This is a genomic window from Paenibacillus sp. EKM211P, assembly GCF_011066175.1.
GTDB lineage: Bacteria > Bacillota > Bacilli > Paenibacillales > Paenibacillaceae > Paenibacillus > Paenibacillus polymyxa.
Genome location: NZ_JAAMNS010000018.1, coordinates 1 through 57,671 on the forward strand (window position 1 = coordinate 1; position 57,671 = coordinate 57,671).

A 57,671-nucleotide genomic window follows, 5' to 3' on the forward strand; every position below is an offset into this window, starting at 1 on the left:
GCATGGTTCACGGCTTCGGGAATCACCGGTGTGATCGTCACGTTGAACTGCGTATCCACCGTGCCACCGTTTCCGTCATCTGCCGTTACCGTAATCGTGGCTGTACCGGCGTTCACTGGCGTTATTTTCAGATCGCTTCCGTTTACCGCTACTGTCGCCACACCCACATTCGTCGAAGTTGCAGTGAATGTCAGCGCGTCGCTGTCTTCATCTGCGAACACATCTGCAAGGCTCAACGCCTTAACTCCATCAGCGACTCCTGTCGTCACATTGCTGATCGAAGCTTCCACCGTTGGCGCATGGTTTACGGCTTCTGAGATCACTGGCGTGATCGTCACGTTGAACTGGCTGTTTATGGTCCCGCCCTTGCCGTCGTTCGCCGTAATCGTGACCTTGGTTGTTCCTGCGCTCACCGGTGTGAGAGTCAGCTGACTTCCATTCACTGCTACCGTCGCTACGTTCGTGGCAGAAGATTCTGCTGTGTAAGTCAGAGTGTCTCCATCAGCATCAGTAAAACTATTTGCCAGATTAATCTTTTTAGGCTCATCTGCTGTACTTAACGTAGTGTCAGTAAACCCAGTAGTAACGCCTGGCGCATGGTTAGTCACTGATTTTGTTGAACTTCCACCTCCAGAGGAAAATGTCACGCTGCTCGACGTAACTGTAGTCGGTTCTTGAAACGTTCCGTCAGTCAACTGAATTTGTCCAATCTGCTTTTGTACTTCGTTGTAATTTTGGATAACTTGTGAAACGGATGCATCTTTAGGCAGCTTAATCGTTTCAACTTTAAAATTCGGATTCAATGTCACTTTAGCGTTCGTATTGGCAACTTGAAGCTCCGTAATTGTTCCAGTTCCTTTAATAGAAATACCATTGCCAGAATTCACAGTAAGATGGTTTACGTTGCCATTCAGCTGGATATTAGAAACACCGTCATTAAGCTCGATTACTCCTTGGATATCCCCTTTAATCTGAACACCATCACCTGAAATTCGAAGCAGGCTGCTCTCCGGCAGACCATCAGTGTTTAGCACAACATCTTTTTGTACGATCTCCAATTGTTGCAGCCCGTCCACATTACGATTGCGCGAATTAAACTTTAATATAGCTCCTTTTAACGCATCTTTATTGGAGTTTCCGATCAACTCTTTCAACTTTCCTTCTATTAAATAAGGAACATTATCGATCGTTACAATGTCTCCATCAATGCTATTGATCGTAGCTGTTTGCTCTTGAGTTTTGAAAATATCCAAGAGAAAAGGAGCAATATCCTCCCTTTTTACTTCACCTGTGGGATTGAGCTTGCTGTCATGAATGTCAATTAAGCCCAGACGAAGTGCCGTATCTACCGATCCAGCCGCCCATTGGCTTACCAAGAACTGATCTTTGGGCAAAATGCTTGATCCGCCCTCTGCATTAACCCCTCCAACTGCACGAACAAACACGGCTGCCAGCTCTTCACGTGTAACAGGATCGTTCGGACGGAAATTCCCTAATCCATCCCCGGATAGAAATCCAGCTTTTTGTGCGGCCTCTATATATGGCGCAGCAAATTGTTTACTTTGCACATCTTTAAAAGTAGAAGAACTCGAAACAGGGTCCAATTTTAAAGCTCTGACCAATAATACTGCCAGTTCCTGACGAGTTAATGTTGCTGCAGGGCGAAAGGTTCCTTGAGGATCTCCCGATAAAAGCCCCTGGCGTACAGCTTCTTGGATGGCTGCCATTTTATCACTCGTCACATAGGATGTATCTGAAAACAAATTATCGGCAGGCGTTGCAGCGTAAGCAGAAGTACCAAACGTCGCCTGAAGAGCAACAAGAGCGGCTGCCCACTTAAGTGAATAAACCTTCAATGGTTGTACCTCCTAATTTTACTTTTGAGTAAAACGATTCTATTCGATCTTCGAAAAGTCGGGTAATAAGTCCGATCCACTATATTTCTCAACAAAAAAACACGTTTATATTAATCTTTTGTTCATATATTTATCGAAAATAAGTGATTTATGTCGTTTCGAATTAATATACACGGAACCACTGAACCAATTCTGAACAAAAGTTATTATAATGGTGCTAGTTACAGCAAGTGCCCAACTCTATTCTTCAAAGAACTCATTTCCGCGAGTGATTTATCAGAATCCTCCATTAATCGCGACTCATGTTCTATAAAAAAATAATCGCAGGCTAGATACCTGCGATTATTTTTAAGTAAGACAATCTTATTCGAAGTATAGAATTACGTTATAAAATGATTAGTTTGCCAAGATTAGCATTGTCGACAATTGTGCGCGTTCATTTTACATTGGAAAGCAGCAGCTTCTCGTACCGTTCCGGGAAAACTGCTGCTTTCATGTTCTTATTACACTTTGGCACTTGCAAAATGAGCATGTTATCAAACAATCAGGATAAGCGGTACCGATTAACAGTGTTGGGATTGGAACAACGTGCAGTTTGAGCAAAAGGTGCGTGATGCGATCTACGGCTTTTTCCAGAGGAGAAGTGATCCACATGGCAATGACAAATCGGGTTACTTGATTAAGCTTACTTAAAGCTAGTAAAAGAGTGTTACATTTGAGGCGCAAAATACATTTGTTATTCGCATTGTTTTCGGACGTAACTAGTCCGTAGATAACAAAAAAGCTAGGTTTACGAATTATCAACATAATCCGTAAACCTAGCTTTCGAAGAGTCTTACTTAAGGTTGTATTTTTTGTTAAAGCGATCCACACGTCCACCGATATCCACGTTTCTTTGTTTACCAGTGAAGAACGGGTGGGAAGCGGAGCTAGTATCTACACGGATAACTGGGTATGTGTTGCCATCTTCCCATTCCATCGTTTCTTGCGAATACTTAGTGGAAGCACTCAGGAAAGAGAATCCACAGCTAGGGTCTAAAAAGATAACTTTATTCAATGTTGGATGAATATCTTTTTTCATTTGTTTCACCTAATCTTTCATGTAGTTTTAGTTTCAAACTCAAACGTACTGCAGCAATGCTCCATCAGTTAGCAAAAAGAGCGGTTATGTCTCAGAAAAAAAGACGACAGATCGTAACAGTTGCGCTCAAGGTCGTAAACGACAAGCGAACGATGCCGTATATATCGCATCGCCCATTACACGAACGCTCCGTATCTTTCGTTAGCCTCCATCGTTATATAAGCATATTGTGAATGGTTCTCCGGCTCGTCCTGCATGCTGACATCAGCATAGGAGAACTCGGTGGCCACGTGCTTTCGATTCAAAAGGCAAAGCGTGCCATGTAGCTTAGCATCAAACAACCATGAAAAGAAGCCGTTCTCTTAGGTGCTAGCTTTAACTTTGGACACTCTGTCCACTGGACTAATTCAAGTTTTCGCCGGTTCCATAACGCAGGCTTTATGCAAACTTAACAGGCTCCGCTCACGAAGCAGAATCATTCAGGTTGCTATGCAGCAAACCACAAATTATCTAGTTTCACGATGAATCGTGTACTTTTTCAAACGCGGAGAGTATTTTCTCATTTCAATACGCTCCGGATGATTTCTTTTGTTCTTGGTTGTTGTATAGTTGCGATCACCGGATTCGGTGCATGCCAAGGTAACAATAACGCGCATTTGTTCTTCCTCCTCAATTGGAATACATGGTATACAATTACAATAGTAATTTTTACGATTAGTTCTATTCTATAATTCATGCTCCTCTTTGTCAACCTTGGAGTCGCGGTTTGTTGCTTCTTTTACCGTGTTCCAGCGATTACGGTACTGTACTAGCATAGGATGAAGTTCCAAGGGTTCACTCGAAAGCACCAACCTGACGTTTCTAATCCATTCTCCAAAGGATGCATAGGAAGCGCACAAATTAGCAGTTTCAGGACTCATATACAAAAAAAGCGGAGTTGCATACTTTTCCGCCAAAAAACGAATGGCTGCTTCAATCGGCGTATACTTTTTTCGCTTACCTTCCCAGTTCTCAATCACAACAGCACTCAAAGCCTGCTCTCGCTGCCACTCTCCCAGCTCGTCGACCCGCTTATAATACGAGCGTACTGGCTGCTTCCACATTCTTCTGACGGTTTCTTCATGTAGTGGATACAGCACTAGCTTTGTAAAAGATAGTGCTGCCCCCGTTTCGGCAAAAAGCTCCAGCTCACTGGCTGTAGTCTGCTCAAACATATCATAGTAGACCATAGTCCCTTTGTGCGTTTCGATTGGTGGTTCATAACCATAGGGTACATATTGAAGGTTTCTTGTCATGCTGGGCACTCCGTCCTTCCGTAGAAAATTTCTCCTTCTATATTATACCCTTGTTATGGCATGAGCTTACATAAAATGTTTATCCTTATTCGACAACAGGCCTACTGCCACGTGCCCCTCGCCGGAACTGCAACGCATAAAGCCCCATCGTCACAAGTGCAATCAGCGCAAGCACCGTAAATATATTGCTAAAATTGAACACCTGGACATTAGATACAACAGGATTCAAATGAAAGGACGAGGAACTATCTAACGTTTTGCCCAAAATACTTGTTGTGATCGCCCCGGCAATGAAATTCAACAGAGATAACAGCCCCATTCCAACACCAATCTGATCTTTCGACAAAGTACGAGAAATTGTGTTGGACATGGCAATCTGCATAAAGGTCTGACCTACATTCCCGAAAATAAGCAAAAACAAAATCAGATACGGAGACGCACCTACAAACGTGGACAAGCTGATAAAGCAGATAAATAATAGCGATACGGCTGTATACACCAGAACTGAATTCCCTTTGCTATCGGCCAAGCGCCCCCCTTTTTTTCCTAATAGAGCTGACGCAATAGCAGCGGGAAACATAATCAGTCCAATCGTTGCTGGTGTAAGCTGGTTGAGACTATTCAGAAACTGTGGTGCCAAGTAAGGCAATCCAAAGCTAATCCCCGTCCCTAAAAAAGCGATAAGAAGCCCATATGAATATTGCTTGTTACGGAACAGCTTCGGCTGGATGAACGGATCGTGGGCAGTATTAATGCGCCATATAAACAGTCCAAATAAAACCACACCGATCAGAAAAAATACCATATTGGCTTGTGAAATGGAAAGCAACAAGAAGGCCACTGTTCCACCCAGCAATAATCCACCCAGAAAATCAAACTTCTGATCCTCTCCTCGCTGATCGTCCAAGTATTTGCGAAAGAACGGCAAAGCGATCAGTGGCAGCATGGAAATGACGAACAGAAAACGCCAGCTCGCAAAGCCTGTAATCAAACCAGAAATAATAGGAGCCAGTGCAGTGCCTAATGCTAAGCCGATTGCTGTGACGCCCAAAGCTCGCCCTCTTTTTTCAGCCGAGAAATAACGAACAGGAACAATCATAGCAGTTGCCGGAATAACAGCAGCCCCTGTGGCCTGAAGCAAACGAGCTACAATTAACATCCAAAATTGATTGGCCAACAGCCCAATAAGCGAGCCTAGTGCAAAAAAGATAATCCCAAATGTCAGCAAATCCTTGAGACGATACTTATCTGCCAGCTTACCGTAGGTCACCGAGCCAACCGCATACACGATCATATAACCCGTCAGCAGCCAGCTTACATCGGAGGCACTAATATGAAATTCCTCCCGGATCACAGGCATTACTACATTAAACATAAAAGCGTTCATCACTGAAAAAACAAGTGTGAAGGCCAAAACACGCATAAGCTTATCCGCATTGGGATAAGTTTGTTCTTTTATCATTTGGTTTCTCCCTCTCCTGTTAACACCTTATCTAGGTGACTTTTTATAGCTTATGGATTCCCCATCCGGGCACATTTTTCTATTTATCCGTTCAAACGCAGGTATTCGCAGGACGGTAATCGTGAAGAATTTTTTTGAGCAAACCGCGCAGCGCCTCTGACTCTCCGACAGATAACGTTTTGCCTACGGAGCTTTTAATTTGCTCAATGGTACGTTCGGCTACCTTGTGAATCTCCAAGCCTTCCTCGGTCAAATAGATTTGCTTCATTCGCGCATCTTCCGGATGACTTTGGCGTACTGCCCAGTTTTTCTTAACGATCCCGTTAACCAGGCTGGTAACACTTGATTTATCAATAAGCAATAGCTTTTCCAAATCCGTATTGGTGACTCCAGGCGACATCGCCAGTATATAGAGCGTCTGCGATTGTGGGGAGGTAAGCCCCAAAGGGCGCAGTGCTGTTTCAATCTCACGCCGGACAGTGGTGAAAATCCATTTAATTAAATACATCGTGCTCTCCTCCTCCCATGGAAGACAAACGGGGTACACCTCACTTCCCATTTCACTGCTAACCTCCATATCTATCGAATTTTAATAGTTTGAATTCCAACTAATTTTAATCAGCCGCCTATTTGGTGTCAATACCTTCGTAAAATGATCGTCTACTAAATACAGTCAGTTTCAAAATAACGAATACATTCTATATATAAACTTATACATAGCAAAAAAACAGGCCCTGAAAGGAACCCGTCTTTTTACTGTCTATAGTTGCTTAGTCCGCAGTTTTCACTTGAACTAGCGGATAATCTTTCCCATCAACGGTAACCGTGCTAGCATCATTTAGCTCTAGCCGTTGCCAAATGGTCAACAACGTACGATAAGGATACTTGTCGAGGTCATATTCCGTTATTCCTGTACCATTATCGGACGTGCTGGTCGTGGTTTTATCAGTTGCTATACCGCTACCCTCAGTTGATATCTCTGAAGTCGCGCCTCCATCTGTGTTGTCTGTCACTGCTCCAGTCTGATCAGCGGTTTTTCCGCTGGATGTACCGTTCAGATCTGTAGAACCACCACCTGTGGATTCTCTGTCTGCTGTCTTGCTTTTAGTGGTAGCTCCCTCAGTGTTAACGTCACCGGACGAACCATTGTTAGCTTTACTGGCTGCTTCCTTATCATTCTGTTCAGCAAGCGTAAAATTTTCGTATGAGTGCTCCTGTTGATCCGCGCCGACAATGACGAGTTTTTTAGGCTTAAATTCTGCCTGCTCTGCCGATGTTTGAAACGCAAACAACAGCTTGACCATTTTCGTAGTGGATTTGGTATTAGGTACATGTGTCACTATTGCAGTAGGCTCCTCTTTTACCGGCACTATAGGCTCTACTGGCTGTTGTACAGGCTTTGGAGCAGCGGCAGGCGTTGGTGTGTCAACAGATCCGATTACCCCGGTTGCTTTCAGGCCGCCTAATGTACCTGCAATAATGATTAATACGATCCCGGAAATCACCCCGCCTTTGCGGAAACGACGAAGCGTTTTGACCAAAGGCGTATCTGTCTCACGCTTTGCTGCCAAATAGAAATTTTTAAACACAGGCTTAGCAGATTCAAAATATTGACGCCAAAGCGTCTTTTTATGCAGTCCCTCTCGTCCTTCCTTTTGGAAGAATAAAAGCAACGCACGCCGATAGGCTGGCTCAAAACCACCACGTGGAGTAGCAAACTCAGCGTGTTCCTCCGACCAGCGGATAAAGCGGTACATCGTATCGTTATCCTTCGCCCATTTGCGGATCGAACTGACCAGGCGAGCAAAATCCAGTATTCCCTCGCCAGTACCATCAGAACGATAGAAAGCTGGCAACAGACGGGCAAAATGGCCTTCTGCAAGCTGCTGGGGCAGCCAACCATAAGCCCAATCTTGCACCTTTTCTACTTCGCTTGGCTCCAGACCGTCTAGCACCGATGGTTCCGGGTGCTCCGTGTTAAACCAATCATAAGCCGCAATCAATCGCACGGCTTGTCCCTTGAGAGGAGCAGGCAACTTTCCAACCCACTGCACCAAATCGGGCCGTGTGAAAAAGGGAATCTGTACGACCTGATCAGGTGAAATTTCTTTTAGCTCTACTTCAGTGAGCAAATACCGATCCGCTGCTTCCTGTAAGCGCTCTGTCAATCCAGATTGCTCCAGCGGGGACAGTGTGCCCACGGCAGAACTACTGTCCCATTGGCGCAAGCGTTGGTGAATGGCAGCCACAGCCTCTACCGGCTTTCTCTCAGCACGTAGCTTGCCCATCAATGCAGATTCGGCCAAAAGCTGAAAGTCGGCATTCGCCGACACTTCGATATACCGACTGCCCCATTCATGCACCACGGCCAACAGGCCCTTTACATCAGGCGTTCTTTTCATCTGACTGTCCATGTAGGGAATGAACAGCATTTTGGTGAGTGCCGGATTACCCAGTACTTTCGTAAAATAGGCCTTGCCTAATGACGGATTCTCTTCAATCGTATGATAAATATATGTGACTGCTTCCGTATTCCTGGCAGTATAAGCATTGTTTAGCGAACGGATTAAATATTCCACCAGCCGATTTTCGCTGCTGCGTGCATGAACTTTATAATAGTCCTTGAAGCAATCGACCAGCCCTACATCCGGAATATGTCCATCCTTCACCCGATCAAACTCATGATCAAAAAATGAAAGAAACAGATCATTCAGCCGTATTTTACGTGGTAGCGCATCAGATGGCGATAAATAATCAGTTAAGCTTCGTAACACAGTGATTCGCTGCTCGTTGTATAATGACCGCTCTCCCTGTTCAATTCTGTACAGCGTAATGAGCTCATGATAGCTGGAAGGCATTAGTTCACGTCCTGCCTCCATGCCTGTCAGCATTTGCTCGGCAAATTTGAGAAAATCGTCCGCAACCCCGCCATTCAGTAGCGTACGGACAATCCAGTCAAAATAAGGCTGTTTCACCTGCTCTGCATCCACATTCAGTATTCGACTATTGTTAGAGAGGTCAAATACAAAGTCCTTTTCTACATTCCGATCACCGGGACGCAAGCTGAAAGGCTCAACGAACATTAAGTGAATGCCTTTTCTGCTGTTCGGTTCCTGCGCATATGTAAGAAACCCGAGTCTGTTGCGAAATGCATAAGGCAGTGCCGCGTACAACACACTCAGCAGCTGCTTGGCTGAGGATGCTACCGCTTCTGCTGGCACATTCAGCGCTACATATACCTTTTTGCGACCAGCGGCTGACATCATGACTGCGTACAAGAGCTGCTTGAACACTTCTTCGCTCAGCTGCAATTGAGCCAGCACTGCAGACGGGTCAACAGCGGGGAATACACTACCACCAGGTAGACGCTCTAATTCCGGTAATTCCGTTCCCTGCTCAATATCATAGGTATCGACAAACGAAGTATTCAGCCACTGCTTATAATCAGATGGAGACTCACCATGTCCGGCCGGAATCACATAGTTATGCGTAAAAAAAGCGCTCCGCAGCCCAGTGAAATCCGCTGCTTTATAAATACTGCGTCCGAGCACTACATCCCCGGACTCTGTCCGTACCAGATGTAAAGCTTCCGGATAGACACTCTCCTGCTTCTCACCACGCGCTGTCAAAGCCGCAGGCGCATCATACACACATAAAGGATGCAACACCTTTTTAATAAATGAAGTATCCAGTCCTTTGGAATTAGCCACGGTATCAAAGCCTTCGGTAGAACGGAAAATACCACGCCGTTCCCGTGTGTACATCTGCTGCTGTATCATACGAGAGGTAGAATAACTCACTGTGATTCTCTCCCCTCGATGTACTTCAACTTGTATAGCAGCCAAATGAATGGCTCATCTACACGGATCGGACTAACCAACCCTTGCAGCTTTTGCTCCACCGGATTGCTACCTAAAGCAGAAACCGCGAAATAGGCTGTATCTGTAAAATATACATCCATTGTGCCCTTGAACGGCTTATCCACCTTCTCGATAAAGCGCCGAACTTCGCCATCAATGTTGGCGAACTCATCCAAATCCATGTATTTGCGATGTTCCATTGGATTAAAAATATTGCTGTTCGTCTTGATATAAGTGCCTTCTTCATCTGCCAGCGCAGTAAGCATGTCGCTTTTGGTCAAGACCACAGCGGTTGGAATGTCCGTCTTGCCTTTTTCCTGGTATGCGATAAAGTCACCGAACATCGTAAGTACGACATCACGCGGCTCATCATATTGCGAGACCCATTCACCAGGCTTATCGCCAAGATTAATCTTAATACGTTCCCGGATAGAACGGATTTGTAGTGGATCGACCATAAAAAGAATACCCGCAGAATTTTTAATATGCTGTCCATGCAGTCCCAGATAGTCCTGATCGACCATCCCCTCACCAGCTACATCAAAAAATACCAAAGTCAGTGGTGGCTTTTCCTCATCCTTAAATACAAACTGGAAAATAAAAGGCTCCTGCATCTTTTCTTTTTGCGTCGATGTAAGCAGATCGCCACGTTCAAACAGTGGTTCCTCATACATCGTGCGGAACTTGCGGCTGATCTCTGCATTGAGCGGCATGCAAGCCGCGTCAAAATGGTCGGCCGTCACATGCTGCAGCGTGTGAATCAGGGAGGTCATATATACAGATTTCCCCGCCTGTGAAGCTCCAATAATCGAAATGATATTACTCGGCACCTTGCCTGCGGTTACAGGCAGCTCGTTATGGCAGTGTGGGCACAGTCGGTGACGCGTCAGCTCACCGTAACGGTCCGTCAGACCTGTCAGCACATGATCTGAATACAAGCGATGCTCCTCAGGTACATCATAGGGATGAAGAATGGCCTCCATATCATGCACACTATCCAAGCCAAAACGCTCCCGATATTTGTTCAACAGCTCATCTTCACCCAAAGCGTAATCCTCATCATCTTCGCGGTGATGAGAAGCACGGAATACCACTTCCTCTGGTGAAAATTTACTAAAGCAATAAGGGCACACAATATCATAGAATAACGGCCGTGGCTCGGCCTGTGGCTTTCTTCTGAATAAATTGCTAAGAAAACTCATCGGTTGTGGCCTCCTTTCATTCAGGGACTAATTCATATATCGTGCCATACTTCTGACCGTCCGTAAAAAACAGCCGCACATACTCATCTCCCCCCACTTCAATAGCGGGTAAAACATTCCGTCCTGCGGCAAAGGGTGCCGTGAACGCATACAAGGTTCCATCGTCCCGGTCTGCCGGATAGCCACCGCGCTTCTTCACGTAGCAAAGCGCCTCCTGCGGAACAGGAACTTCGGCTGTCACCTGAATCTGGACTGTTTTGCGGCTGCGAAACCAGCTTTTTTTATGGTGAACCGCATATTTGATTTTAGCCCTGCCTGTGCTCAACTCCAGTTGGTTGGCTCCGTCTTGCTGGCGGATTACAAAGGTTTCACCAGCCTCCCGAACAGCTGGATACACGGTATACCGCACACGTCCAATGCCTTCAATTCGGTCACGATAGCTGCCAGCGGCCTTATATTCCTCGCGTGTAAAAAGCTTCAGTTCAGAAGTCGGTGCTTCATTCTGTCCATTCGCACCTGTATCAGCTGATTGTTTGGCAATATAGACCACGGCTGCGCCTTCAGGCCACTGCCAGCGTAACACAACCCGGTTGTCGTCAATTTTGTGGCTCAGCTCCGAAATCACAGGATCATCGGGCTGTGCATCCCTATACTGCATAAGTTCCCGCCTCCCGTTCTAAAACCCACTGTTACGTCGATTGCGCGTCGGGCCTTCTGGTGTCCCTCTCCGGTGGCCTGACGGTCCCCCCTGGCTCCCACCACCAGAAGATCGGCGAGTATTTTCCGCAATCGGCAGAACAAGCGAAAAGACAGCAATAAGGGCCGCCAGTACGAGCGCTGCCAGCAAACGAATCATCAAGTCACCTATAGGCGAGCCCGATAACCCTCTTTCCAAAATCAAGCCAGCGAGCAAGCCGGCTGGAACTCCACCAATTGCGAAATTCCTCGCGAGAAAACGGTTATCAAACATCAATCCAAGAGCCAACCCTAATAGAACCCCAATGATAACCAGAGCCGTTACGCGATAAATGGCAAAATACAGACTGTGGGCATACTCACCTGTCCGCTCCGTTACCAGCGTGCGATCACCAATTTTGTTATATATTTTACCGAACGCCTGAGTAAGTCCTTGGGCATTAGCTACATTAGAATAAGTTCCGCCCGTTAGGCTGGCAATATTTTGCAACAAAGCTATACCTTCCGATTCTGCCAGTTTCAGGCCGATCGTATTAATCGGAATCTGGCGGGCAATGTAAGGAGCCAATGCGGTCTGAGTATCCAGTTCGCTAAAGCCGTCAGAGAGCATAATAACGAGTGAACCTTTTTCCGCATTGCCTTGGGTTTCAATCTCCTTGATCGTCTCGTCCAAAGCAAGCCCAATGTCTGTACCGGCTGACATTATAGTCTGCATACTATCGATTTTGGAATAAACCGCTTGCTTCTCTGCGTCTGTGCCAACGGGAGTAAATGGCTGCACCAACTGCGCAGTGGATTCAAATGAAACAATGGCTACGCGCTTGTCACCATCCATTTGCCCAATTAGACTCTTGGCAGCCGTTAGGCGCTCATTATCGGGATCTGTTTGCTGCATACTCCCGGAATTATCAATCACAAGCACGAGGTCCTGTACACTCTTGCGCCCTTCAGGGTTAACCTGATACCCCAGTTCTAATAGCAGACCTGCCACGAACAACATGACGAGTGTAGCAGGTACTAGTAATTTCCAGGACAATCCGGAGTATCGTTGTCGCCATGAATGTCCATTTAACTGTGGCGAAATCAGTTCGCCGATAAGGCAGCCTAGACCAATGCACAGCGCCATGATGCCAAAATATAGCCCGATCACGATGATATGCGGCCAGTGGCCTATTAATTTGTGAAGAATAAGCTCTCCCAAGATGAAGCCTACTACAGCGCCCAGCAAGCCAAACACCAATAGGAGAACGTTAAATTTACGTTGCTTCATAAGATTCGTTGCTTCCTTCCATCATTAAAGTAGGATAATTATGGCTACCGCAATTCCGGCAACCGGTCCACGTCGATTCCATGAAACACGAAACCATTCGCAGTATATGTCTCATAATACGTTTTGCCGTTGCGGTAAACCATCAGATCCTCCAGATGGAAGCCGCCCATCAAATGCAGTTTTTCCACCCCGCTGCTGCGACGCTCATGAACAAAACCCAGCTTGTAAATTCGCGAAGTAATGTCCACGTCCATCGCATAAGGAAGAAATTCGCCTTCGTAGTCACCAAAAAAATACTTTTCTTCATACCGATGCTCATGGGTATAGTCGAGCAAACGTACATTGATTCCGCCGTGCTCTTCTAACGTTTGATACAGTTTTTTAAACAGCTCATCCTTCGGAACGACCAGCCGATTTTCATATGCAGCAGCTACATTGGCACGTCGTAATAATTCTTCTTCGAATGTCTGATTAAATGGCTGTGAGCTGAGAATCAAGGTACGGCAGGTCTGTGTAAGTCTATCCACCAGCGCGGATAAACCTCCATCCAGCAACCCAGATACAGGTCCCATATGCCGGGTGTCAAAGAATATAGATTTTCCCCGCTTGCTTTCTAGCTCACGCATGACATCCTCCGTCACACGCTCATAATACTCGAACAGGTTTTGGCCTGTGTAACTGTCAGCCTGTCGAATACTGTCCGTTGCAGTTTGATGTAATTCACGCTCCAGGTTGGCAAGCTGTACTGTAATATGCTTGGCCTGTGCATGCCATTTTTCCAATGCCAGTTCATAGCGGCGAAGTAGCTCCAAATCCACTTGAATCCGCAACATGTGCAATTTATGTCCGTAGACTGTCTCGGTCAGATAACGGATCAAGCTGCGCACATTATGTTTATCCATAAGTGGCAGTCGTTGAAAGGGCTGATCCTCCACTCGTCCGCTATACAGCGCATCCAGTTCGGCTGCACTAATCTGCAAATCATTGGACGTATCACGAATCAGTCCCCGAATAGCCGTAAGCACATTTCCTGTTTGATTTTCATCCGTCCAATCTGTCAACTCGAAAAAGCCGATATGAGGATGTTCCTTAGCAGCTGTATTCACAGCCGTCTGCAAACGCAAATCCGCCTGAAAATCTCCCAAGCGTTTATGTACGATCCGTTCGCAGTTGTCACGGAAAAAGGCTTCACAGCCCTGACCAAACAAGGCTTCCTCTGCTTCACGTAATGTCATTCGTTTCAACGAGCCGTAACTGGCTCCGCTGGTCATTAGTGCGCTCATGTCCATGATCGCCTCATTGTCAGGAACTAGATCATTTCGCGTGCGGCCACGCTCGGCAGCATCTAAACCAAAATAATTTAGCTTATCGCGTATGTCCCACTCTTGTTCGGTTCTCATACGCTCTAACAGCTTCACATAGAAGTGATACAGCACTGTAAGCGCAATCGACTGATTAGGGCGGTTAACCCGGGAAAATCCGGCCGACACATAACCCTGCCGCCCGGATTCCGTCATGATGTTGTTCTTAAACGATGTATTATTGTAGCCCCCATCCTGTGACCGATAGGAATCTCCTGCCTGATAACGGTTTTTTAGAAGCTGAATGTGACAAATAATATCACAGCTCTCGCGCAGACTATTCGCCACCGTTACGCCGCGCTCATTTTTGTCGGACAGCACATAGACAAGATCAAACAACGGAGATGGAGCATGGGATACCGGGATGGTCAATTTGTCCTCGGTCATATGCAGCGGTGCTGTAAACGTATATGCTGGGCTCTGGATATAATCCAACTCCCGCATAAAAGCAACGGATGTTGCACTCCTGTAGCCGAATTGGGCAGCCTGATCGCTTTCGCTCACCAACACATACAGATCCATTTGTACTGATTTAAAAGATTGCGCAAAAATATACTCTGCCAACAGCGTAATTTCAGGAATTAATACGTTCATGGGATCATCCGCTGTTGTCAAGATCGACAAATGTACACGCTCGAACGAGGAATACAACCGTCCGTAATCAGCCAGATGTCCACTAGCACGGCGCAACGCGGTGTTAAGTTCAATTAACTTCGATTCATGGGTATAAAAAGCCTGGTGCAAGTCACGGCGTAGCGTTTGGTGGCTACTTTCTTCCGGTACTGCTATCGTATGAACGATGGCATCCACCGAGCGGTCTACAGCCGCATGCTCATCCTGTGAGCGAATCTGAATATAGGTTACCCCTGTGCTGTTATCCCACTTGGTCCGGTTGATATCTGCAATTGTGTTCATCACCGGGCCCATGTGATCGCCGATAAAAAGAAACACGGACGGGAAATGGATGCTGCTGCGTCCATCCCCGCTTCCGATTAATTGGTCCTCTGCGGCTGCATAGTCAGCCGCATAACGTAACAGCTGCTCTCTCATACTTTACTTCAACTTTCTGCGGATGTCGTTTAATTTTCCAGCCATTTGAGCATAAAATGCATAAAGTTCCGCTCCATTAGCCAGCTCTACCTTTTCATATTCCAATTGATTGCGAGCCTCTGTATAAGTTGCAGCCAATTCATCCAACTTCGCCAGCAGTGGTGTAATATCCTCAGATGAAGTCAATACAGCATCACGGCGATCCGCTTTGCGCATTAAAGCTGCAAATTTCTTTTCTTCCAAACCACGGAAGTTTGTAAACACTTCAAACTCCACATAATTGCGGCTCTTCATGACGTTGGCAAACGGCTCCCACGCTTCTTCCTCTTCATCACGATCATAGACGTACAAAGCGCCTTTTTTCGTAATCGTGTCCGTGTAGAGCGCCTGAATGAACTGATCCAACCATTTTTCTTCATCCTGATATTTGCCCAGCAAAGCTTCCAGTTCAGCAGCTTTTGCTTCAATTTGTATATATTTCGCCAGCTCATCACGAACCACCTGCGTTAACTCTGGTGAACGGATCAGGTTTTCCTTCGCCATCTCTTCATTGATGCTGCCAAAGATGTCCTTGCTTCCGGCCTGTTCGAGCCCTTCAGCCAGTAGACGTTTCAGCTCAGACCATGCTCTTTTCACCTCGCCCAAATTCGGCTTGGATTCCTGCAATCGCATATCGTAGGCTACCAGTAGCGCATTCAGATCTAGCGCTTTTGAGCGAATTACAGTAAAGCGGCTGCTTGTATTTTGATCAACATCCTTCTCCCGAATTACGCCGAGTGACTTGGCACGGTCGAAGTCATTGCGAATGCGGGCGTTGTGGGCTTGCACACGGGAGTTGACGTAAGTTTCTCCCCATGACTTTTCAGGAATCGGCGACGGCAGATTCGTCCAGTTGTTCTGACCTGTCTGCACCAGATGTCGGCCAATACCTTCGCGGTCAAGAATGGTTTTCTCATAGCTCTCTTCATACACTTTGAGCGGCGTATATACAAACAGAGGAACACCATTACGCGTATTGAGCCAGAAAATCCGGTTACGGACTTCACTTTCTTTAATAGTAAAGTGCGATTTGCCAATTGCATTATTTTGATAATTGCGAACGCCCTTCAGGATATTAGGCGACTGTACAGGTACCGAAACGAATCCCCATGACGGGAAGTACAAATTGCCAGAACTATTGCTCAAATGGAAGACAGGTACAGCCTCCTCATCCAGCTTGCTTGCAATGTAACGCTCCACAAATTTTTCAATTGCTTCGTCCTGTCCGTATTTCATGACCAGGAAGTCTTCCATAGAACGGGTAATGAGATCACCGAATTTGTCAGTCAAGAAATTAGAAATCGAGCTGATGATATCCATATCCTGATCTTTCACCCATTGATCTGAATTTTCCAGCAATTCTTGGGCAAAATCACGGATCAAATCGTCACCATTGCGATTATCCAGCAGCTTGGTCACAACTTCCGAGATATCCGGTACACTTACCAGATTCCAATAGTACGTCTTGTTTCCTTTGTGATCGGATTGTTCCTCGCCGTTAATCAGCAGATCGCCGTTCTTCTCGAAAATGGCACTCAGTGCATTCAAAATTTCAGTAAATACATTATAAATGCGGTTATTTTCTTTATTTAGCAGGTCATACAGGTCTTCATAGAATTCAATGAGCTGCTCTGTACGTTCCACATCAGCCCGCAGCCAATATTCATTAATTTTTGCTTCAATGTATGCATTTTTCTTTTTATCCTTGGATACAAATGCACTCTTGGCATCACCCAGCTTCTCATTCGCCTGCTCACGTGCCCATTCAATATCCGTAGGAATACGGTGCAGTGATTCACGCAGCGTTTCAACATAGGAAAGCAGCATTTTCAGCAAGCTAAATCCTTTTTCAGTATAAATCATGCGAGATACATAAAACGGTCCTTGCTCGGGATGCAGGAACATTCGGCGGATTTGGTCTGTAAACTGTCCTGTAATTTCACCGGGAAGTTGTTTCTTCGCTTTGATATACTCTTCGCGGGCACGCGTCAGGAACGTTTGCTCCAGCTCAGTGTCCATATTGACTACTTGCATCTTAACAACATTGTTATAACTTAGCCGTTCACTGTTTTCAAAGCCTGGAAGCGGCTCAGGTACACGGGACTCAAAGTTTTTGATCATGCTATCCAGATCCACGCCCAGCTTGCGGGCAAACTTCTCTACATCCTCCTGATTTGGCGCTTGCTCAAACATTTTGGACATTTTACCAAACATCCGGTAAGCCAGATATGTCGTCATTTCCTCCATGGGCAGCACTGCCGAAGAAGCTCCGATAATATTGTAATCGTAGTTTGCTGGATACGCCTTATTCATTTGCGCGATGTTGGTACGAATGTTGCTGATATAGTCATGAATGGCGAATTCTTCGCCTGACTGTTTTTCCTCACTCGCCATAAAGTTGGTGATGTTCTCAGCGGTGACATTCATGCAGTAATCATAAGCATTTTCCAGCAGCTTGCCTTCTGTATTCGTAGCCGAAATAAGGTGACACAGATTAAATGGTGGCAGCGGCGAGTTTACAGTCAAAATGTTACCGTACTGTTGCTTAAAGCGTTCGCCACGACTGTCCACATTCATCCAGTAGTCCAGCTCTTTCAATGCAGCATAGCCGTTCTTTTTAATATATTCACGCGTATGCTCGCTCAGGCTTTTGTTCGCCAGATTAATATCGGGCGTGAACAGATAACCCAGTGTGTTAACACGGTCTACACCAGCGGAACCATAATCGCGCTCAATGATGCCTCGGACGATATATGAGATATCGAGGAAAGTACCACTTCCTGTACCGCCGGACAATCCAGACAGCAGGAATACCATAAGCTTCTTGTTGGTGCCTTCAGACAGGGTTTTGATTTTTTTGTCAATGCTTTGTACGACCTGATTGATTTTGGTGAACAATAACAACCGTCCAGCCTGACGCACCCCTGCCGCCCCGTTCATACCGTCGGTAATGCTCAGCTCAGGAGACAGCCAGTCAGTGATATATGGCTCTAGAATACTGCGGTTTTGCAGCAATCCACCGATTTCCGCATTGGATAGCAGTACAAACTCATTGATGGGGTCCAAACCAATCCCTTTGTATTTTTTGTTACGGTCTTGTTCATTCGTTTCAAAAGCGAGAAATTCTACATTATCCGGCTTCTCGCTCTTTTTCTTGGAAATCGGGTCTGCAGGCAGCTTGAATCTGCGGTTTATTTGATATTTCAAGCGGAGAAGAGCGTCAATCCCCGTTCCCCCAAGTCCGATAATTAAAATAGGATTATCAATGGTATCTACTCTGATCTTATCGCTTACGATCCCTCCGCCGAGTGATACGTCTAATTGTTGGATATGCTCTCTAACTACTGGTTTCATAGATATGACCTCCTAAGGGTTCGTTTAGCTGTTTACTGAAATAAACTCCAGTAAAATGGTTTTGTCCACACTAGCCAGCGGGATCGTCAGACGATCACCGTTTTTCAGTTCAAGACCGTTGCCTGTGTCTACAGCACGCCCGGATTTTTCAATCGTAATCTCCGGAGTGCTACGCACCACGATCCGATCCTGATTCGCTGGCGTGAACACGACCTTATCGGTTCCGGCAAATTCCGGCGCCAGTTGCAGCAACTGGTGTAAATTGAATTTGCCCCGGAAGGTGTTCAGCTTCTTATACTGCGGGTATGTCTTTTCGCCGGTATTTTCATCCCGGATTTCCAGTACGATCTGGCCGACAAAGCCACGATTAGCTTTTTTGACAGCCTTCCAGATGAAATATGCCGCTACCAGCAGAACGAGCAGTCCCACCCCTAAAAGAATGAGTGGCAGCAGCTTAGACTTCTCAGCAGGTGTCGTAGGCTGGGTTGTGCCAGTATTCGTACCACTCGCCGCCCCAGCTTTGGCGCTGATGGTTACAGGCTGCGTTTCACGGTAAAAGCTCTTCTCCTCTGCTCTGACGGTTAGTTCATAGTCATGCTCATCTGGAATCGTATAAGAGCCGGTAAAAGCATCCCCTGCGTTAGTTAGGGGCACTTCATTTGTTGTACCCGTATCAAGGTCTTTGACCTTCAGGACAGCATTCATATTCGCATACAATTCCTGATCCTGATACTGCTGGTTATTGCTCGTCAGATAGGAACGAATCTCTACCGTGTCACCTTTTTTGTATGATTTCGCAGGCGGTGCGTCCAGCTTCAACTCCAAATCATAGTTAAATACCAGATTAATATCAATCTTATCCTGCTGCACTCCCTTGACTTGAAGCTTCCAGTCGCCAGCTACAGGCTTGAGCAATTTAATCAGCGAGTAGCTTTTGGACTTGGACAGCAGTACATCGCTCGAAGGGATCGGCTTCGTATTGCCCGACGGGTCTATTAATCTCGCGTCCACTGGTTTCGAGGAAATAATTGAAATATTGGCTTCCAGCACGCTATCGTTTGGTACGGTTACCGTAACGTCCTGATAGTCGCCGTTGGCCGTAATGGACTGCAAAGGCACCACTTTCAATTTCAGATTGCTGGCGAAAATTTCACTCAAAATATTCGGCAGATCGTCCGCCGAGCTTGTAATAAAGGACTTGCCTCCCGTTTGCTGCGCGATGTCGGCGAGTTTATTCTTATTTAGCTTTCCATCTGCATTCAAACCGATGGTATAGATCGGCACACCGCTTTTTTTAGCCTCGGCTACAGCCTGCGCCATATCCTGAGTGGATTGGCTTTCAGTTCGACCTGTCGTCTTATTAAAATCGTTGTTACCATCAGCTAACATAACGATCATAGGCGCATGTCCGGCTGTTTTGCCATCCTGCAAAATACGGATCGCTTCCTTGACACCTACGGAGGTGTCAGTATACGCTCCCCGGTTCAGCCCGTCAATAAATGTCTTCAGTTCCTGCTTATCCGCTTCGGATGAAATATTAAGCAAGGCTTTCTCGCGTTGTACGACATCCGTATACGCTACAATCCCAACCTTGTCATTTTGCGTTGACAACATATCAATAAACATTTTCATGGCTTCATTGCCAATCTTCCCAGGATCACTGGTGTTCATCGAATTACTTACATCGACTACCAACACCGCATCCACTTTAGAAGCTGAGGGTGAAGCGGCATTCGCCGTCTGTGGCTGCCAGGCCGAAATCGAAGTCATGATCATTGTACATATGATTCCGATGACCAAAAACCATTTTCTGTCTCTACTAAACATCGCTTGTACCCCTTTGCCGATTAATTCTCATTCTAAATTACAGTTGTACTCCACTACTATTAAATTATAATGAGTTTTACATGAGCGCTAGCTGAAAATCCTGCCCGAACGGCCTGAATGCGACCAAAAAGCCTATTATATCGCGAGATTTTACCAATATCCTGCAGTAATGATATAATTATACCCCAACAAGGGCAATCGGGCACCAGTCTTCTCCTTTATACGACAAAAATAACCCTAGCGAAACCCACTCATGTAAAACAGTAAAAATAAAAATCTAAGCAGAAAGAGGAAGTACACTATGATCTCATACGGATGTTTGGCGATTATGTTTCTTTTTGTCGCCATTAAATCACTAATTTACTATATACATAAAAAACGCGCCCCGTCGATTGCACAAATCGACACCGAGCTTCTTGCGCTGCTGAATCGGAGAAGTGAGCACAATGAATAGTTCCAAGCAGGCTGTGCAATTTCGCCCCTTTACCCGCACAGAGCATGCCTTCCAAAAGCTGAGAGTCTGCAAGCGTTGCGGACAATTCACCGCCCTTTGGGAAGAGAAATGTACAGCATGTGGTCGGGATACGCTGGTTCCTGTAGAGCAATATGCTAAACTCAGAGCCAAACGTTATTTTCATAAAGACCTTGCTGTCGGCATTGCGTTGCTGGTTGCTTCTATCTTTTTCGCTCACTCGTCACAGCAAATGCTACTGTGCGGTATCGTCGGTGCGTTTCTCCTCCTGCCCTTGGTCCTTCTACAGCACCGCATTGTTCTTTATGAACAGCGTAGGCAGCTTATACGCCTATTCAGAGGCCGTATAGGACAGATCCAGGAAGGATTGGGCGTGAATCATAAGAACGCAGTTGCCCTGCGGCAGCTTAGTGAGCGTGTCTGCTATGAAATGCTACGCGAGATTGCCGTACTCATTCACAATGATCGGATAAGGCTCCAGCAGGTCGCTTTGCTGCAATCTTTTGTTCTCCGCAAAGATATGGAATTAACGCTCGATCCTCTTCTGATCAAAAGCTTTGAACCCCTTATGGTCAGATACATTGGAGAGGTTGCCAGACTCAATCGTGAGCTGATTAAGGACCGTACATTCCGATATGTGGTTTTTTATGAGCGTCGTATTTTGGAAATGGCCGGGGGCGAAGATATTCTCGTTCGCGTAGCCAGCGCAGCAGTCCGTAAAAAACGCTACGTAGTCACCCATGCCGCTTTCATCTCCAGATATGTTCGGAAGCTACCAAAGGAACGAATCCAACGTTTATATCATATCATTCAGGAGAATCCGTTAGAACCCTTTGGAGATTTGGCCGATGAAGTGAAGATCATGTACCTGATGGAGCAGTATAAAAGCTGAGCTGCCATAATGCCCTTTTATATATGACGTCATTACCATGACAAACCACTGCAATAAAGCAGCAAAAAACCGTCAGGATCGCCAATGTGCCTCCAGACGGTTTTTTTATATGGATTATGATAACACACTTGAATCTTTCATTGGCCTTGTAGCTTATGCTGCGCATGCCTAATGGAAGTAAAGTTAAATGCTCGTACTCCCTTGCTATCATACACAATAATCTCTTTATTCAAATACGGGTGTAGACCATTAAAATATCCGGGCATAATCAGTCTGCGCATAAAAAGGTTTTTACCCAGCAGACGGGGTGAATTGGTCGCTACCACAAGCATCTGCTGGGTTGCTGACCATGGGCTAGGCTGAATATATGACAAACAGTACTCGCCTGTCGTAAAATCGTCACCCCATGTATACCCGTCCTCGGTACATGCAATTTGAAGATGCGCTTGATACTTCTGAAGCAACTCATGTCTGGACAAGTCCGAAGTGATACAAATCACGTTGCTTTCTGCTAGCTCTTTCTCTGAAATATTATTAGAAGACACCACGGGATAATGAACACCAATGTACGGATTCCAGGTCGCTGTCCGCGGGCTAGCCAAGGCGTTCGCCGTCCGTCTCACCGCCTGCTCCTCCTCCGGTGTAGCATAGCTGGATGGAAGGACAATGTGAAGTCGATCCATATAAACGTCAAGTACACCCATACCGTGACTAGCACCATTTCTTCCCACGCTTTGCAAACCCGCAATACTCTTAGCTGAATCCGCATTTTTGGTGGAGTCTTCACTGCTCCCTCCCTCCCGTTCAGCAATCAAACGGTATTCGGGTGAGGGGCGTTTGTGCGAGTGTGTTTTAACAAAGCGAAAGCGGCTGTATTCTCGTAAATCCAACATGAAAATGCGGGCTCCAATACGAACCTGAGCGAGTTCCAAGGACATGTCCTCTTGCGAGAGATGAATCACAAATTCTTCTGCGTGAACAGCCTCAATATCCAATTCACCAGTGGAGCTCATTTCGCCATACAACTCCGCATATTCCTCGTTTTCATCCATGCGCGTCAGTTCCAGCCAGTAAGCCCGATTATGTCTGCCCCGTTCCGTCCGATAGGCAATACGCTGAGGGACGACATCTCTTTTCCATTGCATAAGCCAACCCAGTATGCCGTCCAAAAGTCTTAACTCATGCGTATCCCAATGATTAGACTGTCGCTCTATCACACCTTTAAAATGGTTCGATGAAAGCTCTGTTACAGGAGCTGTGTATGCTTGGGCAAATAAATAATCCTGGTCACCACATACATCTAATATTGGCATATTGATCAAATTTTTCAGATGCTTGGGATGTGGCGCCCCTGAGATTACTGCAATAGCTGCAAACCGAGAAGGATAAGCCTGTGCCATCGCCCAGGCAGCATATGCGCCATTCGAGTAACCCGTCAGATAGATACGTTCTTCGTCCACTCGGTACGCTTGCAGGATGACATCTAGTCCCTCCAAAAAAGCTGCTTCTCCAATATAACTGCCCAGCGTAACGCCACGACACGAAAAAGTAACAAATATAGCTTCGTCTTCCCAGCCCTGCCCAAAACCTCTATTCTGAAAATCTGGTAGCCCCAGCTCATATCGCTTGCCAGGTATTAGAACGATCAGAGGATACCGTCGCTCAGCCGTGTAGTTGCTGGGAAGCTGGATTGTATACCGTTGTAAACTATTGTCCAAACGGGAGACAAAAAAACCTTCGCCAATGCCGTCAGCCGTCAAAAAAATATGTTCTTTCTGGAGCACCGATGGGTGCTGTGACTGTTCGGTATGTCCATGCATAAAAATTTGTTTTAATAGCTTGATATATTCACGCACCACCCGTGAATCCCAGATTTCAAAAGGATCTTCCGGCAAATCCGTTAATCTTTTTAATTCCTCAAGCAGGCCCTCTATTTGTATTTTCTGCGCAGAATGAAGAACATCTTTAGCGCAGACTTGAATGAAATGATCATACTCTTCCTGTAAGCACTCCACGACGACTGACAAAGGCCGCACAAGTACCGAATACACAAAATGATGTTCTACGGCCTCATGATCCCGATATGTAACGGTGAAGTGCAGCATTCCCGTCTCCCTGGCCTTCTCCTCATCCCAAGCGTAGCTTTGCTCCTGCTCCCAATGGGCTGTAAACCGATCCAGCTTCATACCTTCATCATTCGTTACCTCGACCCATAACGTTTGATCTGAGGGAAGAAGTATCCGATCCTTACGCAGCAAGTAAAATAGGATCGGGCTGTTTTCTCCTTCCCTGCCAGCACTTTGCTCAACTTCTAACCAAGCCATATGATTACGTATATTACGCTCTACGAATTCACGATGCAGTTCTATCACATCTGGTTCATCGCATACCTGATTTCCACTGATACGAATAGAACGAGCCTCATCAGGAATAAACGCAGCAATGATAACGACCGTGTGGTCACCTTCCTCCAGATATAAGCGAAAGGGACCAGATTCTGCATATACCAATGTTCCATCTATCCAAATTTGTCCAGTTCCTTCAAACGGTCTGAAAATCACTTCCTGTGCTGTCATACAACGTAGATTTGAAACCAGCAAAAGTCTTTCTTGTTCAGCCAAAGGCGGAAAAACACCTAGATTCAGTTCAGAGGTCCGGGGATCAAGCTCGGTCAATAATCGGCATGCTGCCCTTCCCCCTGCTGAAAGCTCGATTCCATCTTCACTACAAGCCTTTTCCAAATTCCATTCCTCATGCGTAAAATGACTAGACCATTCCCTGCCCACACCACAATTTTCCGGAAGCTCGACTGGACCGACTGCATAAGCAGACGCCAGACGTACCGGATGATCCAACAGCACAGTAGTTGCCTTTTCCAGATGTGTGAACCTCATAACATTCCCCCTCCAGGTTTTTGTTTCCTCAGAGACGTAGCCGCGTTATATTCGGTTTAACCTTCAAATGAACTATATAAAACTATTCGTTGCCACCTCTATGTACTCCTTTGTGCTTTCCAAAAAAGAAGCTATTCTCACAACAAAAAAGAGGCAGCTTCTGCCACCTCTCTGGATCATTATGCTTATTTTCTTACAATGCTGATTGCAAGTCTTCGATCAAATCCTCCAGATCTTCAATCCCAACCGAAATCCGTACCAAGCCCTCGGTAATACCTAGCTCTGCGCGACGTTCTGCGGGAATGGAGGCATGCGTCATACGTGCCGGAACGCTAATCAGACTTTCAACCGCTCCCAGGCTCTCAGCCAGTGTAAAATACTGCACTTTTTTCAGGAGGGCAACCGCGTTGGCATCGCTACCTACATCAAACGAAATGATGCCGCCAAAGCCTTCAGCTTGAGTTTTGGACAGCTCGTGCTGTGCATGGCTTTCCAACCCAGGGTAGTACACCTTACTAACCTTCGGATGCTTTTCCAAAAAGGCTGCAATTTCCTTTGCATTTTTCTCGATTGCTTCCATACGCAGACCCAAGGTTTTGATACCGCGGATCAATAACCAGGAATCCTGCGGGCCGAGAATACCGCCAATGGCGTTTTGCAGAAAATGAAGCTGCTCGCCCAGCTCTTCACTGTTGACTACAGCCAAACCGGCTACAACATCGCTGTGTCCACCCAAATATTTGGTTGCCGAGTGAACGACGATATCAGCCCCGAGTGTAATTGGCGTCTGCCAGTAAGGGGTAGCAAATGTATTGTCCACAATCAATAAAAGCTCATGCTTTTTCACCAGCTCTGAAACTGCGCGAATATCAGTAACTTTCAACAGCGGGTTGGTTGGTGTTTCGACATACAATGCCTTCGTATTAGGACGAATTGCTTGGGAAATAGCCTCCAGATCAGTTGTATCCACAAATGTGGACTCAATCCCGATCCGACTAAGCACCTTGCTTACAATACGATAAGTGCCCCCGTATACATCATCGGTTAACAAAATATGATCCCCTGCTTTAAACAAGGAAAATACTGCATGAATCGCTGCCATACCGGAACCGAAAGCAAAACCACGTTTGCCTTCCTCCAGTTCCTTGATCAGCTCTTCCAGTGCAAACCGAGTCGGGTTGCCTGTACGCGAATATTCGTATCCCTTATGAACGCCGATTTCCTCTTGCTCATAAGTACTTACCTGATAAATAGGAACGTTAACCGCACCAGTATGAGGATCGGTAGGGAGTCCACCGTGAATCAGTTTTGTTTTGCGTCTCATTTTAAATCCCGCCTTCATATATTTTTTTGCTCAGATAACGTTCACTGCTATCTGGGAAAATGGTGACAATATGTGCACCATCCGGTGCGCTCTCTGCTTCCAGTAAAGCAGCGTGCAGGGCTGAACCGGAGGAACTGCCGACGAGAATACCCTCACGTTCCGCCAGTTCCTTGACGCGGTTGAATGCGTCCACATCGCTAATGGTATGAATGGCATTAAAAAAGCCTTTGTCCACAAACTCAGGGATTAATTCCATGCCGATCCCTTCTGTTTTATGAGGGCCTGACTCGCCACCATTCAGAATGGACCCTTCAGGCTCTACGATGACCGTTTTAATGGCTGCATTCTGCTCCTTAAGATAACGCGAGGTTCCCATAAATGTGCCCCCAGAGCCTGCTCCTGCCACAAATACGTCCACTTTTCCGTCCAGATCGTTCCAAATTTCAGGTCCCATTGTCGTATAATAAGCCTCTGGATTATCAGGATTGCTAAATTGCTGTGGCAAGTATGCGTCTTTGATTTCAGCAGCCAATTGCTTTGTTTTTTCAATGGCTCCCTTCATCCCCTCACTTGTCGGGGTATGAACGATGCGTGCTCCCAATGCCTTCATCAGGTCCTGCTTCTCCTGGCTGAACTTCTCTGGCACAGCAAAAATAACCGAGATATCATAATGAAGCGCGGCCATCGCAAGACCAATACCTGCATTGCCTGCTGTTGCTTCTATTAAAGTCCCGCCCGGCTTCAACTGGCCTGTCTTTAACGCTTTTTCAATTAGAGCCTTTCCCACCCGGTCCTTCACGCTGCCGCCGGGATTCATAAACTCCAGCTTGGCGAACAGGCGAATTCCTCTGGGTAGAGAATAGCTATTCAGCTCCACTAATGGCGTGCGCCCGATGAGTTCAAGGGTATTGCGATATACATTCATAATTTCAAGCTCCTTTTAATGGCGAATCCAAAATAAACCAACGGTCAAAAATTAGCGCCCATTGTCGGAGAAATTCGCTGTCTTCTCCAAAAACATAGTAATGCGGTAAGTATTGATGCAATAAGATTTTATGTGTATTTGAAGCTTTTGTCAAATGGACCAGTCACAACACCCACACCCTTGATATCCTGCCTCGATATGATGGAGAATAATCTCTCAAAATTCCCTTTTCTAACATAGGAGGATGCTATCTATGGGTAAGCAATGCTTAAAGATAGCTGCCGTATATTTTGCCCTCGGTGCGCTGCTCAGTGCAATCATTGGCGTGTCGGGTGATTATAGCCTGTCCCCTATTCAGTCTCATATCCATTTACTGGGTTGGACGACTCTTGGGATCATAGGTCTAATCTATGTGGCCTTTCCTGCACTTTCAGTTACGATTTTGGCACGTATCCATTTTTGGATACATAACATCAGTCTGCCAGTGTTGATATTGGCGATTATAGGTAAAAATTACGCGATTGTAGAGGCTGGAGTGTGGAGCGTCATAGGATGGGTCTTACTGGCAGCGGGTATTATGCTATTTATGGTGAATATGTGGGACAGACTGCGTTAGAGCACATAGGTTCACTTCACTGGTCATAGAAAAAAGGAGCCTGGTCATTGCCAAGGCTCCTTGATGTCCTCATTATAGGTTGCAATATATAGCTGTGCTAGCTATGTGCCCATACTGTTAATTTACTGCTCCATCCTGTACATGTTCTTTACAGAAGTTTTCAACTGCTTGCAGCTCATCCTCTTCAAGTTCAAGCTCGATGTAACGATCCGTTGCTTTTTCAAATAATTCATACTTCAGCAGTCCTGTCTTTCCTTCGTCTACTAAATAAAGAGCACGGATATATATTCCGTTTTCAGTGTATAGCTCGTCGTCTTCCTCTACCTCTATCTCAATGATAAATTCATAACGCTGTCCACTCAAAATACCAAAAGCATCTTTAATTTGATCTACTGTATATGCTGTAAAATTCAACATGTTTTTATTCCCTCCGGTTTTCCTTCAATTACGGTGCATTCTACGCCCGCAGGCAGTAGTTGTTCAACTTGTGTGCGTACTTCTGGACGATTCAAATCGTGACCCATGATCGAGATCCAGCCCTGATCATTACGCGAGCGGATTAAACGCCCTATGCCCTGTCGGAGCCTAAGTGCCATGTGAGGCATATCTATCTCATTGAACGGATCTGCTGCATCCTTGCGCAAAGCCGTAAAAACCGGATCGTTCGGAGGAAATGGCAGCGACCAGATGATAACATGTGACAGGGATGGTCCAGGGATGTCCAATCCTTCCCATAATGTAACAGCGCACAACACACTCTCCACATCATTCTGAAAAGCGGAGATCAGATGGCTGATTTCAGCCGAACCTTCATACAGAAAACGATAGGCAGATGCCTCTGGGTAAGCAGCGAGTCCCCTTTGGAAGGCAGTCAGTTCCTCCTGAGAAGGAAACAGGATAAGCGCTCTTCCCTGCGATTTCTTCAGTAGCGTCAGCGCTCTCTGGATTGGATTATGTCCCGCTTGCAACGGGTACAATGCCGCTTGCATCTGATCACTGTAGTCATAAGGTGAAGCGACGGAAAACGTTAACGGGTTTTCAATACCCAGACTCTGCGCCATATAGTCAAATGAACCCTCCACGGAAAGTGTAGCCGAAGAGAATACGATTGGAATATGCTGCGCAAATACTCGTTCTTTGAGAATCTCTTTTACCATCTTCGGCATAACCACAAGCGTTAATCCATCCTGGTCCTCCGTCACCCACGAGATGAGAAGTTCAGGACGCTTAAACAAAGCCAAAGCAGTTTGAATCATTTCCAAATGTTCTTCTACAATTTTGACTTGATACTCATCCAGAGAGAATAACCCGCTTTCAAACACAAGCTCTTCCTCGATCGTGCCGATCAGTTCACCAAAACGGTTCACCTCCCGAATCAACGATTCATTCAGGATAAACTCCTTGCGATTAGACCCCTGTACTGGCTGACTGTTCTTATTGAGCGCGGCGAACAATGCCTCGCTTTGGGAGATTGCATCTTCGATCGTCATAGCCAGAGATTCCCGCACTTCCCCCTCTAGCAGTCGGGTAATAATAGACTCAAATTGAGTGTGCTTAAGCTTGTAAGTAAGCGCATTTTGTGCTGCTGTCTCCAGCAAATGCCCTTCATCAAAAACAACAGAGCTGTGCTCTGGCAACAACGGCAGCTGACCCTCGCGCTTTCTCGCTTCGTAGGTCCATACATGCTCCATGTAAAAGTCGTGAGAGCAGATGACCAGATCTGCCGCTTTGCGGTAATGATCACGAGACAACGTCTGTCCGCAACGATGGCGCTGATGACAAACGAGACAGTCTTGAAATACATCCCATCCCAGTCTGCTCCACTGTCCATCTGTTAGCTCGGGATACTCTTTCCGGTTCCCGTATGGAGTGAAGGACTGTAACGTATCTGGAAAATGAACAAAATCAGGCAGACCCTGATAAATATCGCGGAAAACATCTGCGTCCTCATCCAGTCCGCTTCGCCCCTCATCCAGCTTGTTCAGGCAAATATATTGATCCGGTGACTTCCCCAATCGAGCATCAATCGTCAAGCTTAAGTGCCGTGCCAGCTTGGCGATATCTCCTTCTGGCTTCACCAGTTGTTCAATCAATGATTCATCCGCACAGGCGATAATCGCTGGTTTTCTCATGTATCTGGCATATGCAATAGCGTACAGCAGGTATACCAGCGTTTTGCCAGTGCCTACACCTGCTTCTGCAAAAATGGTCTTTTTTTCCTTATAGGCACGTTCCAGTTGGAATGCCATATAAATTTGTTCATCCCGAACCTCAAAGCCGACTTCAGGCAAAACTTCGTAAAATACATCTGCAATCCAGTCACTTGCCTGCTCAATAAACGGCTTGGACGGATCAAAGGCAAAAGGGTAAGTAGTCAATCGGGCTGTGCCTCCAATTCGTTCATAATGTGCATCCTTTCATTATAACGCAAAACAAGCTAAAAAGAACATGTAAACTGTAAGAATAACTTACATTTTTTATTTTTCATGAAATTCTATAAAAGATAGGACGTCGAGGGGTTTGTTTGTGAGGACGTTACACTGCCATAATGAAAAAACAAAGAAACCAGCAAATGCTTTCAGGCACTGGCTGGTTCCTTGTTTACTTTTGCTTCATCAAATCTGGAATTTGTTCCAGCAATCGTTCTCTCGTAATGGCATCATCAAAATTCCACGAACTGTCAAGCGTATATACCCGTTTATTCTGAACGGCAGGAATCGTTTTCCACACTTCACTATTCATCAGGTTTCTGGTCGTTGCAATTGTTTCTTCACTCTGATCCGACAGAATAAAGAGTTCATCCCCGATAAATGAAGGAAGTACCTCGCTAGAAATGGTAGCAAAGCGCTCTTTTTTATCAATCAAGTCTGTCTGTACCTTGTGAGCTGGTATAAAACCGAGCATATCATACAACGACACGGATATACCCTGATGTCCCATAACATACAGGTTATCCCCCATAACTAACAGCACTGTTGCTGTCTCTCCCGGCTTAATGTCAACATCCAGCTTGGCCTTCATTTGTTTGGCCTTCTCGTCATATAAGGTTTTAAACCGATCTGCCTCTTTAGTTTTCCCAAGAAGTTTACCTAGCTCCTGCATACGTTCAAAAGTTGCCAATTCGGAATTAAGAACCACGGTAGATGCAATTTTAGCTAACGTGTCAATCGTCTTTACATCCCAATTATCGAAAAGAATAAGGTCCGGTTTCAGCATCGTCAGCTTTTCCAGATTCACCGGGGAGCCTATATCGATAATATCCTTGGTAAGGTCTGCGTACACTATTTGTGACTGAATGACACTCAGACTTGCACCTGCTGGACGTACACCCAAGGCAAGCAAATCCCCTGGATCACTGCCTACATAAACAATTTTCTGCGGATTTACCGGAATCGCGACTTTACGTTTTTGAAAGTCTGTATATTCCCGGGTGGTCGGCGTTGTAGATGCCATTTCCTTTTGATCCGTGCTGTTTGTAGCCTGTCCTGCCGTAAGGGAAGTTTGAGCACCATTTTCTTGTGAGCTACAAGCTGAAAGTACAATGGCTATAATGAGCATTACACTCATCAACACAGGGAGTCGAGGCGATATTTTTAGATGTTGCATATAATGTATCCTCCAAGCTATGTATTTTCATAGAAAATGATAATCATTATCATTCACCTTATACTACATAATAGTCCCATCTTCTGCTACGGCGATTTCCTTAATTCATCATATGAGAAGCTACTGGAGGCAAGGTCGATTGCTGCTCATGTCGCAGCAACTCTTTTTTATTTACAACTAAGGTGCTGGCACAAAGATCGTGGACTCCCTGTTTTTTCGCAGTAAAAGCGACCACAATGTAAATAAGACGTAAAATCACAAAAGAAATGGCTTTAATCCAGTAGCGCCCTGAGGCATGTAAGAATCCAAGACGCTTTCCTTCCTTATCTACAACAACTAAGGAGAACACAAGCTTACCTGGTGTTGCTCTTACCTTCGACGACTCCCATAATACACAGTACAGCCATGGCACCATGAGCCAAAAGATTAGCGGCCACCACATAAGCAGTACTTGTATGAACACCGTCTCCTTTATACCCAAAATATCTGGGATGATGTAAATTGCTCCCCCTATTGAAAGGATTATGGCAGTAAGGATGATCAGATCAATCACAAACGCTGCCGTTCTCACCCAAAATCCTCCGTAAATCTTTCTTACCCTCTCACTTGTTACTGTCATAATGATGTATAACTCCTTTGCATTTGTTAAAATCCATTTTATTCCTTTACCCAAGGAGATATCATACGGTCACCTCCCTGAATTGTCAATTTACGAATAAACACTCATAAACAAGTGAAAAGACCTATTTCCATGCATTAAAATGAACATTTTTATAGGATTTAAGAGCTTATATACCGTGATTTCACTCTAATTAGGCACGAAATAAGCGCTGCTACAGTCTCTTATCCACCTACACGTAGTACTTTGGCATCGAATTAAATAAAATCCTTTTTTCCGCACAAAAAAAACAGCGTATATGTAAACGAGATTACACACACGCTGCCTCACTATTTATTCCGTGGATGTGACAAGCAACAGCTCAGCTCGAATGAGCTTGTTCCTGTCTATCTTACTCACTATACTTTTCGCCGTTCAACACTAAACAAACCTTCCTCACCACGCAGCTTTGCCAATGCTTCGACAAAGAAATAATCGCCGTAGATGATGGGCACATTGATGTGTTTTTGCTCAGGATAATGTACGGTTCCGTTCATCAGCAATCCCTCATGTTCTTCGCCCCACGCTGTACACGTATGATGCAAGCCCTCTAGGATAGATTCTGCAGCTTCTGTAAAATGCTCTGCACGTGCCGAATATTTTGCTAGTTCCAGCAAACCGCTAGCTGCAATGGCCGCAGCTGACGAATCCCATGCTTCGCGGTGTCCTTCTTCTGCTCTAAAGTCCCATACAGGCAGGCAAGCATCGCCCAACTGGGACAGGAAAAAGTCAGCCGTGTTCTCGGCCACCTTTAAATAACGCGAATCGAGTGTGTATCCATACGAAAGCGTAAAACCGTACAAAGCCCAAGACGTGCCACGTGCCCAGGCGGAACCGGGAGCAAATCCCTGTCCGCCATGCTCAGCGACCTTTTTTCCAATCTCCGGATCGAACTCAACCACATGCGCAATGGAGCCGTCCGAACGAACGAACTCACGTGCCACGGTATCTGCATGCTGGACAGCGAGAGCCGCAAAGCGTGGATCTCCACTTTCCTCCGAGGCCCAATAGAGCAAGGGTAAATTCATCATACTGTCTATAATCGCAACACCCCTTGTATCCATATCCTTCGAGTGGAAGTTCCACGCGCGAATAAAGCGGCCATTTACGTTAAAACGGGCAGCTAGCAAATTAGCAGCCAATAACCCCCGTCTTCTGGACTCTGAATCTCCAGTCAACCGATGGGCGGCAACACCGCTGAGCAGCCAAATAAAACCGAGATCATGGTCTACAGCTTCGCTATTATAGAGTATTTTTTCCAACCGTGCCTCACACCGTTGTGCAATTTTGGCAGACTCCCAATCAGGACGTGCCCGATGGGCCAGCCATAGCAGTCCCGGATAAAAGCCTGCTGTCCACCACGCTTCCTCACGATTATCATAACGTCCACCCTCTGCAACATGTGGAAAGGCGTCCCCCAGTCTTGCCGCCAAGGCAAGCGTTTTATCCAATGCCAGCTCCCACGATTGCTCCAGCCACGCTTCTGATTTTATCATTCTTTTTTCCCTCTCCCTTTCCACATGATTGAAGATAACTATGGCTCCCGAACTATCTATTCAGGTAACCGAATGATAAAGGAAATGCGACTGCCGCCACACTCTAGACGCGCTCCCTTAAGTAAACCATTTCGGCAGGCTACGGCAGTCAATTCATCCGGCCATACGACGTTTGTTCCTTCCGTCGTGGGGATAACTTCAAGGCTTGCGCCCGCATATTCTACGCGAATGCTTTCAGTTTCCTCCCCGGCTGCCATCACATGATGAATCACACTTCGTTCCCGACCGTCATACGCCATCAATGGAATAAGTGCCCCCACATTCTGAATATTGCCCTGAAGCTCATACGACACTTCAATTTTGCCGGGCACCTGACGATAATGCGTTCGGATTTCCCTCACCCCCGGGAATGGACCTTCCCACAGCAGAGTGAAATCTGTCTCTCCATCAGACGCTGAGCTGCGCTCCATCTGTACGTTTCCTCCGCCATCCTGCGGATCAATCCCTCCATCACGATCGAATTCCAATGTACCGGGGATTCCTTCTGACAAGCTGTGCCATTTTCCGTCTTCGGTTTGCCAGGCTGGTGTATAGCTCAGCGGGAAAATATCTCCCTCCGCGAAACCCGTAAAGCCGCGATCTGCGTGTCCTGCTGAGGATGGGCCGATCAGAGACGGCAGCGCAGAACGTTGAATACGTACGATGCCCGGAATATTGTACGGATCGTTGATTGAGGTCTGAACAAGCATTTGCTGCCCGACTACAGCTGCAATGACGGTCTGAAACCAGCCGTCCGTTGCCAACACCCGACTGCCGATCTCCGCCGGGATAGAGGTCGGAGGAATACGATCAATCTCCTTCCCATGTAGGAGGGTATGGGCCAGCACCGCTGCCGTCCACAGACTGTAGCAGGTATGATTCGAGTACACCTCAAAGCCATGGCGTGCCTCAGACGAATAATGGTTGCGAACGATATGCAGCTTGCCATCATCGGTCTGCCACCGACTAATGGATTGCCAGCATAGATCTGCTGCCCGCCGAAATGCACCTGCAAGCCCATGCTCGCCTGCTGTATACGCCTGCTGAGCATGTGTTGTAAAAACAAAGGCCGCTGCAGCTTCGTTCCATTGGTGCTGCGCGCTTCTTCCACGCGGAGGAATTTCCCCATGTGGGGATAAAGTCAGCAATGAGCTAAGTGCTCCTCTGCGAAGGTAGTCACGCACTTCGAGAGCACAGCCGCCATTATATCCGCTCTCCAGCATCACGCCCAGATGAAACCGTGTGACAATATCGTAGGCGAATGGGCTATTGGGCCGATCCAGCGGACCATCTTGATACAGCCCCAAACCGGTAAAGCGAGGTAAATGGTAGTTGCGGATATACGTCTCCATCCACTCAGAATCGGCTGCAATCCCTTCAGTGGCACGCAAAAACTCGCCGGAAATCATGATCGCGTTCCAGTTGATCATCCGGTTTGGATTTTTCATTTTGCTCATCGTAAAAATGTAAGTCTGCTCAGGTTGAATCCTGCTCAACTGCTGCTTCCAAGCCGTGGCTTGCTCTGGCAGCAGATTTTTAAGGATACGATACGCCCCCATCATCATAATTGGAAAAAAGTCCGGGTGATGATCCGGCGCTTTTTCGTCCACTACACAGGCTATGCTATGCGTCAAGGCCGCAGCAGCAGATTCGAGTAAATCATGCCGGCCTTCTTTGACCAGCACAGCCGCAGCCAACGCATAGGATGGAGTGGAGTAATACCGTTCACTTTCAGAATGAGGGTCAATGATAGCTCCGTTTTCATCTTGATACAAGGCATATGCACGAACCAGCTTTTCCAGCACAGCCAGCTTACGCTCGTGTGTCCATCCATCATTTTCTCGGTTTGGTGCGCTTTCCACCTGTTGTATAAATCTCTCCAGTTCCGTCTGCCAAGGGTATACGCTGCCTGTTTGAAGCTTATTCATTCTGTATGCCTCCCATTCAACATGAAGATTGATGTATGGTAAAAAATAGATTGCAATCGACACTTGCTGAGCCGTTCCAGCGATTGGAATCCAGTTGCAGTGATGTCTTATAAAATACAAAGGGCACTCCGTCATGATCTATATGCTTCACGGCCTCCAGCCTCTGCCTCAGCGCGCCAGCATCATAATTTAGCCTAGCCACTGCATTCGTTCCCTTCCATTCCACGAAGCCTGCTCCTGTATTAGGCTGAATACGGCTGATCAAAAGCTCCTCCACATCCCACGGCTTCACGTTCATACCAGACGTTTCAAACTCAAAATGATCTGTGACAGTAAGCCTTGCTCCCTCGTTTCCCTCCAGTACACTCCAGGCAAAGGAACGGGTGAAAACTGCCATTTCATCAACAGCATAAGCAGATGTCAAGTCGAGCTTAAAGCTTGTGACTGTCTGTGCTCCCTCCTGCTCATCCATAGCAACATCCAGCACAACCGCCCTTGCCTTTGCTCCGGATTGCTGCGCGGTCCCATTGATGATAGGCACGGAATGGCCGCTGGAGGAAATATTGATAATCGACTCCCGTCCGGGCGAAAAATAGGCTTTCGTGTACAAGCCTGCTCCCAGATCACAGAGTAGATTTTCGCCGCCGCCATGAAGGATGAAATGTCCAAGATCATTATGATTGTGCGGCTCATTGTTATGCCCACCCTTGGCTGAAAAAGCAAGTACGGCATCTGAATGATCCTGCTGCCCCCCAGATCCATGATGACTAGATCTGAGGCTACGGCACATCAACCAGCCGAGTTGCGGCAAATAATCGATTACGGCTTCTCCGCATCCATACACCAAGGGGTTCGTCCAGACTAGGTTACGCAATACATGAGCCCAGCGGCGACACGGATCTTCCAACAAACCAGGTACGCGAAAAGGGAGTGTAGATGGACGTCCTTGCAAAAAATTCACATAGGAGATGAGTCCGGAAGGTAACCGTTCAGTTTCACTACTATCTGAATAATTAGCGAAAATACCGTCCGACAAATGGACCCGTTCTGCGAAGGCTGCGATTTGCCTTACCTTTTCCGAGTTCAAAATATCCACAGCTCCCTCGGTAAACTCACGCAGCATATCGGCAAAATATATAAAGTACCCAAAGCCATACACCCAATAACCTACGCCTTCGGGACATCCCCCGTCCTCTCTGTAGCCTGCCAAAAAACAATCCAGTGCGCCCAGCATACGCTCGATGGCTACCGCTTTGGAAAAGTCGTCTTTTGCCAGCAGCAATGCAGCAATTCCGCAACCCGAAGCGCATACTGCCGACCAGTTATGCTCTGCCGTTTCCCAATCATAATGATGAGGCTGCCAAAAAACAGGTTCCAGTACACGGCGCTCAACCTCTTTGTGCACCTGAACGACTACGTGATCAGCCAGCTTTTCTCCAAGCAGCAATAAAATTTCAACCAGCATTTGCGCTGTTTCGGACGCGAATAAATCCACCTGCTGCCAAGGCGGTGTTACAGTGTCCTCTTCGTTGACATGTGCAGGAAGCGCCCAAGTGTACTCGCTGCATATGTCCAGCAGTCCGCTTTCCACCTCTTTCATCTTCCGAGGCACCGGATCGGCAACAGCTGCCAGCACGATAGCAACTAGTCGTCCGCGCCGTTCGAAGTATACATCCTCATACGGCTTGCGCTCCCCTGTATTAGCAAATTGCCGGAACAGAGACAATGGTAGTTCAGGCCAAGGCGCTTCCCGAACATCATTGCAGATGCGTTCGATGTCCTTCCAAAGCTCGGCGAATGCCGGTTTATCGACAGTTGCCCGTAGCCTTTGGGTCCAATTGCTCCTTAACCGTTGTCTTGCTGAACCCTGCACTCCGCCAGCCAGCGCGTTGACGAGCCGCGAAGCAGGCCAAGCCTCCTTCAGAAGACTCATTCGCATTTCCTCCCCATGAGAAGCATTCGTTTCACTCTCTTTTTGTTAACGCTTTCATTGTATCTAACAATCAGCCTAAATTCAAAGGGGTAGGAATACAATTGGAAAAATATAAAAGAACCTCCACGCCACGTTGTCGTGGTCATGAAGGTTCTTATTTACGTTCTTAAGCTCCGTCCAGATTCGCTTTGGTCCATTTTTCTAAGCTTTAGGCTTCTCTTGTTTCCAGTTTCTAATCCCGTCATCCTCTAGAATCCCCAATGCGGCATCTGAAATATTAGGATCACGCAGCAGAGCATCCTCGACTCTAAATTTGATATCATCAGCATCAGCCAGCGTCATGCCCGAAGTAAGCTCGATCACCCCTTCGACGTGATAGTAACGTCCCTCCTGCAAAATACGCATTTGAGAAATATCAGTCACATGTGTATCTGCCAGGATAATGGAAGCCACACGTTCTTCGATATCGGGAGGTGCAGATACACCAATCAAGCCCACCATGTTGTCATAACCGACCCGGAACGCTACACCGACCATCAGACAGCCGATGAGAATACTTGAAATTCCGTCCAGCAGCTTAAAATCAGTCAGCGATGTGACCACTACAGCTAGCAGGGCGAGTACCCCACCTGTCGTTGCAACCAAATCCTCATAGAACACCAAACGGGTTGGTGGCGCAGCACGTCCCACATGACGAAAGGCAGAAGTAAAAATACTTAGCCCCTTAGCTTCCACTCTGGATTCATGCAGCACTTCTTTCATCGCTTTGCTCCATACAAATCCGTCAACCGCCAATGACAAAACCAGCACCACTACATTAATCCAAAATCCTTGTGCAGATTCAGCCGGATGCTGTAGCAAATGAATTCCTTCCAATGCAGTTTCGTAGGCCATAATCGTTACGACAATAACAGCAACCATACAAAAAAGATTAATTACCCGTCCAAAGCCAGTAGGAAACCGTTTCGTAGGTTTTTTCTCTGCCAATACACTGCCCGCAAATACAAACATTTGGTTCACTGCATCCGCAATGGAATGCATCATCGTAGCAAACATAGAGCCACTGCCTGTCAAGGCAAAAGCAATCCCCTTAATCAGGGCAATGCCGGTATTACCCAACGCTGCCGAGCCTGAAGATTTATTTCCTTTTTTGACCATACTCCAAAAGGAGTCCTCTCTCTGTTTCACTTCCATCTTGTAGCTCCTCCTGAGGTATACATAATCTGACATATCCACATTATGTAATCGCTTGTTATGTATTATTTTTAACCCGTCCATATTCTACCTAACCAACTGAGGAGAATCAATACAAATGATAATATATTCCTTCGAAAAAGAATGCTCCACGCCACCCTACTGGCATGAAGCATTCTCGTTACAACCTGCTATCAGATAAACATACAAACAATTAATCGGTTTCTAAATTACCAGCTAGATTTCGTAATACCTGGAATTTGGCCTTTATGGGCCAGCTCGCGGAACGCAATTCGGGACAGCTTGAATTTGCGCAGGTATCCTCTCGGTCTGCCTGTCAGCTCGCAACGGTTTTTCAAGCGGGTTGGGGATGAGTCCCGAGGAAGCTTTTGCAAAGCTTCATAGTCCCCTTTTGCTTTTAATTCACGTCTCAAATCCGCATATTTCGCTACAATTTCCTGACGTTTCTTCTCTTTTACGATTTTCGACTTCTTGGCCATGTAAAGCTCCTCCTTGTTATATATGCCAATCATAAAGGTTCCCCATCGCGATCGCGGGACGGAAGGACACAAATATGGACATGCTTTTGCGTTTTAATAGTAATAATTACGATTAATGTTTAATATACCTCTGCTTCAAGTAGATTGTCAACTCAAACATTTCAAAACACTATACAGCAAAAAGCCGTTGCTCTAGCAGAACCGTTTCATTGCGGTGAACGGTCTGCCGTGACAACGGCACAAAACTTGCTGAGTTAACTTCGTTCATTCAGCCAAATGGCAAGCCACCCAGTGATCTGGGCGAGCTTCACGATAGAATGGAATCTCTTGAGAACAGCGGTCGATTGCAAAGGGGCAGCGCGTATGAAACTTGCAGCCCGAAGGCGGATTCACCGGACTTGGAATATCCCCTTTGAGCAAAATACGTTCTCTTTTTAGCTTCGGCACTGGTATAGGCACAGCCGACAGCAACGCCTTCGTATACGGATGCAGCGGATTGCCGAATAACTCGTCACGCGAAGCTGTTTCGACCATAGAGCCTAGGTACATCACGCCAATACGAGAACATAAATGTTCAACTACGCTCAAATCGTGGGAGATGAACAAATATGTCAGACCCCGCTCGGCCTGCAATTTGGCAAAAAGGTTAATAATCTGCGCCTGTATGGACACATCCAGCGCTGACACCGGCTCATCAGCGATGATCAGATCCGGTTGAAGCGCCAGCGCGCGGGCAATGCCAATCCGTTGACGCTGACCTCCCGAAAATTCATGCGGGAAACGGTCGATATGATATTCCGACAATCCACACAGCTTAAGTACGTCCAGCACGATCTGCCGAACCTCCTCTTTGGTAGCTATACCGTGGTCGAGCAGCGCCTCACCAATGGCATCTCCGATCCGTACACGCGGATTCAGCGAGCTGTACGGGTCTTGAAAGATCAGCTGAATTTTAGGACGAAGTTCCTGCATCCCTTTGGCCGACAAGCTGTGGAGATCTACCCCTTTGTATTTTACGGTACCATCTGTTTTATCCGTCAATCTGACAATCGTGCGGCCCACCGTGCTTTTACCGCTCCCCGATTCCCCCACCAGACCGAAGGTTTCACCCTGACGGATCGTAAAGCTTATATCGTCTACTGCCCGCACGTGCCCTGTAGTACGATTCATAAAACCGGACTTCACCGGGAAGTATGTTTTTAAACGGTCTATTTCCAACAACGGCTCAGCCATGAACAACCGCCTCCTCATATAACCAGCAGGATGCTTTCTGCTGAGCTGAAACTTCTTTTAATGTAGGCTCCTTTACACGACAAATGTCTATGCAATGCCCGCAGCGGTCATGAAAATAACAAGAAGTCGTCAGCTCCAGTGGATTAGGTACCTGTCCGGGGATGGAATACAGCTCCTTTTGGCGCTGATTAAGCACCGGTTTGGACTTGAGCAACCCCTGTGTATAGGGATGCTTGGGGTGATTGAATAGCTGCACCACTTCGCCTTCCTCGACGATCTTGCCCGCATACATCACAATGACGTAATCGGCCATCTCCGCAACAACACCCAAATCATGGGTGATTAACATGAGCGACATATTGGATTGGGCTTTAAATTCACGCAGCATGTCGAGAATCTGTGCCTGAATTGTTACATCCAGTGCCGTGGTCGGCTCATCCGCAATAAGCAGCTTGGGTCCGCAAGAAACAGCAATGGCAATCATAATGCGCTGCAGCATCCCTCCACTCAGTTCATGGGGGTAGCTTTTTAAAATCTGCTCCGGTCGGGATATGCCGACCTGTTCAATCAGCTCTAGCGCCCGCTTGCGAGCTTGCTTTCGGCCCATCTTTAAGTGCTCAATCAGTGGCTCAGACAGTTGTTCACCAATGGTCATCACCGGATTTAATGAAGACATCGGCTCCTGAAAAATCATGGAGATTTCATGTCCGCGAATCGTGCGCATCTCATTTCTACTAAGCTCTAGCAGATCGGTTTCCTCAAAACGGATACTTCCACCTGTCACTTTACCACCGGGACTCTGAATCAGGCCCATGATCGACATGGCGGTAATACTTTTGCCGCAGCCCGATTCACCGACAATGCATACCGTCTCCCCCGGCTTCACGCGAAAGCTGATATCATCCACCGCTTTGACCGTTCCTTCTTCTGTATAAAAATGAGTGCTTAAATGTTCAATGGAAAGTAAATTGTCCATGGTGCATGATCACCTACCTCTTATGTTTCGGGTCGAGTACATCCCGCAGCCCGTCACCAAAAATATTAATAGCGATGACTGTTGCAAAAATAGACAGGCCTGGTGGTATCCACAACCAAGGTCGTTGCTGAAAATCCAGTACATTGTTGGCGGCATCAATCATATTGCCCCAAGTCGGTGTCGTGGGCAACACACCAAGACCAAAGAAGCTGAGTACAGATTCACTCAGGATGGCTCCGCCAATGTTCAATGTAGCGATAACGATCAACAATGGCAAAATATTCGGCAGCAGATGCTTAAAGAGCTTTCGGCGATTCGATAGTCCTAGTACCGTCGCTGCCTGCATAAATTCACGTTCTCGCAAACTAAGCATCTGACCTCTCACCATCCGTGCAATCCCCGGCCAGTTGACCAGACTCAGCATCAACATGACGATATACATCCGTTGATCAGGCGGAACCTTCCAGTCAGATAACAGCGCACCCATAATAAATAGCAATGGCAAACTGGGTATAGTCAGCAGCAAATCGGCAATGCGCATAATGATTTGATCCGCAATTCCGCGAAAATAGGCGGATATAACCCCCAGCGTTGCTCCTAAAAAGACAGACAACACCATAGAAGCCAAACCCACAGTAAGAGAAATTTGACCTGCCTGCATCACACGTGTCAGCACATCCCGTCCCAGCTTGTCTGTTCCTAGCCAGTGATGGATATTCGGCGCCTTGTTCATTATTAATATGTTCGTTTTGTTATCGGAATAAGGAGAAAATAACGGACCGATAAAACAGAGCAAAAACATAAATACCACGACGAGCAGCCCAGCCATAGCAAGCTTGTTTCTGAACAGCTGCCGGAGCGCTTGCTGCCACATTGAAGATTTGGCATTTAATCGCAGTCTGCGGTTGCTCTTGCTCAAATTACTGCTCACGGATGACATTCCATAGCCTCCTTCTTACACTTTTACACGCGGGTCAGCAATGCGATACAAAATATCGGATAACAGCGTCCCGATCACGCTCAATATGGCAATCAGCATCGTGAAGCCCATCAGCAGCGGATAATCCCGAAGCGAAAAGGATAGCATGTACAGCTGACCGATCCCGGGCCAGTTAAAAATCTTTTCAATAATCAGAGATCCGCCAAACAACGCAGGCAATTCAAAGCCAACGAGCGTAATGGCAGGCAATAATGCATTTCTCAATGCGTGTGTAAAAAGCACCTTTCTTTCCTTTAAGCCCTTTGCACGAGCTGTGCGGATATAATCCTGCTGGATCACGTCGATCATATTGCTGCGGAAGTAACGGGTCAGCGAACCCAAGCCCAGCAGTGTCATCACGATCACCGGCAAGGTCATATGCTGGAGAACCTCCTTCACATACTCCATGCCTGTAGTGTTACTACCCGTATTGAGCATCCCGCCCGGTGGCAGCCATTTCAGATCGACCGCCGCAATTTTGATCAGATACAGTCCGATAAAAAAAGAGGGAACAGACATCGCGGCAAAAATCACCACCATGACCAGCGTATCGAACCATGAATACTGCTTGTAAGCAGCAACCACACCAATAATAACTGCAATCAGCCAGGTCAGGAAGGTGGATACAATGGCCAACAAGAATGAATTCCAGATATATTCATTAAATAAGGTTAGCACCGGTTTCTGTTGAGCGAGCGAATAGCCGAAATTACCATGCAGCGCATTGCCTAGCCAGTTTCCGTAGCGCTCAAGAATAGGCTTATTCAACCCGTAAATTTCCCTCAGCTCCGCTTTTCTCTCCGGCGACAGCTTCAGATTACCGCTAATGAAATCTCCCGGTGTCATGGCATACAGAAAAAAAATCATCATCGAAGCGGCCAACAAAATAATAATCATGTACGTCAGTCTTTTCGTTAAAAACGAGCTCATGACAGACTCCTTTCAATTCATGGTCGGGCTACTCATTACGCGTCCTCCATTTGGCAGACCCCTTGATCCGAACCTGAAGTTCTTCACAAGGGGCCCGCAAAGGTGGCTTATTTAAGGGACCACTCGAACAGATTACCAGACAAACCAATGAATGGGCTGACCTTTACATGTTCCATTCGACCATTGTAAGCATATACAGTCTTCTTGTAGTTGGTGAAAATAACGGGTAGTTCATCATTTAGCAGTACATATAATTCCTTATATATTTTCTTACGCTCTTCCATATTCGTCGTAGCCAAACCTTTTTCATAGAGCTCTTTGAGCTTCGGATTGTTATATCCCTTGATTTCACCATTGACGAACGGCTCGATTCCATCAGATGGGTCTGTCAGCATGGCTGTCGAGAAGGCGGCGAGATCATAATCTTTACCTTCTACTTTGGCGACCATTGCATTAAAGTCTGCAAAGATTTCCGGTTGCAAGTCAACGCCAATCGCTTTATAGTTTTCAGCCGCAAGCGCGATAAAGGTGTCTGTTTCTGGACGTTTGGAGGTCAGCAAGTGAATGGTCAGCTTCTGGCCGTTTTTCTCACGAATGCCATCACTGCCTTCTACCCAGCCCGCTTCATCCAGCAGCTTTTTCGCTTGCTCCGGGTCATAGTTGTATGGATTGATTCCATCGGTCGTGTATGACCAGAATATAGGAGAAGCTGGAATGTTGGCGACCGCCCCTGCTCCCTGTGCTGCGTCAACATAAATGCTTTTGCGATCCAATCCATAGGTCAACGCTTGACGAACCTTTTTATCCTTCAGCTTTTCATTTTCCAGATTGACTTGCAAATATCCATAGGTGCTCGGTGTATAAGGCAAAATATTCAAAAAGCCGAGTCCTTTCAGCTTGTCGATATTTTCTTGCGTTGCGGTAAAGGAAGCAAAATCGGTATCCCCTGTTTCGATGAATTGCCAAGCATCGCCTTCCGCTGTCTTATATATGAAGTGTTTCGTTTTCGGTTTGCCTTTAAAAAAGTGATCGTTTGCCTCCAGACGAACTTCTTGCCCTGGAATGAATTTTTCCAACTTATATGCCCCATTCCCCAATGGGCTACCATGCAAATTTTTAAAATAATCCAGCTGTCCGAACTTATAATCCTTGCCGTAGTAAGCTTTGGACAATACATATTCACCGAGAATAGTCAGAGCCAGCGCGTTTGGCTTTTCCAATGTCACAGAAATAGTCTGTGGATCAATTACCTTAATTCCATCAATTTGTTGTGCCTTGCCTTCCGTATAGGCTTTGCCGCCTTTAATGTTCAGCTTTCGGATTTGGCTATCGCCCGGATAGGCTTTGTCATAGATTAACGTCCAGGTAAATGCGACATCCTCTGCTGTCAAAGGTGAGCCATCGCTGAATTGGGTATTGGGAACCAGATGAAACGTATATGTTAAATTATCCTTGGAAATATCCCAGCTCTTCGCCAGATTGGGCAGCGGAAGTCCCTTCTCATCTACCGTAACCAGCGGAGTCCATAACTGCGAAATGACGTTGCCGTCATAGCCGCTTTGGTTAAAATACGGCGTGAATACTCCGGCCGGGTCAGTCAGGCCTACAATAATGGTGTCGTTTCTTTTTTTGGACACTTCCGGCAATTTGGACATATCAGAAGCCTTTACCAGACTTGTTAATGGCTGCGCTGTAGCAGTTGTCTGTGTGTCCCCATTATTTTGGGCAGTAGTATTGTTGTTGCTTTCCGATCCACCGTTAGAGCAAGCTGCCAGCAAGGTAGAGCTCGCCAGAAGTAGACTGCTAAGTAAAATAATACCCTTTTTCAACATAATCCCCCCGAGTTAAATGATTAAATTCCGATAGAACAAGTTGTGATTAAGAAGATAAACCTCATTATAGGAATTTATTAGGGTTCTGTAAAGGGAGAACTGCATTTTTTTATATAAAAACTCTGCTCATCAATATCTATCCGAATTCTTGTACAAATATAAATAAAACCTCTCAATCCCTAATAGTAGATTGAGAGGCTGTCTCTTATTTATTGTTATATTATTTTTTTATAGCATGGATATAATGAATCGTTTCGAATGCGGACAAATAATCTGCCCTCTCACCAAAGAAAAGGCTATTTATTGTATCCGGGGATAGATGTTCATAAATTAGTAAATCTGAAGCTTCTAACATTCCCTCAATTTCATCATAAGCAAAGCACGATTTCATGGGTTCACCACTTACTGAAGCCATTTTTACCATATTTTCAACTCGATTAGACATGCCGTTTTCTTTAAAAAGGTTTTCATCTGCATAATCAAAAACGATCGAACTTCCCGATGGGACCTTGGTAAACAAATGATTTATTAATCTTGAAATTTCCTCTTTAGTTAAATAATAAGAAACACCCAGAAGGCTAAAGAATGTTTTTTTATTAGCAAACCCTTCATCCAATAGATTGGAATACGAAAATGGATGGGCAAAGTCCATAGAAACCAGATGAAGATTGCTCGGTATTTTTAAATTTGCATGAGCTAACCTTTTCTTTTTAGATTCCTGTGTTGCTGGATGATCCATTTCAAATATTTCTAAGCTATTTTTCAATTCTGGATGACGGAAACAAAACGTATCTAACCCGGCCCCTAGTATGACATACTGCTGTAATCCTAACCTAACTTCATTAAGTAATACTTTTTCACAATATGCAGCACGTGCTAAGGTCGTTGGAGAAAGTTGAACTTGTGTAATCCATTTTAAAATTTCATCCGGATCATCTTTGAACCTTTGCGCAATATCTTTATTGAAAAACGCTATTCCTTTAATCATATTCTCTCTGATATCTGAAAACTCATTTTGGGAAATTAAATCTTTAGCCATAAAATCATCAAAAATTTTGGGTGTGTCATGTTGACTATGATATGCTCGGCCAAAAGCTGATATTAAGGAAGTTAAACTAGACTCATTTGGCTTCATACATTGATCCTCCTATAAAAACAATAATAAGATTCCCCTGGCCAGGAGAATCTTATTATAATATAAATAGGATTAATTTTAAATTATAGCACAAATAAATATTTTTGTCAATAATTAATATTGCGATCTACCTTCGCTTCATATAACCAAGGATACTCCAATGCATCTCATCCACAGCCGTAAGCCGTGCACTGTAGCCAAGCAATGTTTCGCCATCAAAATGTGCATGAATAAAGCCAGCGGCACGGAGCTTAAATATATGATCATGCGTGATTCCCTTGGATAGCTTGAGATGACGGACAATCTCAATAAAGGTTCGCGGAGACTGGCTTTGGTACAAATATTTTAAAATCTTGAGCCTGCTCTTCTCTCCCAAACTTCGAATCATTCGGTATTCCTGTGGTGATAAAAAATCATCCTCCTGAACATATACTCCTGCGGAATAATGACATAACAAAAGTGACCCAAATCGATAAATAATATTCATCGGCTGAAAATGATATTGCGGTACCAGCAACACTTGCGTCAGTCCAGCGGAAGGCTCGAATCGGAAGCCATTAGTTATACGATCCACCCGCTCCATAGAGCTATATGCGTTCTCCTCCCGTTTTCTGCATTCAGCTTCCAGTTCCAGGCCGCTAAGGATACTTGTATCCACGTGACGAAAATACTCCTCGTTCCAGCCGGATAGCAGTTGCAAAGCAAGTTTACGGAGGTTCTCCATGTCGTCAGACAGCGGAATCCCATAGGCTGATGCCTGTTGCTTTAGTTCCTGTAAAGACTGGCTTTCCAAACGATCCACGACCTCTTCAACGCCCCCCTGATCAGAAAGCATACATACAAGTCCATAAATAATTTTCCAGTCTGCATTGATTTCCATGGACTCCAGTAACGCGGACAGCCTCGGAGACAGCGTTCCACGCACTTGGTCCGCCCATCTGGATGCTATTAAATCTGTCTTCTTATACGCTTTACGACAAATAAAAGTGTGTAAGCTGCTGAGCAGCTCAAACACTGGTCCATATCCTACATGTACATCATAAGGAGCATTCACGTCGTGACTCATCGCTTTCTGTCCTCTTTTCTTTCATATCTGATGTCCATTATACATACTATCGTACATCCGTTCATTCTTAGTGATTCATTCATACGAAAATGAAGGCACAATACTGATGCAAAGCCAAAGTCAGTCCCTTCCGAGTCAAACTGTTTATCTATAAAATAAAAAAGGTTGTCTCCCACCAAAAATCGCAGGAGACAACCTTTGAATACATACATTTTCTTTTAACGGGTGGGAAAACGAGAGGTGTCTTTCTTGACCTGGCTCCAGGTATAACGCAACATCCAGGTATCCCACTCTGTAATTTTAGGAGAATTTCCGGCCCACATAATCGTAGGCACAGGGAACCCGCCAGGTGGACGCTCGTGCTCTTCATAGAAATCAGGCAAGCCGAATCCATGCCCCATCTCATGCTCTGTGATCTGAACTTCATCCGAATTCAAGGTGCTCAGGATATAATCATCAGGCATACGTTGTCCCCAGTCACCACCGGCTCCACCCTGAAAATTAGACGTTCCCCATAAGTACATATCAAATCGCTTGTCCAGTCCCCCCGGATACGTATAGTTAGGGTCCATAAAATGTTCAAATCTCGACAGTGCATTAGGAGCAACCGGAAGTTTCGCCGGAATATTGGGGTCTGTTTTACTTAAGTCATCGGTAATCGTATCCGTGTAAACGATTTCATTCGATTGTTTGTTAAGAATCTGCGACGGATTTGCAACGGCCCAGCCTACTATTTTTACAGTAATATAATCATACGGCCAGCCGTCATATCCTTTTAGCTGCTTATTCCAGTTATTTAATTGGCGACTTAGCATGGAAGCCATATCTTTACGTTGCTGAAGAGTGATATTTTTAGAGGATTGCCAGCGCACTACATAATTTATCGTTCCTTTTCCCGCATAAATTTGATCAAAAATCAAATTTTTACGGTTGGTCGAGCCTTCTTTGACTATCCTATTCTTCCAAACCCATTCTACCGAAGGCTTAAATTTGGCAGGTAAGTCAGCGGCAGCCAAGCTATTACTCGTTATTTCTATATTCGAGGTGCTTTCATAATCTGAGGCTGCTGAACCGACATTAGCTCCGCCAACCAGTAAAGAAGCAGCCATTACCAATGAAAAAGAAGCCATGATCATTCCTTTTTTCTTCGGCATTTTTTCAACCTCCGTACCTGTTATTTTTACGAGCACATTCAAAATAACAAACGTTTATCTCTCACCTACACCCACTCTCAATTTTGAATTAAATAACAATTTTATATTATCATTGGAATAATATACCGTCAAACAAAAAGATCCCCTCTTCATAGAGAGGGGATCAGCATCCATAGAGTAGCGTTGTGTTCCTACTCTATGGATTTCAACGCCGATTCAGCCAGTGAAGCTAGCAGCTTCGCTGTTCCCGGCAGCGCACGTTCGTCCAGATCAAAGGCAGGATGATGCCATTCCTGGCTTCCCGCAGTGCCGACAAAGACAAACACACCTGGGACGTTCTTCTGATAAAATCCAAAGTCCTCGCTTGCCGAGGAAGGTATGGGACGAACGACCTCCAGACCAACCGCTTCGGCCGCCTGCACCGCGATTACAGCCAACTTACCGTCGTTCAGTACAGGTGGCGGACCCTCGATCCAGCGAATGGTCGCTTTCGTGCCAAAAGCATCGGCTACGCCCTTGACGACCTGCTCGAAGCGTTCAGCCACCTGGGCTCGAACATTTTCGTCAAATGTGCGGATGGTTCCGTCCAAATGAGCGCGGTCTGGGATGATGTTCCAAGCATTGCCACTGTGCAGCTTCGTGACACTGATGACCGCGCTATCGAGCGGGTTAACGCTCCTGCTCACAATCGATTGCAGTGCCGTAATGATATGCGACGATACCACAATGGGGTCAATCCCTGCATGCGGAACTGCCGCATGTGTGCTCAAGCCCTCCACCTCAATGTAAAATCCGTCTGCCGCTGCCATTAGCGGTCCTTCTTTGATACCGACCGTGCCTACGGGCAGGTCTGGTTTGTTATGCAGGCCGAAGATGGCCTGCACCCCTGCCAGCGCACCGCTGTCCAGCACTTGGGCAGCGCCTTTGGCTTTCTCCTCGGCTGGCTGGAACACCAGTCGAACCGTCCCTTTCAGCTTTTGCTCCCGCTGCTTCAGCAATGCGGCTGCACCTAACAGGGATGCCGTATGAAAATCATGCCCACAGGCATGCATCTTGCCAGGATGTAGCGAAGCATAGGGCAATCCCGTCTCCTCCTGGATGGGCAGTGCATCAATGTCTGCACGAAGCGCAACCGTTGGACCTTCCTGCTGTCCGCCGATTTCCGCTACCAATCCGGTACGCAGCGGCACATCCAGAATCGTTATATCCTGTTCTTTAAGCAGGCGGCGGATATAGGCGGTAGTTTCAACCTCCTCGTTAGACAGCTCGGGATAACGGTGCAGATGACGGCGAATTTCCACCAGCTTCTGCTCCAAAACCTGCTCCTTTGTCCCGGTTGATCCACTCATCCCTATTCCTCCTTTGTGAATCCATTATTGGCTATAACTTTCTTATGTCAATAGTATCTAGGATTGCACAGGCAACCCGGCAAAAGCTTCATGCAACAACTCGAATGAGCGCACACGCTTTTCGATATCCCGTATGCCTGTCGTCACGATCAGTTCATCTGCCTGATACTTCGCTTGTATTTCCGTCAGCGTAGCATAGATTTCGTCTTTATTTCCTTTGTTAATTTGTGCTTCTGTAACTTCAATTGTATATTCTTCACCCGATTGCTTACCAAATTCCTCTGCACTTTCCAGCGCGCCCACCGTAGCCGTTTTGCCACTGGCCAGATGAATCTTGTACAGCTTCTGCTCACCTGCCAACTCCGCTGCTTCCTCGGAAGTGTCTGCCACAATAACCGATAGCGCAAAAAGTGCCTTTGGTTCACGCCCATAACTGTAATCGAAAGACTCCCGATACGTACGGAATGAATCCAATGCAACCTGCTCACTACTGTTAATAAATTGCGAAAAAACATAGGGCAACCCCAAACGCGCAGCAATTCCAGCGCTGTCTGTACTTGTACCCAAAACATAAATCTCTGCTGGGATTTCTGGAATCGGATTCGCCTGTAATCCGGCCAGCGGTCCTTCTTCAATCGGGATATTATGAATATAGCGGCTTACTTCATCAATTTTCTCTTCAAGAGAAGGCGCATCATGCACGTTACGTTGTAACGCCTGTGTAGATTTCGGCAACCCGCCTGGCGCACGTCCGATACCCAAATCTACACGCCCCGGTGCAAGAGAGGCTAGCACATTAAAGTTTTCAGCCACTTTATATGGACTGTAATGCTGAAGCATTACCCCGCCAGACCCGATGGTAATACGCTCGGTACGTGCTAATAGATGGGAAATAAGCACCTCTGGTGATGAGCCTGCAACCTGCTCGGAATCATGATGTTCTGATACCCAAAAGCGTGTGAATCCCAGCTCTTCTACACGCTGCGCCAGCTTAATTGTGTTGCGAAGGGCCTGTGCCGCCGTTTCACCCTCGTGTATAGGGCTTTGATCCAATACTCCGATTTTAATGCTCATGTCTCCCTCTCCCGTCAAATGGAATAGTTATATTCTGGTGTAATTCGTTTCAGGAATTGTTGGGTACGCTCCTCTTTGGGGTGGTTAAAAATGGCGTCCGGTGTGCCTTCCTCAATAATATGGCCGCCATCCATAAATACCACATGATTAGAAACATCACGCGCAAAGCCCATTTCATGTGTCACGACAATCATCGTTATGCCTTCCTTCGCAATCTTGCGGATCACCGACAGCACCTCACCCACCAGTTCAGGGTCCAGCGCCGAAGTTGGCTCATCAAATAAAATCACCTCTGGGTTCAGCGCCAAAGCGCGCGCGATGCCGACACGCTGCTGCTGCCCACCGGATAGCTGGCTCGGATAATGATTCAGTTTTTCGCCAAGACCAACCTTTTCCAGCACTTCAATACTAATTTTTTTCGCTTCCTCTTGCTTAACCTTACGGACAACGACAAGTCCCTCCATGACATTTTCCAGCGCGGTTTTATGCTTGAACAAATGATATTGCTGGAACACCATAGCCGTCTTTTTACGCAAGGCCAAGACATCCTTCTTCGCAGGTCGCTTGCAGTTCACGGTAAAATCGCCAATGCTGACTTCTCCGTCATTCGGCTTTTCCAGATAATTAATGCAGCGTAGCAAGGTTGTTTTTCCTGAACCGCTTGGTCCTAAGATAACAACGACCTCGCCTTTGTTTACCGTCAAATCAATGCCTTTGAGCACTTCATGTTTGCCGAACGACTTTGTAATATTTTGCAGACGGATCATGATGCTCGACCTCCATTAAACACATTGATTTTTTTCTCCACCAAGCCGGATATTCGCTCAATCAATACCGTCAAGCCCCAAAATAGCAGTGCTGCCGCAATATACACCTCTAAATATTTCCAGTTGGTGGATGCCAGAATTTCAGCCTGTGCCTGGATTTCCGTGACCGAAACCGTGAAGGCCAAGGTAGAGCCATGCAGCATCCCAATAACCGAATTCGTCAGGTTCGGCAAACTCACCACAAACGCCTGTGGAAATACGATGCGTCTCAATACTTGCCATGTCGTCATACCAACCGCATAAGCCGCCTCAATTTGGCCCTTGTTGACCGACTGGATTCCGGAACGGACGACCTCAGACATATAGGCGCCACTGGTAATGGAGAACGAAATGAGTACAAATACCATATAAGGAACGTCTTTGGATTGCAGTGACCAACCGAAATGCTTCGCTCCTGCATCAATCAACAAAGGCAAACTGAAATAAATAAGCAGCAGATGCATCAGCATCGGTGTACCTCGGATAAAAGTAACGTAAGCGTGAGAGATTTGCGACAACACAGGAACGTTATAAATTCGTGCCAACGCCGTTATAATCCCGATGACCAACCCTGCCAGCACGGAAACCACTGTAATGATTAAAGTGTTGGGCAACGCCGAGAACAATCCCAAAAAGGCGGTGTATACAAATCCAAAGTCCAGACTCATATGCCTTTACCTCCTTTACTCAGACGAGGACTTCTCAGGTAACGCACCACAAAACCTTTTCGTTTTGCGGGCTCTTTCTGTACTGAATCTCTATGCTCATGCCGGAGAAGCGTATTTTCCAGCACCTTGAATAATTTTTGTACAATCAGACTGATCACCAGATAGATAAGAGACAACGCGATATACGTTTCAACAAAATGCTGGGTAGCCGAGCCTAATGTTTGCGATTTTCCTGTCATCTCCATCGCACCGATGGTAAACGCCAGCGAAGTATCCTTCAAATTACCAATGACCAGATTGGAAAATACGGGAACCACCACAGCCAGCGCTTGTGGCAAGATGATACGTGTAAAAGTCTGATAGCCTGACATGCCGACTGACTGTGCAGCCTCGATTTGTCCCCGTTCTACAGCTCCTACACCAGACCTGATAATTTCAGAAATAAAGGCTCCACTGTTGAGCGCATAGGTCGCTACAGCAAACCACAGCACATCCCACCTGGAGGAATTGATATCCACCAGCTTTAGTAGCTCTGGCAGGCCGTAATACACCAGAAACAATTGAATTAGAATAGGGGTTCCACGGAAAAAAGAAACATACACCTGAGAAACACGTTTGAGAAATGGAATGTTATACATGCGAGGCAGCGCAACCAACAGACCAATGATCAGTCCCAACACAAGCGAGCTTGCCACAATAAACAAGGTGATGTGCAAATAGGACAGCATTTTCGGGATAAAGCTAAAAACATAATCAATATTGAACTCTCTGCTCATATGCCTGCCTCCTTTCTATACATCAGCGGTCAGAATACATAAAGTACCCTGACCGCTGAAATGTCCAAGTCTGTCCTTAATTCTTACTGCTGGAACCTTCTTTTTTCACATCCTCCAGGGACTTTGTGAAGTCCTCTCCAAGCCATTTGATGCTCAGCTTCGACAACGTGCCGTCGTCCTTCACTTCCTGAATGGCTTTGTCCAGGTCATCCGCCAATCCTTGCTCATTTTTGTTCAGTACATACAGCACATCTGATTGAGTCAAAGGATCACCGACGGTTTTCAGAGCTACTTCTCCTTTTTCATCGGTGTTAAAACGGTTCGCAAAGTCTGTCGTAATGGTCGCATCTATACGGCCGCTCGTAATTTGTTGCACCGTATCATTGGCTGCACCAGACGTATATACGATATTCAGAGCATCCCCGTGGGTTTTGTTATACTCTTTCAGCACATACGCCGCATTACTGGTTGGACTGGTAAGTACCTTTTTCCCTTTTAAATCATCAATGGAATGAATGCTATTATTATCCTTCGCTACAGCCACTCTGTTCAGAAAAATGCTATACGGATTTTTGTTGAACAGATACTTGGCTTCGCGTTCCGGGTTTTTCTCCATTTGATGCGATACCAGATCAATCTTGCCGGCATCGAGACTGAGCAGCAGATTTCCAAAATCCATCGTTTTGAATTCAAACTCGTATTGAGGCAGGCGCTTGTCCAGCTCCTTAATCAGCTCCACATCAAAGCCTGTTAAATTTCCATTTTCGTCAATAAAGCATACATTTTTAAATTGAGTACCTGTGCCTACGATAATTTTCTTCACGTCTCCGCTTGAACCTGACGCACTAGACGTGTCATCTGAGGAACCGCAGCCTGCCAACACCAGAATGATTGCCATAACAGACAATATTGCAAACCACTTTTTCATATGAATCCCCCTCATCTCTTTGCATATCAGCAGTTTGCGACATACATGGTAGCTATAACATTTGATATTTTACAATTCCTATAAACTTAATTGGTTTTAGGATGTGATTAATTTAACACTTGGAAATCAATACGTCAATCCACCAACCTATAGAACTTTTCTATAACAAAACAGCCTCCCGGAAGCCTTCTGTCAGTGCATCTGCAAAATCCGAGGTCACTGCGCAGTCTTCTTTGGTCGCGATTATGCTAATCTGCATAGATACCCCAGCCACCTCTGGAACATGAATGCGGAACAGCTTTTGATCCTTCACTTCACGGTTCACACAGACATCCGGTAAAAAGGCAATGCCCGCCTCTTGCAATACCAGCTTTTTGGCCGTGACCACATTGTCTACCTGAAAAGCTATATCCGGTGGCTGCTCCAGTGATTCAAAAGATCGATGAATCCTCATCCAATCTAATGATCCGCATTCAAAAAACACCAGTGTTTCACGTTGGATATCCTGTATGCTAGCCTTACCTGTCTTCGTAAACGGGTGGCCTTCATATACATACAGGGAAATCGGGTCTTCATAAAAGGCAAGCGTACGAATAGCCGGATGCATCACTTTACGGACAAAACTAATGTCTACCTCACGGTTCAACAGCTTATGTACCAGTTGATCCGTCGTAGCCGTCACAATTTTGTAGTTGATTTCCGGATACCGAGCACGAAGCTGCTTTAATATTTCAGGAATAATGTAGTTCGACACCGATATCGTGCAGCCGATTCGAATTTGCTGAGGGGCTTTCTTGCGCTGTTGAAGCTTTTGCTTCCCTTTTTGCAGCACTTGGAGCATCTGCTCCGCATAAGGAAGGAACTTTCGTCCATCCTCCGTTAGAATCGTTTGTTTGCTTTGACGGTCGAATAACTTACACTCAAGCTCGCGTTCCAGCGTCTGAATCCGGGCTGTGACAGAGGGCTGTGACAAGAACAACGCTTCTGCCGCCTTATTAAAACTTCCATAATGATTCACGTATACAAAGGCTTCCATATTCTCGATATTCATACGCAAGTCCCCCAGTAAGTTTTATATACATTTATCCAATGAGTTAACTTGGTTTTTTGTATCATAAAACTCACTGAACGACCTGTCAATGGAAATATTGAAAATATCTATAACTTTAACAGTTCATTTAGTTCTTTAACCGAACGGTCCAATCGTACAACCAACTCTTCGGACAATCCATATGCTCCACCCGGCAGGCGCTCGACCCACTGATCCACCGCATACACCCCACCAAGAATATGTCTTCCCCCCAGCGCGTTGAGCACCGGCTTCAGGGCGTAGTCAATGACCAGCAGATGGGCCAGTGTACCGCCGATAAATAAAGGCAAGACAGGCTTCTCTCTCAGACCTTCCTGCGGAACCAGATCCAGAAATATTTTCAATAGCCCTGAATAGGCGGCTTTATATACTGGCGAAGCCACAATGACGGCATCTGCGTCTGCAAGCAACGCAAGCGATGCTGTGACGTCGGGACTACTAAAGTTAGCTTTGATCAAATCCTCAGCTGGCAAGTCGACCACATTCAGTAATGTAACCTCTGCTCCAGCCTCCCGTAACTGCTCAGTTGCATAGTGAATCAAGCCGTACAAACGGGATTGTGTAGATGGACTGCCTGATAGGATGACAACCTTGGACATCTCATTCTCTCCTTCTGTTATGCGTCAACTTTCACTTTGGATCTGGCTGCTGTATAACGATTCTCAGGAATCGGTACGCCCAGGTTTTCACGCAATGTGCTAAATTCATAATCCTGACGGTAAATACCGCGCTCCTGCAAAATAGGCACAACTAGATTTACGAAATCATGTAGGCCCGTTGGCACGTCGGAACCGATAATGAATCCGTCTGCGCCTTTTCCTTCAAACCACTCTTGCACTCGATCCGCCACCTGCTCAGCAGTCCCAATAAAAGAGGTTCTCGGCGTAGCTGAACGTAATGCAACCTCACGCAGGGTCAAATTCTGCTCTTTGGCTGTTCGTTTAATTTTATCTGTACCGCTACGGAATGAATTACTGCCAATACCATCAAGCTCAGGGAATGGCTCATCCAGCGGATATTGTGAGAAATCATGATGATCGAAGAAACGCCCCAAATATTTTAACGCAGCCTCGATCGTTACTAGATTGGTAATCTCCTCATACTTGCGTTCCGCTTCCTCTGGCGTACTGCCGATAATCGGCGAAATGCCTGGCAAAATGACAATATCCTCTTCTGATCTGCCATAGCGCACCGCACGTTCCTTCACATCACGGTAAAACTGCTGCGCTTCCTCCAAGGTTTCATGTCCTGTAAATACAGCATCCGCTTCCTTGGCAGCCAGGTTTTTGCCATCTTCTGAGGAACCCGCCTGGAAAATGACCGGCTGTCCCTGCTTGGATCGTCCAATGTTCAGCGGGCCCTGCACAGAGAAAAACTCACCTTTGTGGTTCAGTGTATGCAGCTTGTCGGGATCAAAGAATACGCCGGCTTCCTTATCACGAACGAACGCATCCTCTTCCCACGAGTCCCATAGTCCTTTGGTCACCTGCAAATATTCATCGGCAATTTTATAGCGCTGTGGATGCGATGGATGCTCCCCTTTGTTAAAGTTAAGAGCAGAACCTTCCAGCGGGGAAGTCACTACATTCCAGCCTGCACGACCTCCACTAATATGATCAATGGAAGAAAACTGGCGTGCTACCGTGAACGGTTCGCTATAGGAAGTCGACAATGTGCCGACCAGTCCGATATGCTTCGTCACCCCAGCCAAAGCAGACAAAATCGTAATTGGCTCAAAACGGTTCAGAAAGTGAGGAATGGATTTTTCGTTAATAAACAAACCGTCTGCGATAAATACGAGATCAAACTTCCCTTCCTCTGCCTTTTGCGCCTGCGTTTTATAAAATTCAAAATTAACACTGGCATCCGCCGGTACATCAGGGTGGCGCCAAGTCGTCATGCTTCCCCCAACACCGTGAATTATCGCACCCAATTTAATCTGTCTATTCTTAGCCATGGCTCTTCCACCTCTCCTGAATATAATTGTTATACCGCTTGATTATAACTTTCCAGCACTTTACCCAGCTCTTCCAGATCCGGGTTAAGAAGTGCTTCATATTTGTTATCTCCACCTATCTCTACGACAGGAACATAGCGAATACCATATTTGGTCTCCAACACATCACGCAGTGCATCATTACCGTCCACTTGGATATTTTCATACGGCTGATTTTGGGATTCTAGGTACGATTTGATCTCTCCACAAAAATGACAGCCGGTTTTGCTCCACACTACAACTTTAGGTTTGGATGACATATACATACCTCCGCGAGTTTAATGTTTATAATCCCGATTGATTAAATATGAATTATATCTATAATGTATCCTGCTCCCTCCTTTCCGTCAATCGCTTGACTAATAGACAATGGTAATTGAACGATAGAAAATTTTAATTTTATATTGCATTGAATCGGATAGGTGACAGCCTGTTATTTAAATTTGGGTAGATTAGAGTTTAAATGGGACTTGGCGCGGACATCCTTGGAATAGTAGCGCCCTTATGGCGAAATGAAATGAGGTTGGACAAATGCAGGAATGGACCATTGTAGCTTTACGTACGTTATTAGCCATCGTTATTCTTTTTGTGATTACCAAGATTCTCGGAAAACGTCAGGTATCACAGCTTTCCTTGTTCGAATATATAACTGGAATCACCATCGGTAACTTGGCTGCTTCTATCCCTTTGGAACGCGAATCCTCCTGGTACTTGGGTACTGTATCGTTAGCCGTATGGGTACTGACAACACTTGGCATTGAATTTTTGCAAATTAAAAGCAAGAAAGTCAGGGATTTATCAGATGGAAAGACGACAGTCCTAATCAAAGACGGCAAAATTTTAGAGGAT

The 57,671-nt window shown here is 46.1% G+C and carries 47 protein-coding genes (1 of these 47 running past the window's edge); 4 read left to right on the plus strand and 43 right to left on the minus strand.

The window, feature by feature from the left end:
* The 13 genes from G9G57_RS21295 to G9G57_RS21355 all read right to left on the minus strand — a co-directional run.
* The coding region (locus G9G57_RS21295; protein ID WP_185156695.1) for an S-layer homology domain-containing protein at positions 1-1,856 on the minus strand (1,856 nt) is incomplete at its 3' end.
* 835 nt (positions 1,857-2,691) lie between these two features.
* Positions 2,692-2,937 (minus strand): type B 50S ribosomal protein L31, encoded by a 246-nt coding sequence (locus tag G9G57_RS21300; protein WP_016821159.1) that lies wholly within the window; start codon positions 2,935-2,937, stop codon positions 2,692-2,694.
* A gap of 506 nt (positions 2,938-3,443) precedes the next feature.
* A complete protein-coding gene (gene rpmG, locus G9G57_RS21305) occupies positions 3,444-3,593 on the minus strand; it encodes a 50S ribosomal protein L33 (protein ID WP_013370941.1) in 150 nt (49 codons plus the stop codon).
* A gap of 69 nt (positions 3,594-3,662) precedes the next feature.
* Positions 3,663-4,232, minus strand: a complete 570-nt coding sequence (locus tag G9G57_RS21310; protein WP_044785690.1) for a hypothetical protein — start codon at positions 4,230-4,232, stop codon at positions 3,663-3,665.
* Between the two features lie 85 nt (positions 4,233-4,317).
* Positions 4,318-5,694, minus strand: coding sequence for an MFS transporter (locus tag G9G57_RS21315; RefSeq protein ID WP_044785687.1), 1,377 nt, complete (start codon positions 5,692-5,694; stop codon positions 4,318-4,320).
* A 91-nt stretch (positions 5,695-5,785) separates the two neighbouring features.
* The gene (locus tag G9G57_RS21320; protein ID WP_016821155.1) at positions 5,786-6,253 is read right to left on the minus strand and encodes a MarR family winged helix-turn-helix transcriptional regulator; all 468 of its coding nucleotides are present in this window, start codon (positions 6,251-6,253) and stop codon (positions 5,786-5,788) included.
* A 211-nt stretch (positions 6,254-6,464) separates the two neighbouring features.
* Positions 6,465-9,494 carry a GAP1-N2 domain-containing protein gene (locus tag G9G57_RS21325; protein WP_044785686.1) on the minus strand — a complete coding sequence of 1,010 codons (3,030 nt, stop codon included), beginning with the start codon at positions 9,492-9,494 and terminating at the stop codon, positions 6,465-6,467.
* Positions 9,491-10,756, minus strand: a complete 1,266-nt coding sequence (locus G9G57_RS21330; RefSeq protein WP_019687103.1) for a TRAFAC clade GTPase domain-containing protein — start codon at positions 10,754-10,756, stop codon at positions 9,491-9,493. Before G9G57_RS21330 ends, G9G57_RS21325 begins: the two co-directional genes overlap by 4 nt.
* Positions 10,757-10,772: 16 nt before the next feature.
* The gene (locus G9G57_RS21335) at positions 10,773-11,414 is read right to left on the minus strand and encodes a hypothetical protein (RefSeq protein ID WP_017428406.1); all 642 of its coding nucleotides are present in this window, start codon (positions 11,412-11,414) and stop codon (positions 10,773-10,775) included.
* A gap of 18 nt (positions 11,415-11,432) precedes the next feature.
* Positions 11,433-12,722 (minus strand): vWA domain-containing protein, encoded by a 1,290-nt coding sequence (locus G9G57_RS21340; RefSeq protein ID WP_019687101.1) that lies wholly within the window; start codon positions 12,720-12,722, stop codon positions 11,433-11,435.
* Positions 12,723-12,766: 44 nt separating this feature from the next.
* The gene (locus G9G57_RS21345) at positions 12,767-15,133 is read right to left on the minus strand and encodes a transcription initiation factor TFIID (protein ID WP_164965514.1); all 2,367 of its coding nucleotides are present in this window, start codon (positions 15,131-15,133) and stop codon (positions 12,767-12,769) included.
* Between the two features lie 3 nt (positions 15,134-15,136).
* Positions 15,137-18,526 carry a tubulin-like doman-containing protein gene (locus G9G57_RS21350; protein WP_117289428.1) on the minus strand — a complete coding sequence of 1,130 codons (3,390 nt, stop codon included), beginning with the start codon at positions 18,524-18,526 and terminating at the stop codon, positions 15,137-15,139.
* A gap of 24 nt (positions 18,527-18,550) precedes the next feature.
* Positions 18,551-20,353, minus strand: a complete 1,803-nt coding sequence (locus tag G9G57_RS21355) for a vWA domain-containing protein (RefSeq protein WP_017428402.1) — start codon at positions 20,351-20,353, stop codon at positions 18,551-18,553.
* Positions 20,354-20,654: 301 nt separating this feature from the next.
* Here G9G57_RS21355 and G9G57_RS21360 point away from each other — a divergent pair, with 301 nt between their 5' ends.
* On the plus strand, positions 20,655-20,807 hold the full coding sequence (locus G9G57_RS21360; protein ID WP_017428401.1) for a hypothetical protein: 153 nt from the start codon (positions 20,655-20,657) through the stop codon (positions 20,805-20,807).
* Positions 20,800-21,717 (plus strand): hypothetical protein, encoded by a 918-nt coding sequence (locus G9G57_RS21365; protein WP_164965515.1) that lies wholly within the window; start codon positions 20,800-20,802, stop codon positions 21,715-21,717. Before G9G57_RS21360 ends, G9G57_RS21365 begins: the two co-directional genes overlap by 8 nt.
* Positions 21,718-21,854: 137 nt before the next feature.
* On the opposite strand, the gene G9G57_RS21370 is transcribed toward G9G57_RS21365, so the two are convergent.
* From G9G57_RS21370 to G9G57_RS21380, 3 genes are all read right to left on the minus strand, one after another.
* Entirely contained in the window at positions 21,855-24,611 is a 2,757-nt protein-coding gene (locus G9G57_RS21370; protein ID WP_117289442.1) for a PHB depolymerase family esterase, read from the minus strand.
* Between the two features lie 193 nt (positions 24,612-24,804).
* Positions 24,805-25,935, minus strand: coding sequence for a bifunctional cystathionine gamma-lyase/homocysteine desulfhydrase (locus G9G57_RS21375; protein WP_016821133.1), 1,131 nt, complete (start codon positions 25,933-25,935; stop codon positions 24,805-24,807).
* A gap of 1 nt (position 25,936) precedes the next feature.
* Positions 25,937-26,860, minus strand: a complete 924-nt coding sequence (locus G9G57_RS21380; RefSeq protein ID WP_016821132.1) for a PLP-dependent cysteine synthase family protein — start codon at positions 26,858-26,860, stop codon at positions 25,937-25,939.
* 253 nt (positions 26,861-27,113) lie between these two features.
* On the opposite strand from G9G57_RS21380, the gene G9G57_RS21385 reads away from it, so the two are divergent.
* Entirely contained in the window at positions 27,114-27,476 is a 363-nt protein-coding gene (locus G9G57_RS21385; RefSeq protein ID WP_090886962.1) for a hypothetical protein, read from the plus strand.
* A 117-nt stretch (positions 27,477-27,593) separates the two neighbouring features.
* Here the strand turns inward: G9G57_RS21385 and G9G57_RS21390 are convergent, their stop codons facing one another.
* The 27 genes from G9G57_RS21390 to G9G57_RS21520 all read right to left on the minus strand — a co-directional run bounded on the left by G9G57_RS21390 (position 27,594) and on the right by G9G57_RS21520 (position 57,082).
* Positions 27,594-27,893, minus strand: a complete 300-nt coding sequence (locus G9G57_RS21390) for a DUF6509 family protein (RefSeq protein WP_019687094.1) — start codon at positions 27,891-27,893, stop codon at positions 27,594-27,596.
* A complete protein-coding gene (locus tag G9G57_RS21395; protein ID WP_025364739.1) occupies positions 27,887-29,854 on the minus strand; it encodes an ATP-dependent DNA helicase in 1,968 nt (655 codons plus the stop codon). Before G9G57_RS21395 ends, G9G57_RS21390 begins: the two co-directional genes overlap by 7 nt.
* A 223-nt stretch (positions 29,855-30,077) precedes the next feature.
* Positions 30,078-31,082: an ABC transporter substrate-binding protein gene (locus G9G57_RS21400; RefSeq protein WP_164965516.1), complete on the minus strand. Its 1,005-nt coding sequence runs from the start codon at positions 31,080-31,082 to the stop codon at positions 30,078-30,080.
* 100 nt (positions 31,083-31,182) lie between these two features.
* Positions 31,183-31,701, minus strand: coding sequence for an RDD family protein (locus tag G9G57_RS21405; RefSeq protein WP_164965517.1), 519 nt, complete (start codon positions 31,699-31,701; stop codon positions 31,183-31,185).
* A gap of 398 nt (positions 31,702-32,099) precedes the next feature.
* Positions 32,100-33,236: a glycoside hydrolase family 88 protein gene (locus G9G57_RS21410; protein WP_164965518.1), complete on the minus strand. Its 1,137-nt coding sequence runs from the start codon at positions 33,234-33,236 to the stop codon at positions 32,100-32,102.
* Positions 33,237-33,292: 56 nt separating this feature from the next.
* Positions 33,293-35,203, minus strand: a complete 1,911-nt coding sequence (locus G9G57_RS21415) for a glycosyl hydrolase (RefSeq protein ID WP_164965519.1) — start codon at positions 35,201-35,203, stop codon at positions 33,293-33,295.
* Positions 35,204-35,219: 16 nt separating this feature from the next.
* Positions 35,220-37,136, minus strand: coding sequence for a heparinase II/III domain-containing protein (locus tag G9G57_RS21420; RefSeq protein WP_164965520.1), 1,917 nt, complete (start codon positions 37,134-37,136; stop codon positions 35,220-35,222).
* A gap of 201 nt (positions 37,137-37,337) precedes the next feature.
* On the minus strand, positions 37,338-38,330 hold the full coding sequence (locus G9G57_RS21425) for a cation diffusion facilitator family transporter (protein ID WP_016821124.1): 993 nt from the start codon (positions 38,328-38,330) through the stop codon (positions 37,338-37,340).
* A gap of 230 nt (positions 38,331-38,560) precedes the next feature.
* Positions 38,561-38,830, minus strand: a complete 270-nt coding sequence (gene rpsN, locus G9G57_RS21430; protein WP_017428381.1) for a 30S ribosomal protein S14 — start codon at positions 38,828-38,830, stop codon at positions 38,561-38,563.
* A gap of 264 nt (positions 38,831-39,094) precedes the next feature.
* On the minus strand, positions 39,095-40,063 hold the full coding sequence (locus G9G57_RS21435) for an ABC transporter ATP-binding protein (RefSeq protein ID WP_016821122.1): 969 nt from the start codon (positions 40,061-40,063) through the stop codon (positions 39,095-39,097).
* Entirely contained in the window at positions 40,056-41,039 is a 984-nt protein-coding gene (locus G9G57_RS21440) for an ABC transporter ATP-binding protein (RefSeq protein ID WP_151255786.1), read from the minus strand. The genes G9G57_RS21435 and G9G57_RS21440 overlap by 8 nt, the downstream gene beginning before the upstream one ends.
* Positions 41,040-41,052: 13 nt before the next feature.
* A complete protein-coding gene (opp4C, locus tag G9G57_RS21445; protein WP_107734166.1) occupies positions 41,053-41,979 on the minus strand; it encodes an oligopeptide ABC transporter permease in 927 nt (308 codons plus the stop codon).
* A gap of 15 nt (positions 41,980-41,994) precedes the next feature.
* Positions 41,995-42,948 (minus strand): ABC transporter permease, encoded by a 954-nt coding sequence (locus G9G57_RS21450; RefSeq protein WP_025364731.1) that lies wholly within the window; start codon positions 42,946-42,948, stop codon positions 41,995-41,997.
* A gap of 107 nt (positions 42,949-43,055) precedes the next feature.
* Positions 43,056-44,780 carry an ABC transporter substrate-binding protein gene (locus G9G57_RS21455; RefSeq protein ID WP_017428377.1) on the minus strand — a complete coding sequence of 575 codons (1,725 nt, stop codon included), beginning with the start codon at positions 44,778-44,780 and terminating at the stop codon, positions 43,056-43,058.
* A 220-nt stretch (positions 44,781-45,000) separates the two neighbouring features.
* Positions 45,001-45,915: a class I SAM-dependent methyltransferase gene (locus G9G57_RS21460; RefSeq protein WP_164965521.1), complete on the minus strand. Its 915-nt coding sequence runs from the start codon at positions 45,913-45,915 to the stop codon at positions 45,001-45,003.
* Positions 45,916-46,042: 127 nt separating this feature from the next.
* Positions 46,043-46,981: an ArsR family transcriptional regulator gene (locus G9G57_RS21465; protein ID WP_151255784.1), complete on the minus strand. Its 939-nt coding sequence runs from the start codon at positions 46,979-46,981 to the stop codon at positions 46,043-46,045.
* A gap of 218 nt (positions 46,982-47,199) precedes the next feature.
* Positions 47,200-48,135, minus strand: a complete 936-nt coding sequence (locus tag G9G57_RS21470) for a dockerin (protein WP_164965522.1) — start codon at positions 48,133-48,135, stop codon at positions 47,200-47,202.
* A 191-nt stretch (positions 48,136-48,326) separates the two neighbouring features.
* The gene (locus G9G57_RS21475; protein WP_164965523.1) at positions 48,327-49,484 is read right to left on the minus strand and encodes an amidohydrolase; all 1,158 of its coding nucleotides are present in this window, start codon (positions 49,482-49,484) and stop codon (positions 48,327-48,329) included.
* 57 nt (positions 49,485-49,541) lie between these two features.
* On the minus strand, positions 49,542-50,558 hold the full coding sequence (locus G9G57_RS21480; RefSeq protein ID WP_164965524.1) for an LLM class flavin-dependent oxidoreductase: 1,017 nt from the start codon (positions 50,556-50,558) through the stop codon (positions 49,542-49,544).
* A gap of 14 nt (positions 50,559-50,572) precedes the next feature.
* Positions 50,573-51,325 (minus strand): amino acid ABC transporter ATP-binding protein, encoded by a 753-nt coding sequence (locus tag G9G57_RS21485; protein WP_025364725.1) that lies wholly within the window; start codon positions 51,323-51,325, stop codon positions 50,573-50,575.
* A complete protein-coding gene (locus G9G57_RS21490) occupies positions 51,322-52,032 on the minus strand; it encodes an amino acid ABC transporter permease (RefSeq protein ID WP_164965525.1) in 711 nt (236 codons plus the stop codon). The genes G9G57_RS21485 and G9G57_RS21490 overlap by 4 nt, the downstream gene beginning before the upstream one ends.
* Positions 52,029-52,808, minus strand: a complete 780-nt coding sequence (locus G9G57_RS21495) for an amino acid ABC transporter permease (protein WP_164965526.1) — start codon at positions 52,806-52,808, stop codon at positions 52,029-52,031. The genes G9G57_RS21490 and G9G57_RS21495 overlap by 4 nt, the downstream gene beginning before the upstream one ends.
* Before the next feature lie 76 nt (positions 52,809-52,884).
* Positions 52,885-53,736: a transporter substrate-binding domain-containing protein gene (locus G9G57_RS21500; RefSeq protein ID WP_164965527.1), complete on the minus strand. Its 852-nt coding sequence runs from the start codon at positions 53,734-53,736 to the stop codon at positions 52,885-52,887.
* A gap of 160 nt (positions 53,737-53,896) precedes the next feature.
* A complete protein-coding gene (locus G9G57_RS21505; protein WP_016821108.1) occupies positions 53,897-54,787 on the minus strand; it encodes a LysR family transcriptional regulator in 891 nt (296 codons plus the stop codon).
* Between the two features lie 107 nt (positions 54,788-54,894).
* Entirely contained in the window at positions 54,895-55,425 is a 531-nt protein-coding gene (gene ssuE, locus G9G57_RS21510) for an NADPH-dependent FMN reductase (RefSeq protein ID WP_164965528.1), read from the minus strand.
* Between the two features lie 17 nt (positions 55,426-55,442).
* Complete coding sequence (locus tag G9G57_RS21515; protein WP_164965529.1) at positions 55,443-56,783, minus strand: LLM class flavin-dependent oxidoreductase; 1,341 nt, start codon at positions 56,781-56,783, stop codon at positions 55,443-55,445.
* A 29-nt stretch (positions 56,784-56,812) separates the two neighbouring features.
* Positions 56,813-57,082: a glutaredoxin family protein gene (locus G9G57_RS21520; RefSeq protein ID WP_013370895.1), complete on the minus strand. Its 270-nt coding sequence runs from the start codon at positions 57,080-57,082 to the stop codon at positions 56,813-56,815.
* 271 nt (positions 57,083-57,353) lie between these two features.
* Here G9G57_RS21520 and G9G57_RS21525 point away from each other — a divergent pair, with 271 nt between their 5' ends.
* On the plus strand, positions 57,354-57,671 hold the start of the coding sequence (locus G9G57_RS21525; RefSeq protein WP_019687077.1) for a DUF421 domain-containing protein. 552 nt of this gene lie beyond the right edge of the window; 318 of the gene's 870 nt are visible here — the first part of the coding sequence; its start codon is at positions 57,354-57,356; its stop codon lies off the right edge, out of view.

What these genes read in the sequence shown, in the direction of transcription:
- G9G57_RS21415 (WP_164965519.1), bottom strand. Translation starts at nt 35,203, where the DNA reads ATGAATAAGCTTCAAACAGGCAGCGTATACCCTTGGCAGACGGAACTG.
- G9G57_RS21405 (WP_164965517.1), bottom strand. Translation starts at nt 31,701, where the DNA reads ATGACAGTAACAAGTGAGAGGGTAAGAAAGATTTACGGAGGATTTTGG.
- G9G57_RS21480 (WP_164965524.1), bottom strand. Translation starts at nt 50,558, where the DNA reads ATGAGCATTAAAATCGGAGTATTGGATCAAAGCCCTATACACGAGGGT.
- G9G57_RS21370 (WP_117289442.1), bottom strand. Translation starts at nt 24,611, where the DNA reads ATGAGGTTCACACATCTGGAAAAGGCAACTACTGTGCTGTTGGATCAT.
- G9G57_RS21420 (WP_164965520.1), bottom strand. Translation starts at nt 37,136, where the DNA reads ATGAGTCTTCTGAAGGAGGCTTGGCCTGCTTCGCGGCTCGTCAACGCG.
- G9G57_RS21465 (WP_151255784.1), bottom strand. Translation starts at nt 46,981, where the DNA reads ATGAGTCACGACGTGAATGCTCCTTATGATGTACATGTAGGATATGGA.
- G9G57_RS21375 (WP_016821133.1), bottom strand. Translation starts at nt 25,935, where the DNA reads ATGAGACGCAAAACAAAACTGATTCACGGTGGACTCCCTACCGATCCT.
- G9G57_RS21320 (WP_016821155.1), bottom strand. Translation starts at nt 6,253, where the DNA reads ATGGGAAGTGAGGTGTACCCCGTTTGTCTTCCATGGGAGGAGGAGAGC.
- G9G57_RS21495 (WP_164965526.1), bottom strand. Translation starts at nt 52,808, where the DNA reads ATGAGCAGAGAGTTCAATATTGATTATGTTTTTAGCTTTATCCCGAAA.
- G9G57_RS21470 (WP_164965522.1), bottom strand. Translation starts at nt 48,135, where the DNA reads ATGCCGAAGAAAAAAGGAATGATCATGGCTTCTTTTTCATTGGTAATG.
- G9G57_RS21360 (WP_017428401.1), top strand. Translation starts at nt 20,655, where the DNA reads ATGATCTCATACGGATGTTTGGCGATTATGTTTCTTTTTGTCGCCATT.
- G9G57_RS21425 (WP_016821124.1), bottom strand. Translation starts at nt 38,330, where the DNA reads ATGGAAGTGAAACAGAGAGAGGACTCCTTTTGGAGTATGGTCAAAAAA.
- G9G57_RS21515 (WP_164965529.1), bottom strand. Translation starts at nt 56,783, where the DNA reads ATGGCTAAGAATAGACAGATTAAATTGGGTGCGATAATTCACGGTGTT.
- G9G57_RS21520 (WP_013370895.1), bottom strand. Translation starts at nt 57,082, where the DNA reads ATGTCATCCAAACCTAAAGTTGTAGTGTGGAGCAAAACCGGCTGTCAT.
- G9G57_RS21500 (WP_164965527.1), bottom strand. Translation starts at nt 53,736, where the DNA reads ATGAAAAAGTGGTTTGCAATATTGTCTGTTATGGCAATCATTCTGGTG.
- G9G57_RS21340 (WP_019687101.1), bottom strand. Translation starts at nt 12,722, where the DNA reads ATGAAGCAACGTAAATTTAACGTTCTCCTATTGGTGTTTGGCTTGCTG.
- G9G57_RS21355 (WP_017428402.1), bottom strand. Translation starts at nt 20,353, where the DNA reads ATGTTTAGTAGAGACAGAAAATGGTTTTTGGTCATCGGAATCATATGT.
- G9G57_RS21335 (WP_017428406.1), bottom strand. Translation starts at nt 11,414, where the DNA reads ATGCAGTATAGGGATGCACAGCCCGATGATCCTGTGATTTCGGAGCTG.
- G9G57_RS21490 (WP_164965525.1), bottom strand. Translation starts at nt 52,032, where the DNA reads ATGAGTCTGGACTTTGGATTTGTATACACCGCCTTTTTGGGATTGTTC.
- G9G57_RS21300 (WP_016821159.1), bottom strand. Translation starts at nt 2,937, where the DNA reads ATGAAAAAAGATATTCATCCAACATTGAATAAAGTTATCTTTTTAGAC.
- G9G57_RS21435 (WP_016821122.1), bottom strand. Translation starts at nt 40,063, where the DNA reads ATGGCTGAGCCGTTGTTGGAAATAGACCGTTTAAAAACATACTTCCCG.
- rpmG (WP_013370941.1), bottom strand. Translation starts at nt 3,593, where the DNA reads ATGCGCGTTATTGTTACCTTGGCATGCACCGAATCCGGTGATCGCAAC.
- G9G57_RS21475 (WP_164965523.1), bottom strand. Translation starts at nt 49,484, where the DNA reads ATGAGTGGATCAACCGGGACAAAGGAGCAGGTTTTGGAGCAGAAGCTG.
- opp4C (WP_107734166.1), bottom strand. Translation starts at nt 41,979, where the DNA reads ATGTCATCCGTGAGCAGTAATTTGAGCAAGAGCAACCGCAGACTGCGA.
- G9G57_RS21410 (WP_164965518.1), bottom strand. Translation starts at nt 33,236, where the DNA reads ATGATAAAATCAGAAGCGTGGCTGGAGCAATCGTGGGAGCTGGCATTG.
- G9G57_RS21455 (WP_017428377.1), bottom strand. Translation starts at nt 44,780, where the DNA reads ATGTTGAAAAAGGGTATTATTTTACTTAGCAGTCTACTTCTGGCGAGC.
- G9G57_RS21505 (WP_016821108.1), bottom strand. Translation starts at nt 54,787, where the DNA reads ATGAATATCGAGAATATGGAAGCCTTTGTATACGTGAATCATTATGGA.
- G9G57_RS21460 (WP_164965521.1), bottom strand. Translation starts at nt 45,915, where the DNA reads ATGAAGCCAAATGAGTCTAGTTTAACTTCCTTAATATCAGCTTTTGGC.
- ssuE (WP_164965528.1), bottom strand. Translation starts at nt 55,425, where the DNA reads ATGTCCAAGGTTGTCATCCTATCAGGCAGTCCATCTACACAATCCCGT.
- G9G57_RS21330 (WP_019687103.1), bottom strand. Translation starts at nt 10,756, where the DNA reads ATGAGTTTTCTTAGCAATTTATTCAGAAGAAAGCCACAGGCCGAGCCA.
- G9G57_RS21450 (WP_025364731.1), bottom strand. Translation starts at nt 42,948, where the DNA reads ATGAGCTCGTTTTTAACGAAAAGACTGACGTACATGATTATTATTTTG.
- G9G57_RS21310 (WP_044785690.1), bottom strand. Translation starts at nt 4,232, where the DNA reads ATGACAAGAAACCTTCAATATGTACCCTATGGTTATGAACCACCAATC.
- G9G57_RS21485 (WP_025364725.1), bottom strand. Translation starts at nt 51,325, where the DNA reads ATGATCCGTCTGCAAAATATTACAAAGTCGTTCGGCAAACATGAAGTG.
- G9G57_RS21345 (WP_164965514.1), bottom strand. Translation starts at nt 15,133, where the DNA reads ATGAGAGAGCAGCTGTTACGTTATGCGGCTGACTATGCAGCCGCAGAG.
- G9G57_RS21440 (WP_151255786.1), bottom strand. Translation starts at nt 41,039, where the DNA reads ATGGACAATTTACTTTCCATTGAACATTTAAGCACTCATTTTTATACA.
- G9G57_RS21380 (WP_016821132.1), bottom strand. Translation starts at nt 26,860, where the DNA reads ATGAATGTATATCGCAATACCCTTGAACTCATCGGGCGCACGCCATTA.
- G9G57_RS21390 (WP_019687094.1), bottom strand. Translation starts at nt 27,893, where the DNA reads ATGTTGAATTTTACAGCATATACAGTAGATCAAATTAAAGATGCTTTT.
- rpsN (WP_017428381.1), bottom strand. Translation starts at nt 38,830, where the DNA reads ATGGCCAAGAAGTCGAAAATCGTAAAAGAGAAGAAACGTCAGGAAATT.
- G9G57_RS21385 (WP_090886962.1), top strand. Translation starts at nt 27,114, where the DNA reads ATGGGTAAGCAATGCTTAAAGATAGCTGCCGTATATTTTGCCCTCGGT.
- G9G57_RS21315 (WP_044785687.1), bottom strand. Translation starts at nt 5,694, where the DNA reads ATGATAAAAGAACAAACTTATCCCAATGCGGATAAGCTTATGCGTGTT.
- G9G57_RS21400 (WP_164965516.1), bottom strand. Translation starts at nt 31,082, where the DNA reads ATGCAACATCTAAAAATATCGCCTCGACTCCCTGTGTTGATGAGTGTA.
- G9G57_RS21365 (WP_164965515.1), top strand. Translation starts at nt 20,800, where the DNA reads ATGAATAGTTCCAAGCAGGCTGTGCAATTTCGCCCCTTTACCCGCACA.
- G9G57_RS21350 (WP_117289428.1), bottom strand. Translation starts at nt 18,526, where the DNA reads ATGAAACCAGTAGTTAGAGAGCATATCCAACAATTAGACGTATCACTC.